This window comes from Kitasatospora sp. NPDC054795, from assembly GCF_053611565.1.
This window is the reverse complement of the sequence record NZ_JBSHAP010000021.1, coordinates 10020-66790: the sequence shown is the minus strand read 5'-3', so window position 1 is coordinate 66790 and position 56771 is coordinate 10020. Positions and strand designations below refer to the sequence as shown.

50 protein-coding genes and 1 pseudogene (1 of these 51 only partly in view) are annotated in these 56771 nt (G+C 72.5%); 38 read left to right on the top strand and 13 right to left on the bottom strand.

Features of this window, described 5'->3' with window-relative positions:
* A protein-coding gene (locus ACWGJO_RS10655; RefSeq protein WP_452183083.1) for a hypothetical protein crosses the window boundary here: on the top strand, positions 1-1092 show its 3' portion. The gene continues 129 nt to the left of window position 1, outside the view; the window shows 1092 of its 1221 coding nt (coding positions 130-1221); its start codon lies off the left edge, out of view; its stop codon occupies positions 1090-1092.
* Between the two features lie 155 nt (positions 1093-1247).
* Here the strand turns inward: ACWGJO_RS10655 and ACWGJO_RS10650 are convergent, their stop codons facing one another.
* Complete coding sequence (locus ACWGJO_RS10650; protein ID WP_380538391.1) at positions 1248-2549, bottom strand: ABC transporter substrate-binding protein; 1302 nt, start codon at positions 2547-2549, stop codon at positions 1248-1250.
* A 255-nt stretch (positions 2550-2804) separates the two neighbouring features.
* Here ACWGJO_RS10650 and ACWGJO_RS10645 point away from each other — a divergent pair, with 255 nt between their 5' ends.
* On the top strand, positions 2805-3239 hold the full coding sequence (locus tag ACWGJO_RS10645; protein ID WP_387691537.1) for an SCO4402 family protein: 435 nt from the start codon (positions 2805-2807) through the stop codon (positions 3237-3239).
* 110 nt (positions 3240-3349) lie between these two features.
* Positions 3350-4216 carry a formyltetrahydrofolate deformylase gene (gene purU, locus ACWGJO_RS10640; protein WP_452183082.1) on the top strand — a complete coding sequence of 289 codons (867 nt, stop codon included), beginning with the start codon at positions 3350-3352 and terminating at the stop codon, positions 4214-4216.
* A gap of 38 nt (positions 4217-4254) precedes the next feature.
* Here the strand turns inward: purU and ACWGJO_RS10635 are convergent, their stop codons facing one another.
* Positions 4255-5463: a zf-HC2 domain-containing protein gene (locus tag ACWGJO_RS10635; protein WP_452183081.1), complete on the bottom strand. Its 1209-nt coding sequence runs from the start codon at positions 5461-5463 to the stop codon at positions 4255-4257.
* Complete coding sequence (locus ACWGJO_RS10630; protein WP_452183080.1) at positions 5460-6020, bottom strand: sigma-70 family RNA polymerase sigma factor; 561 nt, start codon at positions 6018-6020, stop codon at positions 5460-5462. The genes ACWGJO_RS10635 and ACWGJO_RS10630 overlap by 4 nt, the downstream gene beginning before the upstream one ends.
* A gap of 701 nt (positions 6021-6721) precedes the next feature.
* On the opposite strand from ACWGJO_RS10630, the gene ACWGJO_RS10625 reads away from it, so the two are divergent.
* A complete protein-coding gene (locus ACWGJO_RS10625; protein WP_359902194.1) occupies positions 6722-7195 on the top strand; it encodes an ATP-binding protein in 474 nt (157 codons plus the stop codon).
* A gap of 403 nt (positions 7196-7598) precedes the next feature.
* Here the strand turns inward: ACWGJO_RS10625 and ACWGJO_RS10620 are convergent, their stop codons facing one another.
* A complete protein-coding gene (locus tag ACWGJO_RS10620) occupies positions 7599-8582 on the bottom strand; it encodes a GlxA family transcriptional regulator (RefSeq protein ID WP_452183079.1) in 984 nt (327 codons plus the stop codon).
* A gap of 120 nt (positions 8583-8702) precedes the next feature.
* Between ACWGJO_RS10620 and ACWGJO_RS10615 the strand changes: the two genes are divergently transcribed.
* From ACWGJO_RS10615 to ACWGJO_RS10600, 4 genes are all read left to right on the top strand, one after another.
* Positions 8703-10019 (top strand): MFS transporter, encoded by a 1317-nt coding sequence (locus tag ACWGJO_RS10615; RefSeq protein WP_452183078.1) that lies wholly within the window; start codon positions 8703-8705, stop codon positions 10017-10019.
* Between the two features lie 98 nt (positions 10020-10117).
* A complete protein-coding gene (locus tag ACWGJO_RS10610) occupies positions 10118-10645 on the top strand; it encodes an N-acetyltransferase family protein (RefSeq protein WP_452183077.1) in 528 nt (175 codons plus the stop codon).
* Positions 10646-10755: 110 nt separating this feature from the next.
* A complete protein-coding gene (locus ACWGJO_RS10605; RefSeq protein WP_452183076.1) occupies positions 10756-11100 on the top strand; it encodes a DUF4229 domain-containing protein in 345 nt (114 codons plus the stop codon).
* Between the two features lie 29 nt (positions 11101-11129).
* The gene (locus tag ACWGJO_RS10600; protein ID WP_452183075.1) at positions 11130-12239 is read left to right on the top strand and encodes a LacI family DNA-binding transcriptional regulator; all 1110 of its coding nucleotides are present in this window, start codon (positions 11130-11132) and stop codon (positions 12237-12239) included.
* Positions 12240-12300: 61 nt separating this feature from the next.
* On the opposite strand, the gene ACWGJO_RS10595 is transcribed toward ACWGJO_RS10600, so the two are convergent.
* On the bottom strand, positions 12301-13509 hold the full coding sequence (locus ACWGJO_RS10595; RefSeq protein WP_452183074.1) for an MFS transporter: 1209 nt from the start codon (positions 13507-13509) through the stop codon (positions 12301-12303).
* A gap of 470 nt (positions 13510-13979) precedes the next feature.
* Here ACWGJO_RS10595 and ACWGJO_RS10590 point away from each other — a divergent pair, with 470 nt between their 5' ends.
* Positions 13980-15326, top strand: a complete 1347-nt coding sequence (locus ACWGJO_RS10590; protein ID WP_452183073.1) for a dicarboxylate/amino acid:cation symporter — start codon at positions 13980-13982, stop codon at positions 15324-15326.
* 275 nt (positions 15327-15601) lie between these two features.
* On the opposite strand, the gene ACWGJO_RS10585 is transcribed toward ACWGJO_RS10590, so the two are convergent.
* Positions 15602-15805: a cold-shock protein gene (locus ACWGJO_RS10585; protein WP_188301247.1), complete on the bottom strand. Its 204-nt coding sequence runs from the start codon at positions 15803-15805 to the stop codon at positions 15602-15604.
* Positions 15806-16258: 453 nt separating this feature from the next.
* Between ACWGJO_RS10585 and ACWGJO_RS10580 the strand changes: the two genes are divergently transcribed.
* The 7 genes from ACWGJO_RS10580 (at position 16259) to ACWGJO_RS10550 (ending at position 24574) form a co-directional block, all read left to right on the top strand.
* On the top strand, positions 16259-17152 hold the full coding sequence (locus ACWGJO_RS10580) for a menaquinone biosynthetic enzyme MqnA/MqnD family protein (protein WP_452183103.1): 894 nt from the start codon (positions 16259-16261) through the stop codon (positions 17150-17152).
* Between the two features lie 227 nt (positions 17153-17379).
* Positions 17380-19116, top strand: a complete 1737-nt coding sequence (locus ACWGJO_RS10575) for a protein kinase domain-containing protein (RefSeq protein ID WP_452183072.1) — start codon at positions 17380-17382, stop codon at positions 19114-19116.
* Positions 19117-19290: 174 nt separating this feature from the next.
* On the top strand, positions 19291-20511 hold the full coding sequence (gene mqnC, locus ACWGJO_RS10570; RefSeq protein ID WP_359902223.1) for a cyclic dehypoxanthinyl futalosine synthase: 1221 nt from the start codon (positions 19291-19293) through the stop codon (positions 20509-20511).
* Positions 20512-20655: 144 nt separating this feature from the next.
* Positions 20656-21405 (top strand): amidohydrolase family protein, encoded by a 750-nt coding sequence (locus ACWGJO_RS10565; RefSeq protein WP_452183070.1) that lies wholly within the window; start codon positions 20656-20658, stop codon positions 21403-21405.
* Positions 21406-21655: 250 nt separating this feature from the next.
* A complete protein-coding gene (locus tag ACWGJO_RS10560; RefSeq protein ID WP_359902229.1) occupies positions 21656-22243 on the top strand; it encodes a hypothetical protein in 588 nt (195 codons plus the stop codon).
* Positions 22244-22403: 160 nt separating this feature from the next.
* Complete coding sequence (locus ACWGJO_RS10555; RefSeq protein WP_359902232.1) at positions 22404-23099, top strand: demethylmenaquinone methyltransferase; 696 nt, start codon at positions 22404-22406, stop codon at positions 23097-23099.
* A 164-nt stretch (positions 23100-23263) separates the two neighbouring features.
* Positions 23264-24574, top strand: a complete 1311-nt coding sequence (locus ACWGJO_RS10550) for a geranylgeranyl reductase family protein (RefSeq protein ID WP_359902234.1) — start codon at positions 23264-23266, stop codon at positions 24572-24574.
* A 40-nt stretch (positions 24575-24614) separates the two neighbouring features.
* Here the strand turns inward: ACWGJO_RS10550 and ACWGJO_RS10545 are convergent, their stop codons facing one another.
* The 3 genes from ACWGJO_RS10545 to ACWGJO_RS10535 form a co-directional block, all read right to left on the bottom strand.
* On the bottom strand, positions 24615-24971 hold the full coding sequence (locus ACWGJO_RS10545) for a MazG-like family protein (RefSeq protein WP_452183068.1): 357 nt from the start codon (positions 24969-24971) through the stop codon (positions 24615-24617).
* A gap of 99 nt (positions 24972-25070) precedes the next feature.
* Positions 25071-25736, bottom strand: coding sequence for a peptidylprolyl isomerase (locus ACWGJO_RS10540; RefSeq protein WP_452183067.1), 666 nt, complete (start codon positions 25734-25736; stop codon positions 25071-25073).
* Positions 25737-25862: 126 nt separating this feature from the next.
* Positions 25863-26522 (bottom strand): TetR/AcrR family transcriptional regulator, encoded by a 660-nt coding sequence (locus tag ACWGJO_RS10535; protein ID WP_452183066.1) that lies wholly within the window; start codon positions 26520-26522, stop codon positions 25863-25865.
* Positions 26523-26824: 302 nt separating this feature from the next.
* Between ACWGJO_RS10535 and ACWGJO_RS10530 the strand changes: the two genes are divergently transcribed.
* Complete coding sequence (locus tag ACWGJO_RS10530; protein ID WP_452183065.1) at positions 26825-27817, top strand: DMT family transporter; 993 nt, start codon at positions 26825-26827, stop codon at positions 27815-27817.
* Positions 27818-27830: 13 nt separating this feature from the next.
* Here the strand turns inward: ACWGJO_RS10530 and ACWGJO_RS10525 are convergent, their stop codons facing one another.
* Positions 27831-28406, bottom strand: a complete 576-nt coding sequence (locus ACWGJO_RS10525; RefSeq protein ID WP_452183064.1) for a hypothetical protein — start codon at positions 28404-28406, stop codon at positions 27831-27833.
* Between the two features lie 202 nt (positions 28407-28608).
* Between ACWGJO_RS10525 and ACWGJO_RS10520 the strand changes: the two genes are divergently transcribed.
* From ACWGJO_RS10520 to ACWGJO_RS10425, 20 genes and pseudogenes are all read left to right on the top strand, one after another.
* Positions 28609-29688 (top strand): sensor histidine kinase, encoded by a 1080-nt coding sequence (locus tag ACWGJO_RS10520; protein ID WP_452183063.1) that lies wholly within the window; start codon positions 28609-28611, stop codon positions 29686-29688.
* Positions 29689-29724: 36 nt separating this feature from the next.
* On the top strand, positions 29725-30426 hold the full coding sequence (locus ACWGJO_RS10515; RefSeq protein WP_452183062.1) for a response regulator: 702 nt from the start codon (positions 29725-29727) through the stop codon (positions 30424-30426).
* A gap of 585 nt (positions 30427-31011) precedes the next feature.
* Positions 31012-31371 carry an NADH-quinone oxidoreductase subunit A gene (locus ACWGJO_RS10510; protein ID WP_030060100.1) on the top strand — a complete coding sequence of 120 codons (360 nt, stop codon included), beginning with the start codon at positions 31012-31014 and terminating at the stop codon, positions 31369-31371.
* 128 nt (positions 31372-31499) lie between these two features.
* On the top strand, positions 31500-32054 hold the full coding sequence (locus ACWGJO_RS10505) for a NuoB/complex I 20 kDa subunit family protein (protein WP_074005520.1): 555 nt from the start codon (positions 31500-31502) through the stop codon (positions 32052-32054).
* The gene (locus ACWGJO_RS10500; RefSeq protein ID WP_452183061.1) at positions 32051-32764 is read left to right on the top strand and encodes an NADH-quinone oxidoreductase subunit C; all 714 of its coding nucleotides are present in this window, start codon (positions 32051-32053) and stop codon (positions 32762-32764) included. The genes ACWGJO_RS10505 and ACWGJO_RS10500 overlap by 4 nt, the downstream gene beginning before the upstream one ends.
* Positions 32764-34104, top strand: a complete 1341-nt coding sequence (locus tag ACWGJO_RS10495) for an NADH-quinone oxidoreductase subunit D (protein WP_359902258.1) — start codon at positions 32764-32766, stop codon at positions 34102-34104. Before ACWGJO_RS10500 ends, ACWGJO_RS10495 begins: the two co-directional genes overlap by 1 nt.
* Positions 34101-34961, top strand: coding sequence for an NADH-quinone oxidoreductase subunit NuoE (gene nuoE, locus ACWGJO_RS10490; protein ID WP_452183060.1), 861 nt, complete (start codon positions 34101-34103; stop codon positions 34959-34961). The genes ACWGJO_RS10495 and nuoE overlap by 4 nt, the downstream gene beginning before the upstream one ends.
* Entirely contained in the window at positions 34961-36322 is a 1362-nt protein-coding gene (gene nuoF / locus ACWGJO_RS10485; protein ID WP_452183059.1) for an NADH-quinone oxidoreductase subunit NuoF, read from the top strand. Before nuoE ends, nuoF begins: the two co-directional genes overlap by 1 nt.
* A pseudogene (locus tag ACWGJO_RS10480) lies at positions 36319-38781 on the top strand (NADH-quinone oxidoreductase subunit G); the annotation flags it as partial. The gene nuoF and the pseudogene ACWGJO_RS10480, both read left to right, overlap by 4 nt.
* A gap of 191 nt (positions 38782-38972) precedes the next feature.
* A complete protein-coding gene (gene nuoH / locus ACWGJO_RS10475) occupies positions 38973-40301 on the top strand; it encodes an NADH-quinone oxidoreductase subunit NuoH (protein WP_452183058.1) in 1329 nt (442 codons plus the stop codon).
* A 6-nt stretch (positions 40302-40307) separates the two neighbouring features.
* Complete coding sequence (gene nuoI, locus ACWGJO_RS10470; RefSeq protein ID WP_359902267.1) at positions 40308-40916, top strand: NADH-quinone oxidoreductase subunit NuoI; 609 nt, start codon at positions 40308-40310, stop codon at positions 40914-40916.
* Complete coding sequence (locus ACWGJO_RS10465; RefSeq protein WP_359902331.1) at positions 40916-41833, top strand: NADH-quinone oxidoreductase subunit J; 918 nt, start codon at positions 40916-40918, stop codon at positions 41831-41833. The genes nuoI and ACWGJO_RS10465 overlap by 1 nt, the downstream gene beginning before the upstream one ends.
* Complete coding sequence (gene nuoK, locus ACWGJO_RS10460; protein ID WP_195911268.1) at positions 41830-42129, top strand: NADH-quinone oxidoreductase subunit NuoK; 300 nt, start codon at positions 41830-41832, stop codon at positions 42127-42129. The genes ACWGJO_RS10465 and nuoK overlap by 4 nt, the downstream gene beginning before the upstream one ends.
* Positions 42130-42143: 14 nt before the next feature.
* Complete coding sequence (nuoL, locus tag ACWGJO_RS10455) at positions 42144-44063, top strand: NADH-quinone oxidoreductase subunit L (protein WP_387691484.1); 1920 nt, start codon at positions 42144-42146, stop codon at positions 44061-44063.
* A gap of 111 nt (positions 44064-44174) precedes the next feature.
* Complete coding sequence (locus tag ACWGJO_RS10450) at positions 44175-45794, top strand: NADH-quinone oxidoreductase subunit M (RefSeq protein WP_452183057.1); 1620 nt, start codon at positions 44175-44177, stop codon at positions 45792-45794.
* 11 nt (positions 45795-45805) lie between these two features.
* Complete coding sequence (gene nuoN / locus ACWGJO_RS10445) at positions 45806-47428, top strand: NADH-quinone oxidoreductase subunit NuoN (RefSeq protein ID WP_387736058.1); 1623 nt, start codon at positions 45806-45808, stop codon at positions 47426-47428.
* Positions 47429-47738: 310 nt separating this feature from the next.
* Entirely contained in the window at positions 47739-48749 is a 1011-nt protein-coding gene (locus ACWGJO_RS10440) for a polyprenyl synthetase family protein (RefSeq protein WP_452183056.1), read from the top strand.
* 117 nt (positions 48750-48866) lie between these two features.
* The gene (locus tag ACWGJO_RS10435; RefSeq protein ID WP_359902278.1) at positions 48867-49529 is read left to right on the top strand and encodes a response regulator transcription factor; all 663 of its coding nucleotides are present in this window, start codon (positions 48867-48869) and stop codon (positions 49527-49529) included.
* Positions 49530-49936: 407 nt separating this feature from the next.
* Positions 49937-51805, top strand: a complete 1869-nt coding sequence (locus ACWGJO_RS10430) for a 2-oxoacid:acceptor oxidoreductase subunit alpha (RefSeq protein WP_452183102.1) — start codon at positions 49937-49939, stop codon at positions 51803-51805.
* A complete protein-coding gene (locus ACWGJO_RS10425) occupies positions 51802-52857 on the top strand; it encodes a 2-oxoacid:ferredoxin oxidoreductase subunit beta (RefSeq protein WP_452183055.1) in 1056 nt (351 codons plus the stop codon). The genes ACWGJO_RS10430 and ACWGJO_RS10425 overlap by 4 nt, the downstream gene beginning before the upstream one ends.
* 136 nt (positions 52858-52993) lie before the next feature.
* On the opposite strand, the gene ACWGJO_RS10420 is transcribed toward ACWGJO_RS10425, so the two are convergent.
* The 3 genes from ACWGJO_RS10420 to ACWGJO_RS10410 form a co-directional block, all read right to left on the bottom strand.
* Positions 52994-53374, bottom strand: a complete 381-nt coding sequence (locus ACWGJO_RS10420; protein ID WP_452183054.1) for a VOC family protein — start codon at positions 53372-53374, stop codon at positions 52994-52996.
* 166 nt (positions 53375-53540) lie between these two features.
* Positions 53541-55169, bottom strand: a complete 1629-nt coding sequence (locus ACWGJO_RS10415) for an LCP family protein (protein ID WP_452183053.1) — start codon at positions 55167-55169, stop codon at positions 53541-53543.
* Entirely contained in the window at positions 55162-55515 is a 354-nt protein-coding gene (locus ACWGJO_RS10410) for a DUF6542 domain-containing protein (protein ID WP_387691473.1), read from the bottom strand. The genes ACWGJO_RS10415 and ACWGJO_RS10410 overlap by 8 nt, the downstream gene beginning before the upstream one ends.
* A 474-nt stretch (positions 55516-55989) precedes the next feature.
* Here ACWGJO_RS10410 and ACWGJO_RS10405 point away from each other — a divergent pair, with 474 nt between their 5' ends.
* On the top strand, positions 55990-56652 hold the full coding sequence (locus ACWGJO_RS10405) for a TetR/AcrR family transcriptional regulator (protein ID WP_452183052.1): 663 nt from the start codon (positions 55990-55992) through the stop codon (positions 56650-56652).
* Positions 56653-56771: the final 119 nt, after the last annotated feature.

Sequence of the window (56771 nt, the reverse complement as noted above, 5' to 3'; positions counted from 1 at the left end):
CAACCGTCGGGGCAGCCGGAGTACCTCGGCGAGGGCGCGCACGCGCTGCCCACCCAGGCGATGCCCGCGCAGCCGGTGCCGGGCCAGTCGATGCCCGGGCACTCGCTGCCGGGCCGGCCGATGCCGGGGCAGGGGGCCCCGTGGGGCGCGCCGCAGCCCGGGTACGGTGCCCCGCAGCCCGATCCGGCTCCGGAGACCCAGTACCTGCCGCCGTACCCCGCCGGCGACCCGCAGGCGGCCGGCTACCCGGCGGCGCAGGCCCAGCCCGGTTACCCGCAGCCGCAGCCCGCGCCGGGGTACCAGGCCTATCCGCCGGCCGCCCAGCCGCAGCCGGCCTACCCGGCCCAGGACCACCACCAGGGCTACGCCCCGGAGCAGGGGCAGGACTACGGCCAGGGGTACGACCAGGGGCACGACGCGACCCGGGCGGGCGGCTCGGGACGCGGCGGACGTTCGTCCAACAAGCTGATCATCGGCGGCGTGGTGGCGGGCTGCGCGGCGGCCGGCATCCTGGTCGCCGTCCTGATGAGCGGCGGCGACGAGACCAAGGACGACAAGAAGACCACCCCGGCGGCCGCCACCGCCGGCGCCACCACCACCCCCGGGGCGCCGAGCGCGAGCGGCTCCGGCACGGCCGTCGACCCGGAGGTCAAGGCCCAGGCGCAGCCGCTGTCGGACCTGCTGGGCACCGCGAGCGACAGCCGCAGCTCGGTGGTCTCCGCGGTCGCCTCGGTGCAGAAGTGCGACAAGCTGCCCGAGTCCCAGCAGGCGCTGACGGCCGCGGCCGGCAAGCGGCGCGAGCTCCAGAGCAAGCTCGGCCAGCTGAAGGCCGACAAGCTGCCCGGCGGTCAGCAGCTCGTCGACCAGCTCAACGCGGCCTGGACGGCCTCGGCCCAGGCCGACGACGAGTACGCGCTCTGGGCGCAGGACGCGCAGGGCGCCTGCGACGCGAAGAAGCAGGACAACCAGCACTACAAGAACGCCGTCCAGGCGAGCGGCACCGCGACCACGGCGAAGAAGCAGGCCGCCACGCTCTGGAACGCGATCGCCGCCCAGACCGGACTGCCCAACCGGAGCGACGGCGACCTCTGAGCGACGGCGGTCGACGGCGGTCGACGGGGGATGCCGGTCGACGGGGGACGGCGGTCGACGGGGGACGGCGGCCCGTGAACGACGGCGGCCCGTGAACGACGAGGGGGACGGGCCGCAAAGGCCCGTCCCCCCACCCTCGCCCCGGGCGGTCCGCGTCAGGCCGGCGGACGGCCCCCGGTGAGTGCCCAGCGGATGTCCACGAAGCCCGGCTGCTGCAGGGTCATCCGGCCGTTCTTGACCACCTGGTAGGTGACCCAGGTGTTCACCAGCCGCGGCGACCCGCCGCTGGGCAGCATGTTGGTGGTGCCCCAGTTGAGCGGCGGGGTGATCCCGACGTCGATGCCCTCCCCGCTGTCCAGCAGCGAGGAGACCGTCTTCGGAGTGACCGTCCGGCCGCCCTCCGCCAGCTTCTGCACCGCCGTCCGGAACACCTCGTACGCGACCCAGGTGGTCTGCACTCCCGGGTCGGAGACGTCGATGGGGTGCCCGCCGGTGGTGTCGGTGCGCACCACCGCGCGCAGCCCGTCCCAGATCTTCGCCGACTCCGGCGGGTACCAGCTGGTGACGTAGGCGCCGCCGAGCGGGCCGGAGTCGCCGCCGGTGGAGTCCACCACCGACTGCTGGACGCTGCCGATCACCGAGGCGATCCGGGTGTTCTTCGCGTTCAGCCGCCGGTAGGAGTCCAGCAGGTTGCCGGTCGGCTCGGCGGCCAGGGCGCTGGTGATGCAGTTGCCCGGCTCGTCCTTGCCGATCGCCTTGCGGATCACCGGGGTGTAGTCGGAGGACTGCTCGGGCGCCTTGACGTCCGTCAGCCTGATCCCGGCCGGCCGCAGGGCGGTGCCCAGGTAGCCGAGCAGGTTGTCGCCGGCCGGGGTGTCCGGGCGGACCAGGGAGACGGTCCGGCAGCCGGCGTCCACCAGCTGGCGGCCGTTGCCCGCGATCAGCGCCGGCATGCCGCCGTCCACCGGGTAGGACAGCGGGCTGGAGAACTCCGGCTGGGAGAGCCCGTAGCCGCCGATCAGCGGGATGCCGGCGCGCTCCAGCACCGGCATGAACGCCTCGCCCCACTGGCTGTAGGAGCCGATCACGGCGACCACCTTGGCGTCCACCGCCTGCTGGGCACAGGCGCGGGCACCGTCCGCGGTGTTGTGCTCGTTGCAGGTGATCACGCGCAGCCGGTGGCCGTTCACGCCGCCCTTGGCGTTGACGTCCTGGCCGATGGCGGAGGCGAGCGCCGTCATGCCCGGGCGGTCGGCGGAGCCCGTGCCGGCCGGGGCCCAGGTCATCACGGTCAGGTCGTCGCCGGTGGTCGAGGCATCGGCCGGTCCGCCGCACGCGGAGGCCGAGAAGAGGGTGGGGAGCAGGGCCGCGGCGGTGGCGGCGGCTGCGATCGGGCGTCGGCGGCGGCGCCGCACGATCGGGGGACGGGCCTGGAAGGAGTCCCTTCGGCTGGTCATCGCTTTTCCCTCTCTGGGGCGCACTCCGGCGCACCGGAGCAAGCCAAGCCCCGGCGCCACAAGCCGAGAGGGCCGAAATGCGAACGGATGGCGAACGGCCGCCGAAATCCGGAGTGGTACGCGTGTAGATCGCGAGTGGAGCACGAACAGACGGGGAACGTACGATCGTTCACCATGTCCGCCAGCACAGATTCTTCGTATCGGTCCGCCCGAAACCCTTCTCGTCCGGGCCACCGCTCCAGCACGATGGGCGGCATGCCGCTCAACGACCTGCCCTGGTGGCGCTGGCGAGCCCGACTGCGCTCGGCGCTGCACATGCTGTCCGACCCCGCTTTCCAGCAGGAGACCTGGCTGACCGGCCGGGAGGGGTACGGCGACGTGACCGACGCCGTCTACCGCCTCGTCGAGGACACCTGGCTGGACCGCTGGTCGGCCGAGAAGTACATCGGGACGATCCTCCGCGACTCCGCCGAGGCCGCGCTGGTGGACGTCGCGGTGCTGCGGGCCGTGCAGATGCTGCACGAGGTCGGTGCGGACGCGCCGGCCTCCGCCTACCTCGGCCACCCCGGCTGGCCGGAGACCGTCCGGGCCGCCCGCGAGGCGCACGTCGTGCTGGCCTCGGGCGACGGGGACGACCCGGACGCGTCGCCCAAGTCGCTGGACGTGCTGCGCATCCTCACCAAGCTCTGACCCGCCGGACCGCCGCCGTCCCGCAGTACGGGCAGCGGGGCGGCGGGTGTCCGGGATGTGACACGCTGGACCATCCACGCACGTCACGACCTCAGAACGGGATACTCCCAGTGGAACAGCAGCCGGTCAGCGCCCAGTACGTCCTCACGCTGTCCTGCCCCGACAAGCAGGGCATCGTCCACGCTGTCTCCAGCTACCTCTTCATGACCGGCTGCAACATCATCGACAGCCAGCAGTTCGGGGACGGTGACAGCGGGCTCTTCTTCATGCGGGTGCACTTCTCCGCCCCCGAGCCCGTCACCGCCGACAAGCTGCGGGCCAGCTTCGCCGCGATCGGCGCCTCCTTCGGGATGGACTGGCAGATCCACCCGACCGAGCAGCGGATGCGGATCGTGCTCATGGTCAGCAAGTTCGGGCACTGCCTGAACGACCTGCTCTACCGCACCCGGATCGGCGCCCTGCCGGTGGAGATCGCCGCGGTCGTCTCCAACCACACCGACCTGCGGGACCTGACCGAGAGCTACGGCATCCCGTTCCACCACATCCCGGTCACCAAGGACACCAAGGCCGAGGCCGAGCAGCGGCTGCTCGACCTGGTCGCCGAGGAGAACGTCGAACTGGTCGTGCTGGCCCGCTACATGCAGGTGCTCTCCGACCGGCTGTGCGCCGAACTGTCCGGCCGGGTGATCAACATCCACCACTCCTTCCTGCCGAGCTTCAAGGGCGCCAAGCCGTACCACCAGGCGCACGCGCGCGGCGTCAAGCTGATCGGCGCCACCGCGCACTACGTCACCGCCGACCTGGACGAGGGCCCGATCATCGAGCAGGAGGTGGCCCGGGTCACCCACGACGTCAGCCCCGACCAGCTGGTCGCGCTCGGCCGGGACGTCGAGTGCCAGGCGCTGGCGCGCGCGGTGAAGTGGCACAGCGAGCACCGGGTGCTGCTGGACGGGACCCGTACGGTCGTCTTCGCGTAACCGCTCCGGGCGGGTCGCTGCGCGCGGACGGCGGGCCGCTACGGCCGGGAGAGCAGCGGGAGCGCGTGCAGCACCTCGCGGACCGCGGACCGGTCGCCGTGCTCGCCGACCGGCAGCCGGTCCGGGTCGCGGTGCGCGGCGGCCAGCTGGCACAGCTCCAGGCCGTCCAGCACCATCGACGCCACCGGCTCCCCGCCGGGCGGGCCGCCGCTGCCGACGGCCGCGCCGTCGCCGCCGTCCAGGGTGATCAGCCACTCGCCGCCCGCCGGGCCGTCGACCATCAGCCGCACCCGCCGGGCCGTCCGGGCCCCGCCCTCCGGCGCACCCGGCGCCCCGGCGTGCTCGGGCCGGGCCGCGCGCAGCCCGGCCAGCGCCCGGGGGAGCAGCCGGACCACCAGCTCCACCATCTGCCGCAGGTGCTGCGGCGTCGGCGGGTCGTACGGGTAGGCGACCGCCCGGGCCACGTCCTCGCCGTGCACGAAGCACTCGAAGGCGCGGTCCACGAAGGCGTCGCGCAGCGGCAGCACCGCGAAGCCGTAGTCGACCGGGGTGTTGCCCTGCGGCACGAGCGCGGCGCTGCGCACCAGGTCGTGGGCCTGCCGCCGCCAGCGGGAGCGCACCGACTGCGGCGCCAGGCCGGCCTGGTCGGCGATCAGCCGGCCGGTGCGCGCGGTGACCCCGGCGTACCGGCCGCCCTGCGGCGGGACGCGCGGCACGGACGGTCCGGCGGCCGGCTCCTGCGGGGGCACCCGCCGCCCGGCCGGTGCGGCGGGCGGGCCCGGAGCGGCCGGCACCGGGTCGGGCAGGCCGAGTGCCAGCGCCAGGAAGCCGTCCACCGCGGTCAGGTGGCCCAGCACCTCGGCCGGGCGCAGCCGCTCGGTGCCGCCGTGCCACGGCAGTTCCGCCACCTCCTGCCACTCCTCCGGGCCGAGGTCGCGCAGCAGCGCGTCGAGCTTGGCGGTCTCCGCCGTGTACGGCATGCCCCAGGCGGGGACGGGCAGTTGGGCCGGCCGGCGGGCCAGGCACCAGTCGAGCACCTGCTGGCGCAGCGAGCCGGGCTGGTCCAGCGGCTCGTCCAGGGAGAGCCAGCCGGCCGCCTCGCGCAGCCGGGCCGCCTCCTCGGCGCACTCCCGGCAGTCGCGCAGGTGCTGCTCCAACTCGGCGGCCTCGCGGGCCGGGCAGGCGCCGAGGGCCCACGCGCCGAGCATCGAGCGCAGGGCGTCGTGCCGCTCCTCAGTGCTGCTCACGTCTCCCCGTCCCCGGTGCCGTCCTGGCGGGCGCGTTCGTCGGCAAGTTCGGTGGCCAGCAGCTCCAGACCGAGCCGCATCCGCTGCTTGGCGGCCTGCTCGCTGATGCCGAGCAGTCGGGCCGTCTCGCGGTAGGTGCGGCCGTCGTAGTAGGTCACCGCGATGGTCTCACGCAGGGGTTGGGGCAGGGAGTCGACCACGTACTGCATCCTCGCGGCGGTGGCCACGGCGCGGATCTCGGCCTCCGCGCCCGGTGCGAGTTCGGCGGCCCGCCGGGCCCGCAGCCGTTCGACCGCGCGGTGGTGGGTCAGCGCGCCGAGCCATGAGCGCAGGGTGCCCCGGTCGGGGTCGAAGTCCTCGGGGTGCTCCCAGGCGTGGGCGAAGACCTCCCGGGTGAGCTGGGTGGCGGCGGCCTGGTCGGCGAGTATCCGTCCGGCCAGGCCGTGCACCATCGGTGCGAGCTGGTCGTAGAGTTCGCCGAGCGCCGTCTCCTCGCCGCGGGCGAGGCGGCGCTGCAACTGCTCGTCCCAGCGCGGGGTCCGCTCCGGGGTGGCCATCGGGAACCACCCTCCTGACCGGGGTCGCTGGCTTACCCAACGGTATCTTGCGGCCGGGCGGCGCCGGGGGCGATTGCGGCAAGAACGGAACCGTTCCTGGCGGATCACCCCTCCTCATGGATGCGCCTCCCGGCCCGGACCCCTCGCCCGGATCCCCTCGCCGGGGTCCCTCCGGGTTCCTCGCCGGGGCCCCTCGCCCGGGCCGGGTCGTCCTCCCGCGGCCGGATCGTCGGCCGGTGGGACCCGTCCGCCGATGCCACCGTTCGAGAGCCGTCGGACATATGTCGCACGGGTGGTTCGTGAGTGGCGGGAGGGGTGCGCGGGGCGCGCGGCGGTAGGTTCCCGACTGCGGGACCAGCGGGACCAGCGGGACCAGCGGGACCAGCGGGTCGGCCGGGTCGGACGATCACCGGTACGAGCCTCGCGAGAGTGAGCGGGACAGTATGCACCGCGCTGTCGCCCGATCGCCGGAATATGCCCGAAGCGCTTGCTGCGGTCCGTCCCCCCGCCCATCCTGAGGCGTATTCGTGTCGCGGCCGGGTGCCCGACCGACGAGACGGCGCGGGCGAGTGGGTGCGGACGGACAGACCGGGCGGGCGCTCGGGCACGGCTCGGGTGGCGCCGGGCGACGTGCGAGGGCCCGCCGGCCGATCCGGCCCGATCGGGACTACGGCCGAACTGCGAGTGCGGGTGGTGGAGCGGTGCAGGTTCTTCAGGTACAGCTGGCGGTGCAGGCCGACCCCGCCGAGGTCGGCCGGGCCCGTCGATGGGTGCGCTCGCGGCTGCTGAACCACGGGGTGGACCCGGACGCGCCGATGGCCGAGACGGTGGTGCTGGTGGTCTCGGAGCTGGTGACCAACGCCGTGGTGCACACGGGCTGTCCGGCCGTGCTGAGGCTCTGTCTGCCGGTGGCCGACGGCCCGCAGGAGGGCGGACCGGCCGCCCCGCTGCGGGTGGAGGTCGCCGACGCGAGCCGGGCCGCGCCGACGCCGCGGCACGCGGGCGCGGACGAGGACGCGACCAACGGGCGCGGCCTGGAGCTGGTCGAACTGCTCTGCGAGCGCTGGGGCTGGTACCCGGAGGACTCGGGCAAGCGGGTCTGGTGCGAGATCGGCAGCGACGCCCGTCCCGCGGATCCGCTGGCCGACGTGGACTGGGCGGCTTTGGCGCAATAGCGGCTTTCGCGGCGGCCGTCGGACCGTGCCGAGCACGGTGCTGATCACCGGCCGAAAGGTGACGCAACCATTCCGAATTTCGGACTACCCATTGACGTGACGTATCCGACTGATCACGCTTGGGTGCGGCGCTCCGTCGCGAGGGGACGCCGAGGGGATGTCCGTCCACCGCCGCGGTGCCGCTGTCCAGGGGATTCGTGCCGGCAGGGCGGACCACGGACGGCCGGTCACGGGCCGCTCCTCGGCGAGTGCGGAGGGTGTGGCGCGGGATCAGGGCTCGCGCGCCGGGGCTGGATGGCGGCCTGCCGTACCGTGCTCGGGGTGGGCGCGGCCTGCCGCCATCCGATCCGCCGCCGGCGCCCGACGGGATTCGGCCACCGGTCGGGCGGTCGCCGGGCCGCACTCAGGAGGCGCGGCCTTCCGGGGCGGAGCGGAAGGTCCGCCGGTAGGCGCTCGGTGCGACGTCGAGCCGGCCGCGCAGCTGAAGTCGCAGCGAGGCGGCGGTGCCGAAACCGGACTCCCGGGCGACCTGGTCGATCGTCAGATCGGTCCGTTCCAGCAATTGGCGGGCCCGCTCGGTTCGCTGGGTGGTGATCCACTGGCCGGGGCTGGCGCCGGTCTCCTCGCGGAAGCGCCGGGTGAAGGTCCGTACGCTCATCCCCGCCCGGTCGGCGAGCTGCCGCAGCGCCAGTGGCCGGTCCAGGTGCTCCAGTGCCCAGGCGCGCACCGCGGCGGTGCCGCTGCCGCCGGAGTCCACCGGGCTCGGGGCCTCCACGTACTGCTTCTGCCCGCCCTCGCGCCACGGCGGCACCAGGCAGTTGCGGGCCACCGCGTTGGCCACCGCGCTGCCGTGGTCGCGGCGCACCACGTGCAGGCACAGGTCCACCCCGGCGGCCACCCCGCCGGAGGTGAGGATGTCGCCGTCGTCGGTGTAGAGCACGTCGGGGTCCAGCCGCACCTTGGGGAACAGCCGGGCGAAGCGCTCGGTGTAGCGCCAGTGGGTGGTGGCCGGGCGGCCGTCCAGCAGGCCGGCGGCGGCCAGGACGAAGGAGCCGGTGCAGATCGACATCAGCCGGGTGCCGGGCCGGATCCGGGCCAGCGCGGCGGCCAGGGGCGGGGTGAAGCAGGCGTCGGCGACGGCCGGGGCGGAGTCGGCGGAGGCCGGGATCAGTACGGTGTCCGCCCGTTCCAGCAGTTCGGGCCCGTGGTCGACCATGACCCGGAAGTCGGCGCTGGTGGTGACCGGCCGTCCGTCCAGGGTGCAGGTGGCCACTTCGTACAGCGGCCGTCCGGCCGGGTCCTTGGCGCCCCCGAAGATGCGGGCGGGGATGCCGAGTTCGAAGGCGATCACGCCCTCCAGGGCGAGTACCGCGACCAGGTGTGCCATGCCGTCCCCTCGGGCGTCGGTGGGTCCGGGCCAGGGTACTGCGGGCCATGGCCCGAATCTTGCGAAAGCTGTCATTCAGGCCACTCGTCCGGCCCGGGGCGGCCCGGAACACTCGTTCGCGTGACCGAACGCAGCGCCCTCGCCCCCGCATCCCGCTCCGAACCGCCCGCCCCGGCCGAGCGCCCCCGGGTGCACTACGCCTGGGTGGTGGCCGGCGTCTCCCTGCTCGTCCTGCTCGGCTCGGCCGGCTTCCGCTCCACGCCGAGCCTGATGATGGACGCCCTGCACAACGAGTTCGGCTGGTCGCTCGGGACGATCTCCAGCGCCACCTCCGTCAACCTGACGCTCTACGGCCTCACCGCCCCCTTCGCCGCCGCCCTGATGGACCGGTTCGGGGTGCGCCTGGTGGTGGTCTGCGCGCTGCTGACCATCTCGGTCGGCTCCGGGCTGACCATGCTGATGCGCGAGCCCTGGCAACTGGTGCTCTGCTGGGGCGTGCTGGTCGGCCTCGGCAGCGGCTCGATGGCCGGAGCCTTCGCCACCACCATCACCGGGCGCTGGTTCCGGGCCCGCCAGGGCCTGGTCACCGGAGTGCTGACGGCCGCCGGAGCGGCGGGGAACCTGGTCTTCCTGCCGATCGGCGCCTGGCTGGTCGAGCAGCACGGCTGGCGTTCGGCCGTGGTCGTGGTCTCGCTCGCCGCCAGCGCCGTCGCCGTCCCGGTGCTGCTGCTGATGCGCGAGCGCCCCGCCGACCTCGGCCTGCTCCCGTACGGTGCGACCGAGGCCCCGGCCGCGACGGTCACTGACGGCCGAGCCCTGGCCCGCTCGCTGCGGGTGCTGCGGAACGCCGCGCGGGTCCGGGCGTTCTGGCTGCTGGCCGGCTCCTTCGCGATCTGCGGCGCAACCACCGCCGGCCTGGTCGGCACCCACTTCATCCCGGCCGCGCACGACCACGGCATGCCGGTCACCACCGCCGCGAGCCTGCTCGCGCTGATCGGCGTGTTCGACGTGCTCGGCACCGTCTTCAGCGGTTGGCTCACCGACCGGGTCGACTCCCGGGTGCTGCTGACGGTCTACTACGGGCTGCGCGGCCTGTCCCTGCTCCTGCTGCCGCAGCTGCTGGCCGGATCGCTCCAGCCGCCGATCCTCGCCTTCGTGATCTTCTACGGCCTGGACTGGGTGGCCACCGTGCCGCCGACCGTCGCGCTGTGCCGCCGGCACTTCGGCGAGGACGCCCCGATCGTCTTCGGCTGGGTGCTCGCCGCCCACCAGATCGGCGCGGCCGTCGTCGCCGGGCTGGCGGGCCTGGCCCGTGACGCCCTCGGCAACTACGACCTCACCTGGTACGGCGCCGGCGCGCTGTGCGCGGTCGCGGTCGGGCTCTGCCTGGCGCTGCGCGGCGGGCGGGCCGACCGGGCGGTGCCGGCCCTTCCGTGACGGGCGGTGCCGGCCCTCTCGTGACGGGTGGTCCGCGCGGCCGGGGGGCGCCGGACCTCCCGGTAGGACCGTCGTACCGGAGGTCTAGGCTCCGCTCCATGGCGCTCACCTTCACCCTGGACCCCGAGCTCGACCCCGATCTTCGGACGGCCGTCGTCCGGCTGTGGGTCGACGTCACCAACGCCGGCGGGGCGGTCGGCTTCGTGGCGCCGGTCACCGAGGAGGAGGTCCGGGACACCGCCGAGCGCCAGTTCGCCGGGGTCGGACCGGACGGCCCGGACCGGTTGCTCGTCGCGCACGAGAGCGCGACGGGCCGGCTGGTCGGCGTGCTGTTCTTCGAGTCGATGCGCTTCGACCTCATGGAGCACTGGCGGATGCTCAAGCGGGTCATGGTGCACCCCGACTTCCAGGGCCTGGGCCACGGCGCCCGACTGCTCGCCGAGGCCGAGCGGGTGGCCCGGGAGTGGGGCCTGGAGTCGCTGCGGCTCACTGCGCGCGGCGGCCTCGGGCTGGAGCGGTTCTACGCCCGCAGCGGCTACCGGGAGGTCGGCCGGGTGCCGGCCGCGATCCGGGTCGCCCCCGGGGACGACCGGGACGACATCACCCTCTGGCTCGACCTGCGCTGACGACCGCCCGCCGGGCCGCGGGCCGGATCGGGTGCCCCGTGCCCCGCTCCGGCCGTCAGGCATGCTTGACTGGAGAACCCGCCCCAGCGCAACGAAGAAGGACGTGTCGAGTGACCAGCAACGGCCCGGAGAAGTCGCACGCCACGCTCCGCTACACCTCGCTGCGGGTCAGCATCTTCCTCGGCTGCCTGCTGGTGGCCCTGCTGCTCGGGCACTTCGGCATCATCCCGGTCAGCGGTGAGGCCGGCATGATCTTCCTGTTCCTGCTGGCCGCGGTCGCCTCCGCGCCGCTCAGCTACGCGCTGCTGAGCAGGCAGCGCGACGAGATGTCCACGCAGATCAGCGGCAAGGTCTCCGGGATGCGCAGCCGTACCGCCGACCGGATCGCCGCGCAGAACGCCGAGGAGGACGCCGCCGACGACGCCGCCCGCTCGGCCACCGCCGGCCAGAACTGACCCGGGCCCGGCCCCGGAGCGCAGCCGCCGTGCCCGCCACCCGAGACTCCGCGCCGTCCGAGCCGCCCGCCGGGCAGCCGCCCTCCGAGGGGGCGTCCGAGGGGGCGCTCGGCACCTGGCCGGCCCCCGTCCGCCGCCCCACCGGGCGGGACGTGGCGCGGCTCGCCGGGGTCTCCCAGGCCACCGTCTCCCTGGTCTTCTCCGGCGCCGAGGCCGGCCGGCGGGTCTCCGAGGCCACCCGGGGGCGGGTCCGCGAGGCCGCCCGCAGCCTCGGCTACCGTCCGCAGGCGGCCGGGCGGCAGCTGCGGCTCGGCCGCAGCGGGATGATCCTGCTGGCCGTGCCGAACCTCCAGGGCCCGTTCTTCGGCCGGGTGCTGGAGGGCGTCCACGAGGAGGCCGGCCGCAACGGCCTGGCCGTCGTGGTCAGCTCCGGCTGGGGCAGCGCCACCCTGGCCGAGGCCGCCACCGCCGGCCGCTTCGACGGCCTGCTGATCTGCTCCCCGGACGACAGCCAGCTCGGTGAGCTGCCCGTCGACACCCCCGCCGTCTTCCTGGACGCCGACCCCGGCACCGACCGGGCGCGTCCGACCGTCGAGCTCGACGTGGCCGGCGGGATGCGTGCCGCGGTCGAGCACCTGGCCGCGCTCGGCCACCGCCGGATCGGCCGGCTGCGCTCCAGCCACTCCGCCTACACCTTCCGGGTTCGGCAGGCCGCCTTCGAGCAGGCTGTCCGTGAACTCGACCTGGACGTCCTGGAGTTGGGTGTGAGTCTGAACGACGGCCACCGGGCCGCGCGGACCGTCGCGGGCCGGCTGCTGGAGCGGGCGGACCGGCCGCGGGCGGTGATCTGCGACGACGACGTGGTCGCCTCCGGGGTCTACCAGGCCGCTGCCGAGCTGGGGCTGCGGGTGCCGGAGGACCTGTCGGTGGTCGGCATGGACAACGTCGCGGTGGCCGCGCTGCTCGCCCCGCCGCTGACCACCGTCGACCTGCCGGGCGAGGAGCTGGGCCGGGCGGGCGCGGCCGCGCTGGCGGCCCTGCTGCGCGGGGAGCGGGTGGCGCCGGTCGCGCCGTTGGCCACCTCGCTGGTGCTGCGTTCCTCCACGGCGCCGGCCGGTACGGGCCCGACCGGGCGGTGACGGTTCGTCACCGGTGACAGGACTGCGCCCGCCGGCGGGCGCAGTCGTTCGTGGGGGTGGGTCAGCCCACCGGGACGGGCCGGGCGGCCGGGGCGAGCGGTGCCGGGTGGAACCAGCGCCGGGCGCCGAACAGCACCAGCCCGCCGAGTGCGATCCCGCCCACCGCGCACAGCGCCACCGGGCGCAGCGAGTCCTCGGCGAGCTTGCCGGAGACGGCGTAGCCGAGCGAGTTGCCGGTGGCGAACAGCGTCACCAGCCAGGCGAAGGCCTCGGTGACGGTGCCGGTCGGCGCCAGTTCGGCGACCAGGACGAACGCCGCCGCCAGCAGCGGGGCCAGCATGATTCCGGAGAGGAAGGCCAGCGCGGCCATCGGGTACGGCCCGGGCAGGGTGACCAGCGGCAGGTAGGAGGCGGCCATCGCGAGGGCCATCACCCAGGTGCGGGTGGCCGTGGTCCGGCGCCAGGTGACCGCGCCGTAGGCGAGCGCGCCGAGCAGGCCGCCGAGCGCGGCCAGTGCCAGCAGGGTGCCTCCGCCGCCGGGCAGCGTACCGACGTGCTGTTCGGCGTAGGCGATGAACAGCACGTTCTGCGCGCCGACCGCCCAGCCGGCCCCGGCCAGTCCGACCAGCAGCAGCACCAGTCCGGGGGAGCGCAGCGGCCCGAGCAGTCCGGCGGACCGTTCCTGCGCGGGGGCGCGCCAGGCCCGGGCGGGCCCGGCGGTGGCGACGATCAGCGCGCCGGCCAGTCCGAGCCCGGCGGCCACCCAGAGTGCGGCGACCGGGCTGAACAGTCCGGAGATGGTGGCGACGGCCAGCGGACCGGCCACGTAGAGGATCTGCTGGGCGGCCGAGTCGAAGGCGTACGCGGTGTCGAGCTGCTTCTCCTCGACCACGTCCGGCCAGAGCGAGCGCAGGCAGGGCTCCAGCGGGGGCATGGCGAGGCCGGCGATCGCGGCCCCGATCGGCGCACCGAGCGCGGAGCCGGGGGCGAGGGCGAGCAGCGCGTACCCGCCGCCGGCCACCACGGCGGAGGCGAGCAGGACGCGCGGCTGTCCGGTGCGGTCCACGATCCGGCCGAGCACCGGGCCGCCGACGGCGGCGGCGATCGCATAGGCGGAGGTGGCCAGTCCGACCCGGCCGTACGTCACGCCGGCGTCGCGCAGGGCGAGGGCGATGACGAGGGCGGTCATGCCGGCGGGCAGGCGGCCGAGCAGGGTGCCGAGCAGCAGGCGGGTGACGTGCGGGGCACGGAGCAGGGCGAGGTAGCCCATCGGCCGTCCTCTCCGGGTGGGCAGGCAGGGGCAGGGACGCCGTCAAAGTTATACGTATAACTGCTCAGCGGTCAATCGGGCCGCCGAGTCGGCCTGATGGGGCGTCAGCTTCGTTCGTGTCCGGAATTCGGGTCGGCGGCGGGCCTCGGGCGGCGTGCGCGCTGCGCGACCTCAAACAAGTACTTTGAACATCTCAAACCTTTACTGCTAACGTATCGGCCATGACAGCCTCAGACGCACTGCGGATGCACGGCCCGGGCCCCCTGCCCGCCGCCGCCCGCCCGTGTGCTCTGACCGGTGCTGTGGACAGCCCGCGCCGTTGTCGCGCCATGCGCTGTGCCGCCCTGAGCTGTACCGCGGCGGCACGCCCCTGACCGGGGGCCCGACCCCTCCCGTCCGGCCCCGCGCCGTGCCGCCCGCTCCGCCCCCACCTCACCGTCAGCAACGCCCTCCCCCGGAGACGCTCCCCCATGTCCACAGCGCCCGAGGCGACCTCGTCGCCGTCCGTGCTCGCCCGCATCCGCAAGACGCCCTTCTGGGTGCAGATCGTCGCCGGCCTCGTGCTCGGCGTCGGCCTCGGCTACCTGGCCCGCGCCGCCGACATCTCCTGGCTGGCCACCACCCTGGAGACCATCGGCAAGATCTTCGTCCAGCTGCTCAAGCTGGCCGTCCCGCCGCTGGTGTTCACCGCGATCGTGGTGAGCGTCGCCAACCTGCGCAACGTCACCAACGCGGCCCGCCTGGCCACCCGCACGCTGCTCTGGTTCATGGTCACCTCGCTGATCTCGGTCGGCATCGGCATCGGCCTGGGTCTGCTGACCAACCCGGGCGAGGGCACCAACCTGAAGACCGAGGGCCTCAAGGCGCTCGACTCCAAGGGCACCTGGATCGACTTCCTGACCGGGATCTTCCCGACCAACATCGTCGACTCCTTCACCAAGGTGAACGTGCTCCAGATCGTCTTCCTGGCGGTCGTGGTCGGCGCGGCGATCCTCAAGCTCGGCGCCAAGGCCGAGCCGGTCCTCAAGCTCAGCGAGTCCGTGCTGGAGCTGACCCAGACCGCGCTGTGGTGGGTCATCCGGCTCTCCCCGCTCGGCACCCTCGGCCTGATCGGCAAGTCCGTCGCCAAGTACGGCTGGGACCTGCTGAAGCCCTTCGCCACGCTGACCCTGGACATCTACCTCGGCTGCGCGCTGGTGCTGTTCGTCGTCTACTCGCTGGTGCTGCGCTTCGCCGCCGGGCTCAACCCGCTGCACTTCTTCAAGGGCGCCTGGCCCGCGATCCAGCTGGCCTTCGTCTCCCGCTCCTCGGTCGGCACCCTGCCGGTCACCCGCCGCGTCACCGAGCGCCTCGGCGTTCCGAGCGAGTACGCGTCCTTCTCCGTGCCGTTCGGCGCCACCACCAAGATGGACGGCTGCGCCTCGATCTACCCGGCCGTCGCCGCGATCTTCGTCGCCCAGGTCTTCAACATCGAGCTGGGCGTCAAGGACTACATCCTGATCGCCTTCGTCTCGGTGGTCGGCTCGGCCGCCACCGCGGGCCTCACCGGCGCGATCATCATGCTGACGCTGACCCTGTCCACGCTGGGCCTGCCGCTGGAGGGCGTCGGCCTGCTGCTCGCCATCGACCCGATCCTGGACATGATGCGCACCGCGACCAACGTCGCCGGCCAGGTCGTCGTGCCGATCGTGGTCGCGGCCCGGGAGAAGATCCTGGACGTCGCCGCGTACAACAACCCGTCCGGGGACCTGTACGACGAGACCCCGGAGCCGGCCGTCGCCGCCGGCCAGGGCGGCGCGACCCCGGTCGCGGCCTGAGGCGGGCGGCCCGGGACGGAACGTGCGGTCGAACGCCAGAGGGGACGTTCGACCGGCATGACGGAAAGGGCCCTCTCCCGGTGACGGGAGGGGGCCCTTTCCGCATTCCTTCGCTCCGTGCCCGAACTTCCGCTCCGGGACGGGCTTTCGAAAAGGCAGGGGGCCCGCCGACGGGCGGGCCCCCTTGGGTACTGCTCTTGTGCTCATGGTGGCGGCTGTCGGGAGCCGCCGGCGGACCCGTACGGGTCCCGAGCGATCAGAACATCAGAGGATGGTCAGACAGCGGTGACGTTCTCCGCCTGCGGGCCCTTCGGGCCCTGGGTGACGTCGAAGGTGACCGTCTGGTTCTCCTCCAGCGAACGGAAGCCGTTCGCGTTGATGGCGGAGTAGTGAACGAAGACGTCGGGGCCGCCGCCATCCTGGGCGATGAAGCCGAAGCCCTTCTCAGCGTTGAACCACTTGACGGTTCCCTGAGCCATGCCGTTCTCCTTGCGATGCGTGTCGGGGGCCACACCGTGTGACACCCGGTCCGCTGCGCTGATCGCCCTGCCTCCGGACGTGTCCGAAATTTTTCGATATTGCTGAAAAACTACAAAAAGCCTGCGGTTACATGCTCCGCAGGCTTCAAGTACTGCAAGGGGAATCAAACTGCAACTGAGGGCAACGCTAGCATGCGGCCGCTGTGACGACCAGAGGTCACTTGCGGCGTGGAAGGCGCGTGTCGTAAGGGCCGGAGCGGGTGCCGGCAGCGGGTGTGGAAAGGCGCGTCGGCGCCGTGTCGGCGCCGCGTCGACGGCGCGTGAGGGCGCGTGAAGGCGTGTCGGACGGCCGGTGCGAGCCGCCGCGAACAGCAGGCATACGCTGCGGGGAGGCACGAACAGCGAGGGAGCGGCGCAGTGGCAGCACCGGAGGCACGGACACCGGACGCGCGGATGCGGGAGCCCCAGGAGAACACACCGGTCAGGCCCCGGGTCGGCCACATTCAGTTCCTGAACTGCGTACCCCTCTACTGGGGACTCGCCAGGACCGGGAACCTGCTCGACCTGGACCTCACCAAGGACACCCCGGAAAAGCTGAGCGACCAGCTCGTCGACGGCACCCTGGACATCGGCCCGATCACCTGCGTGGAGTACCTGCGCAACGCGGACGACCTGCTGGTCCTGCCGGACATCGCGGTCGGCAGCGACGGCCCGGTGATGTCCTGCCTGATCGTGAGCAAGGTGCCGCTCGCCGACCTCGACGGCCGCCGGGTCGCCCTCGGCTCCACCAGCCGCACCTCCGTACGGCTCGCCCGGCTGCTCCTGGAGGAGCGCGAGGGCGTGCGCCCGGACTACTTCAGCTGCCCGCCGGACCTCAGCGCGATGCTCGCCGAGGCCGACGCCGCCGTCCTGATCGGCGACCCGGCCCTGCGCGCCTACCTCGGGCAGGCCTCCGACCTCGGGCTGACCGTCCACGACCTCGGCGAGATGTGGAAGGAGTGGACCGGCCTGCCCTTCGTCTTCGCGGTCTGGGCGGTGCGGCGCGAGTTCGCCGAGCGCGCCCCGGAACTGACCGCCGCGGTGCACCGGGCCTTCCTGGAGTCCCGCGACCTGTCGCTGGTGGAGGCCGGCAAGGTCGCCGAACAGGCCGCCCGCTGGGAGGCCTTCGGAGCGGACGTGCTGGAGCGGTACTTCAGCGAGGCGCTCGACTTCTCGCTCGGCGAGCGCCAGCTGGCCGGCGTCACGGAGTTCGCCCGGCGGGTCGCGCACGACAGCGGGTTCGCCCCCGACGTCGCGGTGCGGCTGCTGGAGCCGGTGGCGTTGCCGCTGGGGACGCAGGGGATGTAGGGGACGCAGGGGAGGCGGGGGCGCCGTCCGGTTGCGGGGTTCCCGCAGCTGTTCGCGGGCCCGTGCCCGTCCTCGTACGACCGGCGCCGCCGCGCGGGCGGAAGGGTGAAGACAGGCCCGAGGGCCGGGCGGAGCACCGCCCGGCCCGGTACGGTCTGCACCCGAGGCGCGTCCGGTGGGCCGTCGGTCGGCGGAGCGCGCGTGCGAGGGCGAGGGGAGCGTGCGGGATGCGGGCACTGGGGTCGGACGATCCGCGACAGGTGGGCGGCTACCGGCTGCTGCGGCGGCTCGGCTCGGGCGGCATGGGCCGGGTCTACCTCGGCCGGACGGCCGGCGGGCGCACCGTCGCCGTCAAGGTGGTGCGGTCGGAGCTCACCGACGACGCCGAGTTCCGCGCCCGCTTCCGTCAGGAGGTCGCCGCCGCCCGGCGGGTGGGCGGCGCCTGGACCGCGCCCGTGCTGGACGCCGACACCGAGGGCGCACGCCCCTGGGCCGCCACCGGCTACGTGGCGGGCCCCGCGCTCGGCGACGCCGTCCGGACGTACGGGCCGCTGCCCGAGCCGGCCGTGCGCTCGCTCGGCGTCGGGCTCGCCGAGGCCCTGGCCCACGTCCACGGACTCGGCCTGGTGCACCGGGACGTCAAACCGTCCAACGTGCTGCTCACCCTGGACGGACCGCGGCTGATCGACTTCGGGATCGCCCGGGCCCTGGACGCCGCGGGCGGCCTCACCCGTTCCGGTTACGTGGTCGGGTCGCCCGGCTTCATGTCACCCGAACAGGCGAACGGGCAGGCCGTCGGGCCGGCCGGGGACGTCTTCTCGCTCGGCGCCGTCCTCGCCTTCGCCGCCACCGGCGTCCACCCCTTCGGCGAAGGGGTCAGCGCGGCCGTGCTGCTCTACCGGGTGCTGCACGAGGAGCCGGACGTGGCCGGGCTGCCCGAGCCGCTGCGCGGGATCGTCCTCGGCTGCTTGGCCAAGGACCCGGCTGCCCGGCCCACCCCGCGGCAGCTGCGCGCCCGCCTGGACCCGGACGGCACGGCCGCCGCCCGGCTGGCGCAGGGCGGCTGGCTGCCGGCGGAACTGGCGGCGGGGGTGGGACGCAGCGCGGTGGAGCTGCTGGACCTGGACCTGGACCTGCACGGGGAGATGGGGGAGCCGGGGCAGCCGGGGGAAGCAGCTCAGGACGGGATGGGCGCGGACGCGGGTGCCTCCGGTGCCCTGGCCGGGGCGGTGCGGACACCGACCTTCGTGTCCGCGGGCGGGCCGCAGGGCGCGGGGGAGCACGCGCCGCTGAGCGGGCCCGTCCGGGACGGGCCCGCTCAGGGGGCGCGGCCGCGGCGGGCCCGGAACGCGGCGGCGGTCGCGGCGGTGCTCGTGCTGCTCGGGGGCGGCGGGTACGGGCTGTACGGGTGGCTGCACCGGGCCGAACCGGGGGTGTCGGGGCCCACGGCGGCGCCGCTGCCGGAGGCGTCCGCAGACCCGGGCCGGGCCGTCCCGCCGAGCGGCGCCGTCACCTCCGGGTCCACCTCGGCCTCCGGCGCTCCGGGGAGCGCGACGGCGCCCGACCCGAGTGCGGTGCCGCCCGGGACGGGCGGGCCGAGCGTGGTGCCCGCCGCCTTCCTGGGCACCTGGAGCGGGGACATGGTCACCGACAAGGGGCTGCCCGGCGGGACCACCACGCTCACCGTCCGTCCGGCGGCGATCGGCCAGGAGAGCACCACCAGCCGCAACGCCGTCTCCGGGCTGCTCTCGATCAGCTGCGAGGGCGCCTGGACCCTCAAGTCGGCCTCCGCCACCAAGCTGGTGTTCCAGTCCCGACTGGTCCGCTCCTCGATGCCCGGCGCCTGCACCGGCGGCTCCAACGCGGAGACGCTCACCCTGCAGTCAGACGGGACGATCCGTTTCGCGTCCGCCGACCCGCCGGCCGGGAACCCGGCCGGCACGATGCGCAGGGCCGACGGCTGAGGGTTGCGGCGGGGGACCGGCCGGGGCGTGGTCCGGTCGCGGTACAGGGGTGGCCCGGACGCGGCCCGGGGCGGCCCGTGCGCAGTTCAGCGGGCTGACGCGGGCGGCGGAATGTGCTGGCGTAGGCTGGTTCGGCCGTACCCGAGTAGCACTTGAGAGAGAGAAGGCCGCCAGGTGACCGAGCTCGCAGCGACCACCCTCGATGCGTCCAGCACCGACCTGAAGGCCGTGCTCGACCGCGCCACCGCCGGTGACCGGATCACCCCGGAGGAGGCGCTGGAGCTCTACCGCTCGGCGCCGCTGCACGCGCTCGGCTCCGCCGCCGACGCGGTGCGCCGCCGTCGCTACGCGGGTACCGAGCACATCGCGACGTACATCATCGAGCGCAACATCAACTACACCAACGTCTGCGTGACGGCGTGCAAGTTCTGCGCCTTCTACGTGCCGCCGAAGAGCGACAAGGGCTGGTCCCGCGAGCTCGACGAGATCCTGCGCCGCTGCGCCGAGACGGTCGAGCTCGGCGGCACCCAGATCATGTTCCAGGGCGGCCACCACCCGGACTACGGCGTGGAGTACTACGAGCGGGCGTTCTCGGCGATCAAGGCCGACTTCCCGCAGCTGGTGATCCACTCGCTGGGCGCCTCCGAGGTCGAGCACATGGCGCGGATCTCGGGCGTCTCCGTCGAGGAGGCCATCACCCGGATCCACAAGGCCGGCCTGGACTCCTTCGCCGGCGCCGGCGCCGAGCTGCTGCCTGAGCGGCCGCGCAAGGCGATCGCCCCGCTGAAGGAGTCCGGCGAGCGCTGGCTGGAGATCATGGAGATCGCCCACGGCCTCGGCGTGGAGTCCACCTCCACCATGCTGATGGGCACCGGCGAGACCAACGCCGAGCGGATCGAGCACCTGCGGATGATCCGCGACGTGCAGGACCGCACCGGCGGCTTCCGGGCCTTCATCCCGTACACCTACCAGCCGCAGAACAACCACCTCAAGGGCTCGACCCAGGCCACCGTCTTCGAGTACCTGCGGATGATCGCGATCGCCCGCCTGTTCCTCGACAACGTCGCCCACATCCAGGGCTCCTGGCTCACCACCGGCAAGGAGGCCGGCCAGCTGTCGCTGCACTACGGTGCGGACGACCTCGGGTCCGTCATGCTGGAGGAGAACGTCGTCTCGGCGGCGGGTGCCAAGCACCGCTCCAACCTCACCGAGCTGATCCACCTCATCCGGGCCGCCGACCGCGTCCCGGCGCAGCGCTCGACCACCTACGAGCACCTGCGGGTGCTGGACGACCCGGCCAACGACCCGGTCGACCCGCGCGTCGCCTCGCACATCGCCTCCACGGCGATCGAGGGCGGCACCGCGCACCCCGAGCTGAAGATCCTGGACAACTGAGTCCCCTTCTCCTCCTCTCCTCCTGGCCCTTCCCATGGCGGTGTCGTTGATGCCGGTGTCCCTGTTGCCGTTGCCGTTGCCGTTGCCGTTTCCGCCGGCGTTGGCATTGCCGCCGGCGTTGCTGTCGAAGTCGAAGGCGCTGTTGTGCTGACTCTGCACCGGGCGGCGTTCGTGCTGCCCGATCCGGCCGACCCCACCGCCCCGTCCATCGCCGACGGGGCGGTGGTGGTGCGTGGCGAGCTGGTGGAGGCGGTCGGGCCGTACGGGGAGCTGGCGGCCGCCCACCCGGGCGCGCGGGTACGGGACTGGGGTGCGGCCGTGCTCACCCCCGGGCTGCGCAATCCGTACGGACACCGGCTGCTGGAACGGGCGTACCACCCCGATCCCCGGGAGGAGGTCGGCGTCGAGCCGGTGGCGGACGGGCTGGCCGGGTCCACGGACGAGGCGCGGTGCGGGGCCAGCGCACGGCGGGGACTGCAGCGGATGCTCGGGTACGGGGTGACGGCGGTGGCCGGGCCCTTCGAGCGGACTTCGGTGCGGACGGCGGTGGCGCGGTCGGGGGTCGTGGGACTGCCCGGGGCGCCCGCTTCCGCCGGTCCTGCTGCTTCTGCAGGTCCTACTGGTCCTACTGGTTCTGCCGGTCCGGCCGGTCCTGCTGGTGCGTCAGGAGGGCCGGGCGACGTGGGCGCGGGGCCGCTGGACCCGCTGGCCGTCCTGCCGCTCGCGGAGGCCGTGTACGGGCGGGTGGCGGCCGGGCGGAGGGCGGACTTCGCGGTGTTCGCGGTCGCAGGGGGCGGGGGCGGGGGCGCGGAAGCCGTGTCGGGCGCGGAGCCGGCGGCGGGTGGGTGCCTGGCCACGGTGCTGGGCGGGCGGTTGGTGTACCGCCGACGGTGAGACGGTCGTCACGGCGGGTGTGACGTACTCGTCAGTAGCCGGATTTCCTTGTGGCGAACGGGACTTCCTTCGTGTGCACCCGAACTCCGGTGCCGGTGCCGGAGAGTGATTGTCCCTTCATCGTGACCTGAGGGCCCGCCAGCGGATACGATCCCGGACAGCTCACTCCGTACCCTCACCACACCACTGCCCGCGCCCGCGGGCGGCGGGGCCGTGTCCCCGGCCCCGAAGGCAAGCCAGGACAGGAACCATGCAAACCGCGACCGTTCCCCCGCCGCGCACCCCGCGGATGGGCCGTGGTTGGTACCTCGCCGCCGTGCTCAGCGCCGTGCTGGCCGTCGGCATGTGCCTGCTCGGTTGGCGCCAGGCCGACCAGGCCGACCGGATCGAGGCGCACCCGGTGAGAGTCGAGGGGGTCGTCACCCAGCTCCCGACCGGCGGCGGCACCTACAGCGCCGTCAGCTACCGGGCCGGCGGGGAGCCGCACACCGCGGCCGCGCTGCCGCTCTCGGACAGCGCCAAGCTCGGCGACAGGATCTGCCTGGAGCACGCCGCCGACGACCCGGGCGCGGTGCGGATCTGCGGCGACACCTACCCGCAGCCCGTCGGCGTGGGCCTGGCCCGGTTCAGCGTGCCGGTGGCCGTCGTGCTCTTCGTGATCTGCGTGCTGCGCATCCGACGGCATCACAAGGCCCTCGCGCTCCGCGGCGGGCAGGGGAAGCTGGCCGCCAACCTCGCACTGGCGACGGGGGCGCTGGCGGACGGGATGCCCGCGATAACGCACGGCAAGCGGTCGCGTCGGCGGCGCCGCGCGGGCGGGCGGCGCGCTCAGCACTGACCGGCCGTGCCCGGTACGGGTGGGCCGAGCCCGGTACCGGCGGGCGGCTGCTCGACGTCGGGCGCGGGCCGGGGTTCGGCCGGGGTCGGCTCCGGGTCGGCTCCGGGGTCGGTGTGCCCCGTTGGTCGGGGCGTCCGTGCGAGGGTGAACAATGGGGGGCGTGACCCGAGCCTCTCTGGACAAGCAGCCGCACGAAGTCGCCGCCATGTTCGACGACGTCGCGGCCAAGTACGACCGCACCAACGACGTGCTCTCCCTCGGCCAGGCCCGCGCCTGGCGCCGGGCGGTGGCCGAGACGGTGGCCGCCGGGCCGGGGGACCTCGTGCTCGACCTCGGGGCCGGCACCGGCACCTCCTCACTGCCCTTCGCCGAGGCCGGGGCCGAGGTCGTCCCGTGCGACTTCTCGGTCGGCATGCTCGCCGAGGGCAAGCGCCGCCACCCCGAGCTGGCGCTCACCGCCGGCGACGCCACCCGGCTGCCGTTCGCGGACGACACCTTCGACTCGGTGACGATCTCCTTCGCGCTGCGCAACGTCCAGGACACCGACGCGGGGCTGCGCGAGATGCTGCGGGTCACCAAGCCCGGCGGCAAGCTGGTGATCTGCGAGTTCTCCACCCCGACCTGGACGCCGTTCCGGACGGTCTACACCGAGTACCTGATGCGCGCGCTGCCGCCGGTGGCCACCGCCGTCAGCAGCAACCCGGACGCGTACGTCTACCTCGCCGAGTCCATCCGGGCCTGGCCGGACCAGCCGGGCCTGGCCACCAGGCTCCAGGACAACGGCTGGTCGAAGGTCGCCTGGCGGAACCTGACCGGTGGGATCGTCGCGCTGCACCGGGCCTACAAGATCGCGTAGCCGGGCTCGGCCGGGGCCGGGCGCCGCGGCTCGATCGGTACGGCGCGGGGCCGCGGCCCGGGGCCGACGGTCGGGGGCGGGGGCGCATCCGGTGACGTGAGCGGAACTAGACTGCCGGAGACAGAGCCGCCGTCCCCCAGCCGCAGTTCCAGGAGTGTGTCCACGTGTCCGAGACCGCAGCCGATCTGACGAAGCCGGACAGCCCCGTGGAGAGCACGGCCGACGTCATCGTGGTCGGCGCGGGCCCGGCCGGCTCCACCACCGCGTACTACCTGGCCCAGGCCGGGCTGGACGTGCTGCTGCTGGAGAAGACCGCCTTCCCGCGCGAGAAGGTGTGCGGCGACGGCCTGACCCCGCGTGCCACCAAGCAACTGGTGGACATGGGCATCGACGTCTCCACCGAGAACGGCTGGCTGCACAACAAGGGCCTGCGCATCATCGGCGGCGGTGTCCGGCTGGAGCTGGACTGGCCCGAGCTGTCCTCCTTCCCCGACTACGGCCTGGTGCGCAAGCGCGCCGACTTCGACGAGCTGCTGGCCCGTCAGGCCGAGAAGGCCGGAGCGCGGCTCTACGAGCGCTGCAACGTCAGCGGGCCGGTCCTGGACGAGCGCACCGGCCGGATCGTCGGCGTCACCGCCAAGCTCGGCGACGAGAAGCGGCCGGTCACCTTCCGGGCCCCGCTGGTGGTCGCCGCCGACGGCAACTCCACCCGGCTCTCCCTCGCCATGGGCCTGCACCGGCGCGAGGACCGCCCGATGGGCGTCGCCTACCGCACCTACTTCACCTCGCCGCGCCACGACGACGACTACCTGGAGTCCTGGCTGGAGCTGTGGGACACCCGCGGCAGCGAGCGCAAGCTGCTGCCCGGGTACGGCTGGGTCTTCGGCATGGGCGACGGCACCTCCAACGTCGGCCTCGGCATCCTCAACTCCTCGCCGGCCTTCGGCGAGCTGGACTGGCGCGAGGTGCTCAAGGCCTGGTGCGCCGGCATGCCGGAGGAGTGGGGCTACACCCCCGAGAACATGACCGAGCCGATCCGCGGCGCCGCACTGCCGATGGCCTTCAACCGGCAGCCGCACTACACCCGCGGCCTGCTGCTGGTCGGCGACGCGGGCGGCATGGTCAACCCCTTCAACGGCGAGGGCATCGCCTACGCGATGGAATCCGGCCAGATCGCCGCCGGGGTCATCGTGCAGGCCCTCGCCCGGGTCACCGACGGCGGCCGCGAGCGCGCCCTCCAGGCCTACCCGCGCATCCTCAAGGACGTGTACGGCGGCTACTACACGCTGGGCCGCGCCTTCGTGAAGCTCATCGGCAACCCCAAGGTGATGCAGATCGCCACCCAGCGCGGCCTCACCCACCCGATGCTGATGCGCTTCACCCTCAAGCTGCTCGCGAACCTCACCGACCCGCAGGGCGGCGACGCGATGGACCGCGTGATCAACGGCCTCGCCAGGGTCGCGCCGAACGCCTGATCCGGGGGACGGCGTGCCGCGTCCCTGACGGGGGCGTCGCCTATGCCTCGTCGGCCGCCGGGGGCTCCTCCGGCGCCCGCCGGGAGGCGGTGGAGCGCTGTTCGACGTAGGCGAGGCGCTCGGCGAAGACCCGGGCCGCGTCGGGGGTGAGGGTCCTCAGGGCGACGAGGGCGGAGAAGACGACGTCGCAGAGCTCGTGCTGGACGTCCTCCCAAGTGTGGGTGACCCCCTTGCGCGGGTTCTGGCCGGTGGCACCGACCACCGCCGCACCGACCTCGCCGATCTCCTCGGAGAGCTTGAGGATCCGCAGCAGTCGCTCCTCCTGGGGCGACTGCGTGCTCTGCTCGTCCAGCCACGCGACCAGGTGGTCGACGCTCTCCCAGATCCGGCTGTCCATGCGGTGCTGCTCCTGCTCCCGTTGCGGTGTCGTTGGTGCTGCCACCGTACGGGAGCGGAGGACGGCGGGTGGCGGGCCGGGGCTGGCCGGCCCGCCCGGTCAGCGGGCGCTGATCTTCACGTTGCGGATGTTCACCGGGAGCGTGGGGAAGCCGTCGCCCGGGTTGTTCTGGTCGTCCTCGCCGCCGGCGGCGATCTTCTGGAGCACGTCCAGTCCGGCGGTGATCCGGCCGAAGGGCGTGTAGGCGGGGGAGAGCTTGGTGTCCTTCCAGACGAAGAAGAACTGGCTGCCGTTGGTGTTCGGGCCGGCGTTGGCCATGGCCACGGTTCCGGCCGGGTAGGTGGCGCCGGTCAGGTTCTCGTCCGGGAAGGAGTAGCCCGGACCGCCGCTGCCCGTGCCGGTCGGGTCGCCGCACTGGAGGACGTAGATCCGCTGGGTGGTGAGGCGGTGGCAGTGGCTGCGGTCGAAGTAGTCGTGCTCGGCGAGGAACCGGAACGAGAAGGTGGTGCAGGGCGCCTTGTCGGTCAGCGCCTCGAAGGTGATCTGGCCCTGGCTGGTCCGCAGTGTCGCGTGGTAGGGCTTCGCCGCCTTCTTGGCGTCGAACACCGGGATGCCCTTGAAGTTGTCGGCCGGGACGGCCGGTGTGTAGGTGCAGCCGGCGGCGGGGGTGCCGGTCGCGGGGGCGTCCGCGACGGCGGTGCCGGTGCTCGCCACGAGCGGGAGGACGGTGGCGGCGGCGACCAGCGCCCAGTGCGTGCGCTTCACGTGACGGACCTTCCGGGGAGTGGTGGACGGCGGGGTTGTCATGGGTGCATCATCCACGGCCGGATGGGGATGCGGTAGAGGTTGGGGCGGCCGTGGCTCCTCGGGCGGCAGTGACATGATGGTTTGTCAGTTCTGTTCCGCGGTGGTCGTGGTGGTCGCGGTGGTGGTGAAGAGCCCGGCGCGCGCGGCCAGGGCCGCGGCGTCGGCGGCCCGCTCGGCGGTGCGGGCGTCCAGGGGCTCGCCGGAGACGAACAGGCGGTAGTAGAGCGGCGCGGTGGCGGCCCGGACCACCTCGGCGCCGTCCGTCCCCGTGGGGAGCTCGCCCCGGGCGACGGCCCGTTCGGCCACCTCGGCGGCCTGGCGGTGCCGCGTCGCGAAGAAGGCGCGGAGGGCGGCCGAGCCGGCGTCCGAGCGCTGGGCGGCGGAGATCAGCGCTATCGGTGTGGGGCCGAGCTCCGGGTCGGTGAAGACGCTGAACACTTCCTGGGTGATCCGGCGGAGGTCCTGCTGGAGGTCTCCGGTGTCGGGCAGGGGCCAGGGCTGGTCGGCGGAGGCTGTCAGGGCGTCGGCGACCAGGCCGTCCACTCCGCCCCAGCGTCGGTAGAGGGTCGCCTTGTGGGCGCCGGAGCGGGTGGCGACCGCCTCGACGGTGAGGTCGTCGTACCCCTTCTCGGTGACTTCGGCGAGCGTCGCGGCGACCACCTCCGCCCGGATCCGGGCGCTGCGGCCGCCCGGGCGCGGGGTGGGGGTGCGGGGTTCCGGCGCGGGGTGGGTGGCCTCAGTCAAAGTCGACTCCGGTCGCGTCGGGGATTGCTATGGCGTGACGGTCGCGCCATGCTCATCGTAATACGACTCAAGTTGCATTATGAGCAGGGTCTGCCCGCCCGCCGCGGCCACCTGCTCGTCGCCCGACCCATCGGTGCCCGCGCGGGGCATTGATCACCGGCGGTCCGGTGCGCGAGGATGACGCACCTTTGCTCCACGCTCCACCTCGTCCACCGCCGGGCCCTCCGCCCGGCTTTTGGGTCCGTCCGACGCCGTACGGTACTCGCGCCCGCCGGTTCCGTCCGTTCGGAGGGATCTTTCGCATGTCAGCCTCCTTGTCCGACCTGCCCGAGGGTTCGTCCTCGTCGGTCCTTCGTGATCTTCCGGTCCTGCTCGTGGCCGTGGTGTGGGGATCGAGCTTCCTCGCCGTCCAGCGCGTGGCCGAGCCCGGGACGGTCGTGGCGATGCTCGTGCTGCGGTTCGGGCTGGTGCTGCCGCTGCTCGGGGTGGTCGCCTGGCGTGCCCTGCGGAGGCTGAGTCGTGCCGAGTGGCTCGGCGGTGCCGCACTGGGGCTGGTGCTCAGCGGGATCTTCCTGCTGGAGACCTACGGAGCCGTGCACACCTCCGCGACCAACGCCGGACTGATCATCAGCCTCGCCATGGTGCTCACCCCGCTCGGCGAGAGCGCCCTCGGCCGGACCGCACCACCGAAGGCCTTTCTCGCGGCCGCCGGGCTGGCCGTCCTCGGTGTCGCCCTGCTCACCGGAGACGGCGGGCTGCGTCCTCCGACGCCCGGAGATCTGTTGGTGCTGGGCGCCGCCCTCGTCCGCTCGGCGTACGTCCTCGCGATGGCCCGCACCCGAGCCGTCCGCGACACCGACATGCTCGCCGTCACCTGGGTCCAACTCGCCGTGGCCACCGGCGTGTTCTCCGCCGTCGCACTGTCGGTCGGCCCTGCGCCGTGGACGGTCGCCCGTTCGTATGGGGCCGGCCAGTGGGCCTGGCTGCTGCATCTGTCCTTGTTCTGCACTCTGTTCGCCTTCTTCGTCCAGATGTGGGCCGTGCGGGCCACGTCGCCCTCGCGGGTGAGCCTGTTGCTCGGCACCGAGCCGTTGTGGGCTGCCGTCTTCGGGATCACCCTGGCCGGGAACCGGATGGGCCCGCTCGCCCTGCTCGGTGGAGCCCTGGTGCTGGTCGCGACGGAGTGGGGTCGGCGCACGGCCCCCGCGCCGGCCCTGATCCGGAACGAGGACGAGGGCGAGGGCGCGAGCGGGAGGGATGCGGTGGGGCCGAGCGCGGAGCCGGCCCAGGTGTGACCGGCCGCCGTCGTCACCGGTGCCGCCACAGCGTCCGGCGGGCGTAGTCGAGGGTGACCGCACCGAGCAGCGGGCCCCAGGCGACCAGGGGCAGGTAGGCGAGCGTCATCACCACGCCGGCGAGACCGTGCGGAGAATCCGGCTCGGCCAGGTTGCGGGCCCAGCCGCCGAGCAGTGCCCTCGTACCGAGGGAGGTGAGGATCACCGAGCCCAGCAACGCCGGGACGATCGCGGCCAGTGGTCGGACCCGACGGCCGCCCAGCAGCGGTATCCACCGGGGCGCCACCAGCCCCCAGGGCCGGACCAGGCCCAGGGTCAGGAAGGCCAGCGACTCGGTCAGGGCGCTCAGCGCCACGCAGTAGAGCGTGCCCCAGCCCGGCTGGTGCTCGGCGTACGCGGCGAGCGTCGCGCCGCTGAAGCCGACCGGGACGCCGAAGCCGAAGGCGATCCGCCACAGCCCCGAGGGGACGGTGGTCAGGACGGCGGCCTTGGCGGCGAGCCGGGCCCAGCGCGGTGCGGGCGGGACGTCCGGGGCGGCCGCCGCGGCCCGGGAGGCGGTGCCGCGGGCGTTGATCACGAGCTTCGACATGGTGGTGGACTCCCTTCGGCTCCGGCCTCTGTGGCCGGTGCGACGACTCAAGACTGGAGCCCCGCCAGGGGTTGGCGGCAGATGCCGATCGGGCTGTTCCTCCTGCTCAACCCGCCTCTGAAATATGCCGATCGGCACAGGCGCGACGCATGGGCGGCGTCGTAATGTGACGGCAGTCGAGGAGTCGAGGGAGGTGGTGACGGTGACTCAGATCCTGTCCGGGGTCGTCCTGGTCCTGGTGCCGTTCGTCCGGTCGGTGCGGCGGCGGTACGGGGCGGCGGCCGTGACCATGGCGCTCGGGGCGGCGTCGGTCGCGGTCACGGTCGCCGTCTGGTTCCTCGGCCGCTGGGCGGAGGGGCAGCGCTGGGCCGGGCTGCTGGGCCTGGTGGAGCTGGCCGTCCTGCTGCTGTCGGTGGTCGTCGGCCTGCGCGCCGAGGACGGCCCGTGGTGTGCGGCGGCCGCCTGGGCGGCCTGCGGAGCGGTCGCCCTCTGGCCGTCCCGGTTCGTGTTCATCGAGGGGCCCGCGGACACGCTCACGCTCTTCGGGTTCGGATCGATGCTCTCCCTGCCGGCCGTGCTGATCGGGCTCTACCTGCGGGGCCTGGACGAGGTGCGCAACAAGGCGGTGGCCGAGGCCAGGCGGGCGCAGCGGCTGGAGCTGGCCCACGACCTGCACGACTTCGTGGCGCACGATGTCAGCGGCATGGTCGCCCAGGCCCAGGCGGGGGCCTACCTGGCCGGGATCGATCCGGCCCGGGCGGCCGAGATGTTCCAGCGAATAGAGCAGGCCGGGCAGCGGGCGCTGGCCTCGCTGGACCGGACGGTACAGCTGCTGCGCAGCGAGGAGGGCGGAGGTCGCGGTCCGCAGGCCGGACTCGCCGAACTCGCCGAGGTGGCGGAGCGGTTCACCGCGACGGGTGGAGCCGGGGTCCGCCTGGAGCTGCCGGAGGAGCCGGTGCCGCGCGAGGTGGAGGGCACCGTCCACCGGATCGTGGTCGAGTCCCTGACCAATGTCCGGCGGCATGCTCCGGCCGCGCGGGAGATCGAGATCCGGGCCCGCCGTAGCGGCGGACGGCTGGAGCTGACGGTGACCAACGACGGTCGGGCCCCGGGCCCGGCAGGGCGGCCGCGCCGGGGCGGCGGCAGCGGCCTGCCGGGCTTGGCGGCCCGGGTCGAGGCCCTCGGAGGTTCGCTGGAAGCCGGTCCGCACGAGCGGGAGGCCTGGCGGGTGACGGCGGTGCTGCCACTGGAGGAGGCCGGTGCGGGGCCGACGGGTCCGTAGGAGCCGAGGCGGGACAGGTAGCGGGGAGGTACGGAAATGGGTAGTGGCACGGGGCCGATTCGGATCCTGATCGCGGACGACCAGGCGGATGTGCGCAGTGCGTTCCGGATGATCCTGGACGTCCAGCCGGACATGGTGGTGGTGGCGGAGGCGGCGGACGGTGCCGCAGCGGTGCAGGAGGCCAGGAGGCTGCGGCCGGATGTGGTGCTCGCGGACATCCGGATGCCGAAGGTCGACGGCCTGGAGGTCACACGGCAGTTGGCCGACCAGTGCAAGGTGATCGTGGTGACCACCTTCGACCTGGACGAGTACGTGCACACGGCACTGCGGCACGGGGCGGCCGGATTCCTGCTGAAGCGGTCGGGGCCGGTGCTGCTGATCGAGGCGGTCCGGGCGGCGATGGCGGGGGACGCGTTGATCAGCCCGCAGATCACCGTCCGGTTCCTGCGGCACATGGCACTCCCGGGTGCGGAGCCGGTGCCCGGGCGGGGCGGCGCCAAGGCGGCCGCGTCGGCTCCCCAGTCGACAGCCGGCCCGACGGAGGAACTGACCACGAGGGAAAGGGAGATCGCCGAGCTGGTGGCAGACGGCGCGACCAACGCCGAGATCGGCGCGGGGCTGTTCATCTCGCCGGGGACGGTGAAGAACCACCTCGCCAACATCCAGCGCAAGATCGGAGCCCGTAACCGGGTGGGCATCGCGGCCTGGATCTGGGAGCAGGCGGCCGGCCGCCAGTAGCCGCCCAGGCCCGCTCGAAATGCCGGGCCGAGGCGGGCCTGTCCGAGGCGGCACGGAGGCGGCACGGAGGCGGCACGGAGGCGGCACGTGGAGGTGCCCGGTGGAGGAATCGGGCGGCTGGGGGAGCGGCAGGGGAACCCCGTGCAACGACAAGATCGCGCGCTTGTGAACGAAGGGTCAAGCGAGCGTTCGGACCCCCGCCACCCCTGCGAGTGAGCCTCTATAACACGTCAACATGGCGCCTGGAAATTTGCTCAGGCCGATGCATAGTTGATATAGGAACACGCCCCTGACCTGCCGCTTCACAAGTAAATGCGACTGCTTGTGATCATTTGACTGCTTTGCGTCGACAAATCTGGGCATGTTCATATTCGACCCCATTCGAAGAGTGTCGTAGATCACAAAGGTGACCGTGAACTGCGTGTCGCAGATCACAAGCCGACGGGCATAGGATGCGCTCGTTCCAGGCTTTGTGAACTGCCTCACATGAGGTGGATCTCGGGAACTGGAACGCGGGTTCACCTCTGTGTGACCCGCCGGTTCCGATCTGCAGTCAAGGACGACTGGACGGAGGGAGCGGGGGCTATGAATGCCTACGCGCCGATCCTCGTACTCGGTGCCATCGCGGCGGCGTTCGCGGTCGGCTCCGTCGTGATGGCCTCACTCACCGGCCCCAAGCGCTACAACCGGGCCAAGTTGGAGGCGTACGAGTGCGGCATCGAGCCGACACCGCAGCCCGTGGGCGGCGGTCGGTTCCCGATCAAGTACTACCTGACGGCGATGCTCTTCATCGTCTTCGACATCGAGATCGTCTTCCTCTACCCCTGGGCGGTGACCTTCGACGCCCTGGGGATCTTCGGGCTGGTCGAGATGCTCCTGTTCATCGCCACCGTCTTCGTCGCGTACGCCTACGTGTGGCGGCGCGGCGGCCTGGAGTGGGACTGAGCGCGGGGTGGTCCGAGCGCGGGGTGGTGACCCCACCCGTCCGCCGGCTGCGCGTCCGCTTGTGAACGAGCGGACAAGCCAGAACCGGCCCACGTATCAGCGGACTCGAGGGCATTGAGAGGGATCTGATGGGAATCGAGGAGAAGCTGCCGAGCGGCTTTCTGCTCACGACGGTGGAGACGGCCGCCGGCTGGGTGCGCAAGGCGTCACTCTTCCCGGCCACCTTCGGTCTGGCCTGCTGCGCGATCGAGATGATGACCACCGGGGCGGGCCGCTACGACCTGGCCCGGTTCGGCATGGAGGTCTTCCGGGGTTCCCCCCGGCAGGCCGATCTGATGATCGTGGCGGGGCGGGTGAGCCAGAAGATGGCCCCGGTGCTGCGCCAGGTGTACGACCAGATGCCCAACCCCAAGTGGGTCATCTCGATGGGTGTCTGCGCCTCGTCCGGCGGGATGTTCAACAACTACGCGATCGTCCAGGGCGTCGACCACATCGTCCCGGTGGACATCTACCTGCCCGGCTGTCCGCCCCGTCCGGAGATGCTGATGGACGCCATCCTGAAGCTGCACGACAAGATCCAGCACGAGCCGCTGGGCGTGAACAGGCGCCGGGCCGAGGAGCTCGGTGAGGCGCTCGCCCTGAAGGCCACCCCGATCAGCGAGATGCGGGGGCAGCTGCGATGAACGACCAGGTACCCGAGACCCGCCGCGAGCAGCCGGTCCGCGAGATCCCGGTCGAGGTGGTCGGCCGCCGCCAGGGCATGTTCGGTGCCAAGGGCAGCGGCGACACCTCCGGCTTCGGCGGTCTGGCCACCCCGATCGTGCTGCCCGGTCCGAGTGAACGCCCGTACGGCGGCTGGTTCGACGAGGTCGCCGACGAGCTGGAGGGCGCCCTGGAGGAGCAGGGCCTGGACCCGGTCGAGGTGATCGAGAGGACTGTGGTCGACCGCGGCGAGCTCACCTTCCACATCGACCGCGACCACCTGCTGGGGACCGCCCGCATCCTCCGCGACGACCCGGCGCTGCGCTTCGAACTGTGTCTGGGCGTGAGCGGCGTGCACTACCCCGGCGACAAGGGCCGCGAGCTGCACGCGGTCTACCACCTGCGCTCGATCACCCACGGCCGGCTGATCCGGCTGGAGGTCACCGCACCCGACGCCGACCCGCGCATCCCCTCCGTGGTGAGCGTCTACCCGACCAACGACTGGCACGAGCGCGAGGCCTACGACTTCTTCGGCCTGGTCTTCGAGGGCCACCCCGCGCTCACCCGGATCATGATGCCGGACGACTGGCTGGGCCACCCGCAGCGCAAGGACTACCCGCTCGGCGGCATCCCCGTCGAGTACAAGGGCGCCCAGATCCCGGCTCCCGACCAGCGGAGGTCGTACAGCTGATGAACACCCAGCACTTTGGAGAGACCGAGGAAGCGGACGCCCGCGATACCACCGAGGGCCGGGTCTTCACCGTCACCGGCGGTGACTGGGGCGAGGTGGTCGAGGCGGTCGGCCGGGCCGACGACGAGCGCATCATCGTCAACATGGGCCCCCAGCACCCGTCCACCCACGGCGTGCTGCGGCTGATCCTGGAGATCGACGGCGAGACGGTGAAGGAGGCCCGCTGCGGCATCGGCTACCTCCACACCGGCATCGAGAAGAACATGGAGTTCCGCAGCTGGGTCCAGGGCACCACCTTCGTGACCCGCATGGACTACCTGACCCCGCTGTTCAACGAGACCGCCTACTGCCTGGCGGTCGAGAAGCTGCTCGGCATCACCGACGACGTCCCGGACCGCGCCAACGTCATCCGCGTGATGATGATGGAGCTCAACCGGATCGCCTCGCACCTGGTCTGCCTGGCCACCGGCGGCATGGAGATCGGCTCCACCACCCTGATGATCTACGGCTTCCGGGACCGCGAGCTGATCCTGGACGTCTTCGAGCTGGTCACCGGTCTGCGCATGAACCACGCGTACGTGCGCCCCGGCGGCCTCGCCCAGGACCTGCCGCCCGGCGCCGTCGACCAGATCCGCGAGGCGGTCAAGGTCTTCCGCTCCCGGATGCACGAGTACGACAAACTCGCCACCGGCAACCCGGTGTTCAAGGCCCGCCTGGTCGACGTCGGCTTCCTGGACCTGCCCGGCTGTCTGGCCCTCGGTGCCACCGGCCCGATCCTGCGCGCCACCGGCCTGCCGCACGACCTGCGCAAGACCGACCCGTACTGCGGCTACCAGGACTACGACTTCGAGGTCGCGATCGCCGACAGCGCCGACTCCTACGGCCGCTTCCTGATCCGCCTGGAGGAGATGAAGCAGTCGCTGCGGATCGTCGAGCAGTGCCTGGACCGGCTGCGTCCGGGCCCGGTCATGGTGGCCGACAAGAAGATCGCCTGGCCCGCCCAACTGGCCGTCGGCCCGGACGGGCTGGGCAACTCCCTCGACCACATCCGCAAGATCATGGGCACCTCGATGGAGGCCCTGATCCACCACTTCAAGCTGGTCACCGAGGGCTTCCGGGTCCCGGTCGGCCAGGCGTACGTGGCGGTCGAGTCGCCCAAGGGCGAGCTGGGCGTGCACGTGGTCAGCGACGGCGGGACGCGCCCGTACCGGGTCCATTTCCGGGATCCGTCGTTCACCAATCTGCAGACGATGGCGGCGATGTGCGAGGGCGGCCAGGTGGCCGACGTGATCGTCGCGGTGGCCGGGATCGACCCGGTGATGGGAGGCGTGGACCGGTGACCAACGTCGAACTCGGACTGCCGGCACTGCCGGCCGCACCGTACCCCGAGGAGGTGTACGCCAGGCTGGCCGCCGACGCCGCCGAGCTGATCGCCCGCTACCCGCAGCCCCGCTCGGCGCTGCTGCCGCTTCTGCACCTGGTGCAGGCCGAGGAGGGCTTCGTCAGCCCGACCGGGATCCGCTTCTGCGCCGAACAGCTGGACCTCACCACCGCCGAGGTCACCGCGGTCGCGACCTTCTACACCATGTACCGGCGCCGCCCGGCCGGGAAGTACCACGTCGGGGTCTGCACCAACACCCTGTGCGCGGTGCTCGGCGGCGACCAGATCTTCGCCGAGCTCCAGGAGCACCTGGGTGTCCGCAACAACGAGACCACCGAGGACGGCGAGGTTTCGATCGAGCACATCGAGTGCAACGCGGCCTGCGACTACGCGCCCGTGGTGATGGTCAACTGGGAGTTCTTCGACAACCAGACCCCGGAGAGCGCCCGGCAGCTGGTCGACGACCTGCGCGCCGGCCGTGAGGTCCGGCCGACCCGCGGTGCCCGGCTGTGCGGCTTCAAAGAGACCGCCCGGATCCTGGCCGGCTTCCCGGACGAGCGCCCGGGCGCCAACGACGAGTCCGGGGCTGGCGGCGCGCCGTCCCTGGCCGGTCTGCGGCTGGCCCGCGGCGAGGCGCTGCCCGGCACCGCCGGCACCAAGGTGGTCTCGCCCCGCCCCGCGTCCCCCCGCCACGAGGGCAACGGCCAGGCAAGCAACGGCCCGGCGAACAACGGCCAGGCAAGCAACCCCCAGACAAGCAACGGCCAGACGAACAACGGCCAGGCTGGCAAGGGCCAGGAAGGGAGCGAAGCGTGATGACCTCCGCCGAGCCGGCCGAGAAGCTGCTCACCCCGGTCCTGTCCGACTCCTGGGACGACAGCCGCCCCTGGACGCTCGACACCTACCGCCGCCACCACGGCTACGAGGGCCTCAAGGCGGCCCTCGCCATGCCGCCGGACGACGTGATCGCCCTGGTCAAGGAGGCCGGCCTGCGCGGCCGCGGCGGCGCCGGCTTCCCGACCGGCATGAAGTGGCAGTTCATCCCGCAGAACGACGGCAAGCCGCACTACCTGGTGGTCAACGCGGACGAGTCCGAGCCGGGCACCTGCAAGGACATCCCGCTGCTGTTCGCCAACCCGCACGTGCTGATCGAGGGCATGATCATCGCCTCCTACGCGATCCGCTGCGACCACGCCTTCATCTACCTGCGCGGCGAGGTCGTCCCGGTGCTGCGCCGGCTGCACGCGGCCGTCGCCGAGGCGTACGGGGCCGGGCTGCTGGGCCGGAACATCCTCGGCTCGGGGACCGACCTCGACATCACCGTGCACGCCGGCGCCGGCGCCTACATCTGCGGCGAGGAGACGGCGCTGCTGGACTCGCTGGAGGGCCGCCGCGGCCAGCCGAGGCTGCGGCCCCCGTTCCCGGCGATCGCCGGCCTGTACGCCTGCCCGACGGTGGTCAACAACGTCGAGTCGATCGCCTCGGTGCCGCCGATCCTGTCCCGCGGCAAGGAGTGGTTCAAGGCCCTGGGCACCGAGAAGTCCCCCGGCTTCACGCTCTACTCGCTCTCCGGCCACGTCACCAACCCCGGCCAGTACGAGGCCCCGCTCGGCATCACGCTGCGCCAGCTGCTCGACCTCAGCGGCGGCATCCGCCCCGGGCACCGGCTGAAGTTCTGGACCCCGGGGGGCTCCTCCACCCCGATGTTCACCGACGAGCACCTCGATGTCCCGCTGGACTACGAGGGCGTCGGCGCGGCCGGCTCGATGCTCGGCACCAAGGCGCTCCAGGTCTTCGACGAGACCACCTGCGTGGTGCGGGCCGTCACCCGCTGGACGGAGTTCTACGCCCACGAGTCCTGCGGCAAGTGCACCCCCTGCCGCGAGGGCACCTACTGGCTGGTCCAGCTGCTCCAGCGGATCGAGGCGGGCGAGGGCGTCGACGGGGACCTGGAGAAGCTCCTCGACATCGCCGACAACATCAACGGCAAGTCCTTCTGCGCCCTGGGCGACGGCGCGGCCAGCCCGATCGTCTCCTCGCTCCAGCACTTCCGGGCCGAGTACGAGCAGCACCTGGCCGAGCGCCGCTGCCCGTTCGACCCGGCCGCCTCCACCGTCTGGGCCGACGGCCCCCGCCCCGGCCACCAGTCCGCCACCGAAAGGGAGGTGCACGCGTGACGATCACAGAGCCAACCGCCTCCGAGACCGCGGTCGAACTGGTCACGCTCACCATCGACGGCGTTGAAGTGCGGGTCCCCAAGGGAACGTTGGTGATCCGGGCCGCCGAGACCATCGGCACCCAGATCCCGCGCTTCTGCGACCACCCGCTGCTCGATCCGGCCGGCGCCTGCCGCCAGTGCATCGTCGAGATCGAGGGCCAGCGCAAGCCGGTCGCCTCCTGCACCGTTCCGGTGGCCGAGGGCATGGTGGTGCGCACCCAGCTCAGCTCGCCGGTGGCCGAGAAGGCCCAGCGCGGCGTGATGGAGCTGCTGCTGATCAACCACCCGCTGGACTGCCCGGTCTGCGACAAGGGCGGCGAGTGCCCGCTGCAGAACCAGGCGATGACCAGCGGCGCCGCCGACTCCCGCTTCGAGGGGATGAAGCGCACCTACGAGAAGCCGGTGCCGATCAGCAGCCAGGTGCTGCTGGACCGCGAGCGCTGCGTGCTGTGCGCGCGCTGCACCCGCTTCTCGCAGCAGATCGCCGGGGACCCGTTCATCGACCTGGTGGAGCGCGGGGCACTGCAGCAGGTCGGCACCGGCGAGGGCGACGACTTCGAGTCGTACTTCTCCGGGAACACCATCCAGATCTGCCCGGTGGGCGCGCTGACCTCGGCGGCGTACCGGTTCCGCTCGCGTCCCTTCGACCTGGTCTCCTCGCCGAGCGTGTGCGAGCACTGCGCCTCGGGCTGCGCGCAGCGCACCGACCACCGGCGCGGCAAGGTGCTGCGCCGGCTGGCGGGTGAGGACCCGGCGGTGAACGAGGAGTGGAACTGCGACAAGGGCCGCTTCGCCTTCCGCTACGCCCAGCAGCGCGACCGGCTGACCACCCCGCTGGTGCGGGTGGACGGCGAGCTGGTGCCGGTCTCCTGGCCGGAGGCGCTGGCCCGGGCGGCCGACGGGCTGCGCGGGGCCCGGACCGGGGTGCTGGCCGGCGGCCGGGTGACGGTCGAGGACGCCTACGCGTACGGGAAGTTCGCGCGGGTGGTGCTTGGTACCAACGACGTGGACTTCCGGGCCCGCCCGCACAGCAGTGAGGAGGCGGACTTCCTGGCCGCGGCGGTGGCCGGGCGGGGCGTCGACGTGAACGGCGCCGGCGTGGCGTACGAGGACCTCGACCGGGCGCCGGCGGTGCTGCTGGCGGGCTTCGAGCCGGAGGAGGAGTCGCCGATCGTCTTCCTGCGGTTGCGCAAGGCGACCAGGGCGACGGGCCTGAAGGTGTTCTCGGTGGCCGCGTTCGGTTCCCGGGGCCTGGCGAAGCTGCGCGGCGCGCTGCTGCCGGCCGCCCCCGGCACCGAGCCGGAGTGGTTCGCGGCGCTGGCGGCGGACGAGCCGCTGAACGACGACGCGGGCCGGGCGGCGGAACTGCTGCGCGCCCCGGGTGCGGTGATCCTGGTGGGCGAGCGGCTGGCCGCGGTCCCGGGCGGGCCGACGGCGGTGCTGCGCCTGGCGCACGCGACCGGCGCCAGGCTCGCCTGGGTGCCGCGCCGGGCCGGTGAGCGCGGGGCCGTGGAGGCGGGCGCGCTGCCGGGCCTGCTGCCCGGCGGCCGTCCGGTGGCCGCCGCGGCGGCCCGGGCGGAGGCGGCCGAGCTGTGGGGCGGGGCCGAGCTGCCGTCCCGGCCGGGCCGGGACACCGACGGGATCCTGGCGGCGGTCGTGGCCGGAGAGCTGGACGCGCTGCTGGTCGGCGGCGTGGATCCGGACGACCTGCCGGACCCCGGGCTGGCCGACGAGGCGCTGGCGGCGGTGCCGTTCCTGGTGTCGCTGGAGCTGCGGCCCTCGGCGGTGACGGCGCGCGCCGACGTGGTGCTGCCGGTGGCTGCGGCGGCGGAGAAGGCCGGCACCTTCCTGGACTGGGAGGGCCGGGTGCGGATGTTCGAGGCCGCGCTCAAGCCGGACCAGCAGATGGGCCGTCACCTCCAGCCGGACCTGCGGGTGCTGAGCATGCTGGCGGACGCGTTGGGCGGGCGGCTGGGACTGCCGGACGTCCGGGCGGCCCGGCTGGAGCTGGACCGCTTCGCCCCCTGGGAGGGCGACCGCACGGCCGACCCGGCGGCCCACCCCGGCCCGCTGCCCCGGCCGGCCGCCGGCCAGGCGGTGCTGGCGGGTTGGCGCCTGCTGCTGGACAACGGCGCGCTGCAGCAGGGGGATCCGCATCTGGCGGGCACCCGGCACCGGGCGGTGGCCCGGATCTCGGCGGAGACGGCCAAGGAGATCGGTGCGGAGGCGGCCGGGGCCCTGCGGCTGACCGGCCCGGCCGGATCGCTGACCCTGCCGCTGGAGGTCACCGACTCGATCCCGGACCGCACGGTCTGGGTCCCGCTCGGCTCCACTCCGGGCGGTGCCCCGCGCGCGCTCGGTACCACCGTCGGCCACCTGGTCACGATCGCCGCGGCCGCGGTGGAGTCCGCGGCCGAGGCCGATCCCGGCCCGGTGACACAGGACGGGGCGGCACAGGACGGGGCGGCACAGGACGGGGCGGCACCGGACCGGGCGACACCCGACCGGTCGGCGCAGGACGAGCAGGAACAGGACGGGTCGGCCCGGGCACAGGCCCAGGCCCAGGCCGGTTCGGCCGTGGACGGGACCGCGGGAGAAGGGGAGGACCGATGACTCCGCAGCCGTACGAGACGCTCCACTTCTTCGGGCAGGACCCGTGGTGGCTGGTGCTGCTGAAGGCGGTGTTCTGCTTCGCCTTCCTGGTCCTGACGGTGCTGATCGCGATCGTCTGGGAGCGCAAGGTGGTGGCCTGGATGCAGCTGCGCATCGGGCCCAACCGGCACGGCCCGTGGGGCATGCTGCAGTCGCTGGCGGACGGCGTGAAGCTGGCGCTGAAGGAAGACCTGGTGGTCAAGGGCTCGGACAAGGCGGTCTACATCCTGGCCCCGATCGTCTGCGCCATCCCCGCGTTCATGGCCTTCGCGGTGATCCCGTTCGGCCCGGCCGGCAACGAGGTGTCGATCTTCGGTACCCGCACGCCGCTCCAGCTGACGGACTTCCCGGTGGCGTTGCTGTACGTCCTGGCGACGGCCGCGGTGGGCATCTACGGCATCGTGCTGGCGGGTTGGTCCTCGGGTTCGACGTACCCGCTGCTGGGCGGGCTGCGCTCGTCCGCGCAGATGATCAGCTACGAGATCGCGATGGGCCTGTCCTTCGCGGCGGTGTTCATCTACTCGGGTTCGATGTCGACCTCGGAGATCGTGGCGCACCAGCAGCCGACCTGGTTCGCGGCGCTGCTGCCGGTGTCGTTCATCGTCTACATCATCGCGATGGTCGGCGAGACCAACCGGGCGCCGTTCGACCTCCCGGAGGCCGAGGGCGAGTTGGTCGGCGGCTTCAACACCGAGTACTCCTCGCTGAAGTTCGCGATGTTCATGCTGGCCGAGTACGTGAACATGGTGACGGTCTCGGCGGTGGCCTCGACCCTCTTCCTGGGCGGCTGGCGGGCCCCGTGGCCGGTGTCGACGTTCTGGGAGGGCGCCAACCACGGTTGGTGGCCGATGCTGTGGATCACGCTGAAGATCCAGTTGCTGCTGTTCTTCTTCATCTGGCTGCGCGGCACGCTGCCCCGGTTCCGCTACGACCAGTTCATGAAGCTGGGCTGGAAGGTGCTGATCCCGGTCTCGCTGGTGTGGCTGGTGCTGATCGCGAGCGTGCGGGCGCTGCGCAACGAGGGTTACGACTTCGGCGAGGTGGTGCTGTACGTGGGCGCGCCGGTCGGCGTGATCCTGCTGCTGGCGCTGCTGCGGGACTTCCTGAGGAAGCAGCCTGAACCCGAGGTCACCCCGCCCAAGGCCGATTTCGACCCGATGGCGGGCGGCTATCCGGTCCCGCCGCTGCCCGGCCAGGCGCTCCCGCCGGTGCCGCGTCGGCGCAGCCGCGCCCCGAAGCAACTCCAGGACGCCCTCAACGGGGCCGACCATTCCGAAGGGAGCTGAACCGAGATGTCCGACCAGTCCGATCGTACGGGCCGCCCCGAACGGGCCGACCGTCCGTCGATCCTCGGCCCGGCCGCCGGCTTCGGCGTGACCTTCAAGGCCATGTTCAAGAAGCGGCTCACCGAGCAGTACCCGGAGCAGAAGAAGCCCACCGCTCCGCGCTTCCACGGCCGCCACCAGCTGAACCGGCACCCGGACGGCCTGGAGAAGTGCGTCGGCTGCGAGCTGTGCGCGTGGGCCTGCCCGGCCGACGCGATCTACGTGGAGGGCGCGGACAACCGGGACGAGGAGCGCTACTCCCCGGGTGAGCGCTACGGCGTGGTGTACCAGATCAACTACGCCCGCTGCATCCTGTGCGGGCTGTGCATCGAGGCCTGCCCGACCCGGGCGCTGACCATGACCAACGAGTACGAGCTGGCCGACTCCTCCCGGCGGGACCTGATCTTCACCAAGGAGCAGCTGCTGGTGGGCCTGTCCGAGGGCATGGTCGACACCCCGCACGCGATCTTCCCCGGCACCGACGAGGGCGCGTACTACCGGGGCGAGATCACCGCGGCGGCGCCGGGCACGGTCCAGCAGGAGCGCACCGACCGGGACCGGGAGGTGCAGCAGTGATCGCGCGGCTGGCGGAAGCGACCGGGACGACCTCGACGGGTGAGGCCGTCCAGTTCTGGGTGCTCGCGGTGATCGCGGTCGGCGGTGCGCTCGGCATGGTGCTGATGCGCAAGGCCGTGCACAGCGCGCTCTGCCTGGCGGCCACCATGCTGGCGCTGGCGGTCTGTTACATGGCCCAGGGCGCGGTGTTCCTGGGCGTGGTGCAGATCGTGGTCTACACCGGCGCGATCATGATGCTGTTCCTGTTCGTGGTGATGCTGGTCGGTGTCACCAGCGAGGATTCGCTGAAGGAGCAGCTGAAGGGCCAGCGGTTCGCCGCGGCGCTGTGCGGGCTGGGCTTCGGCGTGCTGTTGATCGCCGGGATCGCCAACGCGAAGCTGGACCACTTCACCGGGTTGTCCGAGGCGAACGCCGAGGGCAACGTGCCGGGCCTGGCCCGGCTGATCTTCACCCGGTACGTGTGGGCCTTCGAGGTCACCGGCGCGCTGCTGATCACCGCGGCGATCGGCGCGATGGTGCTGACCCACCGGGAGCACGTGAAGGCGCCGAAGACGCAGCGCGAGCTGGCGGCGCAGCGGATCATGGACAACATCCAGCTGCCGCCGCTGCCGGCGCCGGGCGTGTACGCGCGGCACAACGCGGTGGACGTTCCGGCGCTGCTGCCGGACGGCACGATCGCCGAGGACTCGGTGATGGCGACGCTGCGCGAGCGCGGCCAGGTCCGGGACGTCAGCCAGGCGATGCTGCAGCGGATGGCGGAGCTGGAGAACAGCACGGCGGACTGGTTGGGCCGTCCGTCCTCGGAGCGGCCGGCGGTGACGGCCCCGCGCAAGTCGCTGGAGCCGGTGCCGGCGAACGGCGAGCCGGTGCCGGCGAACAACGTGAAGCACCCGGCCGGCGAGGAGGGCGCGGAGTGAACCCGGTCAACTACCTCTACCTGTCGGCCCTGTTGTTCACCATCGGCGCGGCCGGGGTGCTGATCCGGCGCAACGCGATCGTGCTGTTCATGTGCGTGGAGCTGATGCTGAACGCCTCGAACCTCGCCCTGGTGACCTTCTCCCGGCTGCACGGGACCCTGGACGGCCAGATCATCGCGTTCTTCACGATGGTGGTGGCGGCGGCCGAGGTCGTGGTCGGCCTCGCCATCATCGTCTCCATCTTCCGGACCAGGCACTCCGCTTCGGTCGACGACAGCAACCTGATGAAGCTGTAGGCGGAGGACCTTCGGTGAACTCTCTCATTCCGCTGCTGGTGGCGGCTCCACTGGCCGGTGCCGCCCTGCTGCTGCTCGGCGGCCGGGTGCTGGACCGCTACGGCCACTGGCTGGCCACCGCGCTCGCGGCGCTCTCGTTCGGCTTCGGCCTGGCCCTGTTCTCGGACATGCTCGGCCGTGACGCCGAGCACCGGGCGCTCACCGTGCACCTGTTCAGCTGGATCCCGGTGAACGGCTTCCAGGCCGACTTCTCCTTCCTGCTCGACCAGCTGTCGATGACCTTCGTCCTGCTGATCACCGGCGTCGGCACGCTGATCCACCTCTACTCGGTGGGCTACATGGCGCACGACGAGCGCCGGCGCCGCTTCTTCGCGTACCTGAACCTGTTCCTGGCCGCCATGCTGCTGCTGGTGGTCGCGGACAACTACCTGCTGCTGTACTTCGGCTGGGAGGGCGTGGGCCTGGCCTCGTACCTCCTGATCGGCTTCTGGCAGCACAAGCCGAGCGCGGCGACGGCGGCGAAGAAGGCCTTCATCGTCAACCGGGTCGGCGACATCGGCCTGTCCGTCGCGATCATGCTGATGTTCGCGGAGTTCGGCTCCTTCGCCTTCGGCCCCGTCTTCGGCGGGGCGCACGAGGCGAGCGAGGGCAAGCTGACGGCGATCGGCCTGATGCTGCTGCTGGCGGCCTGCGGCAAGTCGGCCCAGGTGCCGCTGCAGTCCTGGCTGGGGGACGCGATGGAGGGCCCGACCCCGGTGTCGGCGCTGATCCACGCGGCCACCATGGTGACCGCGGGCGTCTACCTGATCACCCGTTCCTCGGCGATCTTCGACCTGGCGCCGGACGCGCAGACCGCCGTGGTGGTGGTCGGCGCGGTCACGCTGCTGTTCGGTGCGATCGTCGGTTGCGCCAAGGACGACATCAAGAAGGCGCTGGCCGGCTCGACCATGTCGCAGATCGGCTACATGGTGCTGGCGGCCGGGCTCGGTCCGATCGGCTACGTCTTTGCGATCATGCACCTGGTGACCCACGGCTTCTTCAAGGCCGGGCTGTTCCTCGGCGCCGGGTCGGTCATGCACGGCATGAACGACGAGGTGAACATGCGTCACTACGGCGGCCTGCGCAAGTACATGCCGGTCACCTTCGTCACCTTCGGCCTCGGTTACCTGGCGATCATCGGCTTCCCGGGCCTGTCCGGTTTCTTCTCCAAGGACAAGATCATCGAGGCGGCCTTCGCCAAGGGCGGCACCGAGGGCTGGATCCTCGGGCTGTGCACGCTGGTCGGCGCGGCGATCACCGCGTTCTACATGACCCGGGTGATGGTGCTGACCTTCTTCGGCGAGAAGCGCTGGCAGCCGGCCGGTGGCACCGGCGGCTCCGCCGCGGGGGAGGGCGACCTGCCGCACCCGCACGAGTCGCCCAGGACCATGACGATCCCGATGGTCCTGCTGGCCTTCGGCTCGGTGTTCGCGGGCGGGCTGTTCGCCTTCAACGACTCCTTCCTGAAGTGGCTGGAGCCGGTCACCGGGCACGAGGAGGGCAACTCCCCGCTCGCCCCGCTGACCGTCACCCTGCTGACCACGGCCTGCATGCTGGCCGGCGTCGGCCTCGCCTACCTGATGTACGGGCGCTCGCCGGTCCCGGTGGTGCCGCCGGTCGGCTCCCCGCTCACCCGGGCCGCCCGCCGGGACCTGCTGCAGGACGACTTCAACCACGCGGTGCTGGTGCGGCCGGGCTCGGCGCTCGCCGCGGCGCTGGTCTTCTTCGACAGCCGCGGCCTGGACGGCGTGGTCAACGGCCTGGCCGCCGCGATCGGCGGGCTCTCCGGCCGGCTGCGGCGGATCCAGAACGGCTACGTCCGCTCCTACGCGCTCTCCATGTTCGGCGGCACGCTGGTGCTGGTCGCCACGACTCTCCTGATGAGGTCCACGTGATGACTCGTCCTGATATCCGTTGGGAGGGCAGGCCATGAGCGAGCGCAGCGAACGAACCGCCAAGCGGTGCGCGCGGACGGACGCCCCTGCCGGGCGCGGCGAGGTGGGCGCATGAGCGTCCTCCTGACCGCCACCTGTGCCGTGCCGGCGGCCGGCGCGGTGCTGACCGCGGCGCTGCCCGCCGGTTCCTCCGAGAGCCGGCGCCGGAACACCAAGGCCGTCGCGCTGGGCGTCTCGGCCGTCACCCTGGTGCTGGCCGCCGTGGTGGCAACCCGGTTCGACCCGCAGGGCGCCCGCTTCCAGCTGAACGAGTCGTACAGCTGGATCCGCTCCTTCGGCATCACCTTCTCGCTCGGCGTGGACGGCATCGGTGCGGTGCTCGCCCTGCTCACCGCCGTCCTCGTGCCGTTGGTGATCCTCGCCTCCTGGCACGACGCCGATCCGGGGCCGGCCGGTCCCGACGGCACCTTCGAGAACAGGAGGAGGACCCAGGGCTTCTTCGCCCTGATCCTGGCGGTGGAGGCGATGGTGGTCGTCTCCTTCTACGCCACCGACGTCTTCGTCTTCTACGTGTTCTTCGAAGCCATGCTGATCCCGATGTACTTCCTGATCGGCGGCTTCGGCGACCGGGCGGGCGGCCCCGAGTCGGCGCGTCAGCGCTCCTACGCGGCCGTGAAGTTCCTGCTCTACAACCTGCTCGGCGGCCTGGTGATGCTGGCGGCCGTGATCGGCCTGTACGTGATCGCGCAGGACCAGGGCTTCGGCACCTTCGACCTGCCGACGCTGACCTCGGCGATCGCCGACGGCCGGCTCCAGCTGACCGGCACCGCCGAGAAGGCGCTGTTCCTGGGCTTCTTCTTCGCCTTCGCGGTGAAGGCCCCGCTGTGGCCGCTGCACACCTGGCTGCCGAACGCGATGGGCGAGTCCACCGCCGGCACCGCGGTGCTGATCACCGCCGTGGTGGACAAGGTCGGAACCTTCGCGATGCTGCGCTTCTGCCTCGGGCTGTTCCCGGACGCCTCGAAGACCTTCGCCCCGGCGATCCTGGTCCTCGCGCTGATCGGGATCGTCTACGGCGCGCTGCTGGCGGTCGGGCAGAAGGACATCAAGCGCCTGGTGGCGTACGCCTCGATCTCGCACTTCGGCTTCATCATCATGGGCATCTTCGCCCTGACCAGCCAGGGCCAGAGCGGCGCCACCCTCTACATGGTCAACCACGGCCTGTCCACGGCGGCGTGGATGCTGGTGGCCGGCTTCCTGATCTCCCGTCGCGGTTCGCGGCTGATCGCCGACTACGGCGGTGTGCAGAAGGTCGCCCCGGTGCTCGCCGGGACGTTCCTGATCGGCAGCCTGGCCACCCTGTCGCTGCCCGGGCTCGCCCCCTTCGTCAGCGAGTTCCTGGTGCTCGTGGGCACCTTCACCCGCTACCCGGCGATCGGCGTCGTGGCCACCCTCGGCATCGTGCTGGCCGCGCTGTACGCCCTGCTGCTGTACCAGCGCACCATGACCGGTCCGGTGAAGGACGGGGTGCGCACGATGCCCGACCTCAAGGCCCGGGAACTCGCCGTGGTCGGCCCGCTGGTGGCGCTGACCATCCTGCTCGGCGTCTACCCCAAGCCGCTCACCGACCTGGTCAACCCCTCGGTGAACGCGACGCTCTCGCAGATCCACCAGACCGACCCGGCGCCGGCCCACCCGGTCGCCGCCACCTCAGGAGGTGAGCAGAAGTGAGCGCCACCGCGATGCTCGCCGCCGCGGGCGGCAACACCCCCAGCATTCCGGCGCCGCACATCGAGTACGGCCAGCTCTCGCCGATGCTCGTGGTGTTCGCCGCCGCCGTGGCCGGTGTCCTGGTGGAGGCCTTCGTGCCCCGCCGGTACCGGCACTGGACCCAGGTGACGCTCGCGCTGGCCGGGCTCGTCGGCGCCTTCGTCGCCGTGGTGGTGCTGGCCGTGCAGAGCCACGGCTTCACCCGGATCGACCTGCTGGCCATGGAGTCGGTCGCGATGGACGGCCCGGCACTGTTCCTCCAGGGCGTGATCCTGCTGGCCTCCGTGGTCGCGGTGCTCACCTACGCCGAGCGCAGGCTGGAGCCGAAGGCCGGCGGCCTGCCCGCCGACGCCTTCGCCGCCCAGGCCGCCGCCACCCCCGGAGGCGAGCAGGAGCGGGCCGCGGTCCGGGCCGGCTTCGCCACCAGCGAGGTCTTCCCGCTCACCCTGTTCGCGGTCGGCGGCATGCTGCTGTTCCCCGCCGCCAACGACCTGCTGACCATGTTCGTGGCGCTGGAGGTTTTCTCGCTGCCGCTGTACCTGCTGTGCGCGCTGGCCCGGCGCCGCCGGCTGCTCTCCCAGGAGGCGGCGGTCAAGTACTTCCTGCTCGGCGCCTTCGCCTCGGCGTTCTTCCTCTTCGGCACCGCGCTGCTGTACGGCTACGCGGGCAGCGTGAAGCTCGGGGACATCGGGGACGTCATCTCCGGCAAGGCGATGACCACCCCCGCGCAGCTGAGCACCACCCAGAGCGACGCGCTGGTGCTGACCGGCCTGGCGATGCTCGCGGTCGGCCTGCTGTTCAAGGTCGCCGCGGTCCCCTTCCACTCCTGGACCCCGGACGTCTACCAGGGCGCGCCGACCCCGGTGACCGGCTTCATGGCGGCGGCCACCAAGGTCGCGGCGTTCGGGGCCTTCCTGCGGCTGTTCTACGTGGCCTTCCCGGGCCTGCGGCTGGACTGGCGGCCGGTGATGTGGGGCGTGGCGATCCTCACCATGGTGGTGGGCGCGGTGCTCGCGGTGACCCAGCAGGACGTCAAGCGCCTGCTGGCGTACTCCTCGATCGCGCACGCCGGGTTCATCCTGACCGGCGTGATCGCCGTCAACAAGCAGGGCATCTCCTCGGTGCTGTTCTACCTGCTGTCGTACTCCTTCGTGACGCTCGGCGCGTTCGCGGTGGTCACCCTGGTGCGCGACTCCAAGGGCGAGGCGACCCACCTGTCCAGCTGGGCCGGGCTCGGGCGGCGCTCGCCGCTGGTGGCGGCGGTGTTCGCGCTGTTCCTGCTGGCCTTCGCCGGGATTCCGCTGACCTCCGGCTTCACCGGGAAGTTCGCGGTCTTCCAGGCCGCGGCCAGCGGCGGGGCGACCCCGCTGGTGGTCGTCGGTGTGCTGAGCTCGGCGGTGGCCGCGTTCTTCTACATCCGGGTGATCGTGCTGATGTTCTTCTCGGACCCGCAGCCGGGCGGCCCCACGGTGGCGATCCCGAGCGCCTTCACGGCGACCGCGATCGGGGTGGGGGTGCTGGTGACACTGGGTCTCGGGCTGCTCCCGCAGTACTTCCTCGACCTGGCGTCCAAGGCCTCGTTGTTCGTGCGCTGATCCTGGCGTGCACCGCCTCCGACCAGGGCCCCGTCCGGGCCGCGCCCAGTCCGCGCGGCCCGGACGGGTCTTTGTCGGGAGCCGGGGCCGGGGGAGTTCCGAGGCTCTCCCACCTTTATTTCCAGCCGAATTCGCCCCCACCGCCGTCCGGCCCGCACAGCCGCCCTGACCAGGGCATCAGGCCCGATCATGACAGGATCCGCACGCCCGTGCAGTGATCCACTCACGACCGGATACCCTGCCTGTATGGCCAGCGGCGGCACTCAGGGACCAGGCCGCTAGATCGACCAGGGACAGAGGAGTGGTCTTCGTGACCGTCGTGGAACCCTTCGGGCTCAGCGTGCAGGACCGCGACCTGACCCGGGATGTCCAGGCCGGACTGGACGCGGTGGAGGCGGCGCTCGGCGAGGCCGTCAAGTGCGACGTCCCGTTCATCACCGTCACCGCCAGTCACCTCCTCGAAGCCGGTGGCAAGCGCTTCCGTCCGCTGCTCCTGCTGCTGGCCGCCCAGTTCGGCGACCCGGGGGCGCCCGGTGTGGTGCCCGCCGCCGTGGTGGTCGAGCTGACCCACCTGGCCACGCTGTACCACGACGACGTGATGGACGAGGCGCCGGTGCGCCGGGGCGCCCCGAGCGCCAACTCCCGCTGGGACAACTCGGTCGCGATCCTCACCGGCGACTTCCTGTTCTCCCGCGCCTCCCAGGTGCTCGCCGACCTCGGCCCGGAGGCCGTGCGGATGCAGGCCGAGGCCTTCGAGCGGCTGGTGACCGGTCAGATCCTGGAGACCCGCGGCCCCGGTCAGGACATGGACCCGCTGCTGCACTACCTGGACGTCCTGGAGGGCAAGACCGGCTCGCTGATCGCCGTCTCCTGCCGGATAGGAGCGCTGATGGCCGGTGCCGAGCGCGAGCTGGTGGACATCCTCGGCGAGTTCGGCGAGCGGATCGGCATCGCCTTCCAGCTGGCCGACGACGTGCTCGACATCGCCAGTGACGGCCACGAGTCCGGCAAGACCCCCGGTACCGACCTGCGCGAGGGCGTGCCGACCCTGCCGACCCTGCTGCTGCAGCAGATGCCGGTCGACCCTGCCGACCCGGCCGACGCCCGGCTGCGCGAACTGCTCGACCAGGACCTCTCCGACGACGACCTGCACGCCGAGGCGCTGCGCCTGCTGCGCGCCCACCCGGCGCTGGAGCGCGCCCGCGCCGAGACCCTGCGCCGGGCCGAGGAGGCCAGGGCGCTGCTGGCCCCGCTGCCGGACTGCGCCGCCAAGGCCGCCCTGGAGGGGCTCTGCGACGCGGTGGCGATCCGCACCATGTGAGCCCCCCGGGCTCGTCCGGGCCGGGCCGCGGTGCGGCCGGGCCCGGCCCCCCACCGCGGTGACTCGGGGATGGGGGAGACTGACTACCGTCAGCACACGCCTGCCGGGAAGGTCGTTATGCGTCGCGTCGTCATCGCCGAGGACTCCGTACTTCTGAGGGAGGGACTGACCCGGCTGCTCACCGATCGCGGCATGGAGGTCGTCGCCGGGGTCGGGGACGGCGAGGCCCTGGTGAAGACCATCCACGAGCTGGCGGCGGCCGACGCCCTGCCGGACGTCGTGGTCTCCGACGTGCGGATGCCGCCGAGCCACACCGACGAGGGGCTGCGGGCCTGCGTGGAGCTGCGCGGCCGTTACCCGCAGCTGGGTGTGCTGGTGCTGTCGCAGTTCGTGGAGGAGCGCTACGCCTCCGAGCTGCTGGCCGGTTCCACCCGGGGCGTCGGCTACCTGCTCAAGGACCGGGTCGCCGAGGTGCGCGAGTTCGCCGACGCGGTGGTCCGGGTCGCCGATGGCGGTACGGCGCTGGACCCGGAGGTGGTGCAGCAGCTCCTCAGCCGCAGCCGCAAGGGCGACGTTCTGGCCAATCTCACGCCGCGCGAGCGCGAGGTGCTCGGGCTGATGGCGGAGGGCCGCACCAACGCGGCGGTGGCCAGGCAGCTGGTGGTCTCCGACGGCGCGGTGGAGAAGCACGTCAGCAACATCTTCCTCAAGCTGGGGCTGGCTCAGAGCTCGGAGGACCACCGCCGGGTGCTGGCGGTGCTCACCTACCTCAACTCCTGACGCCCCGCTCCGTGGCCGGGGCTCCCCGGGGGCGCGCCCCCGGGGAGCGCATCTCGGCCATGCGCCTCCGAGGTGCTCGCGTCCGCCCGCCCGAGCCGGAATGATCTCCGGCGGGCGGGCGTTGTTGCTCACGTGCGGTATGGCCGCGGGCCGGTGAAATTGCTGCCGTGGTTCCGGCCGCCGTCGTGTCGGCCCGCATAGGATGCGAGAGGTGCACCAGGCGGACGGGGCACGGGGCCGCGCCCGCGGGTGGTGTGCCCACGAGGAGGTCCGCGGCAGTGACCAGTCAGGTCGATCAGTCAGAGGCAGTGGACGGCCCGGACGGCGACGAGGCCCGCGCCGGGAACGGCGACGCGCGCTCGGGTGCGGCCGCTCCCGCCGGACCCCCCGCTCCGGGCGGCCCTCCGGTGAAGCCGGGCAAGCCCATCCGCAGACTCGATCGGGTGATCATTCGCTTCGCCGGCGACTCCGGTGACGGCATGCAGCTGACCGGTGACCGGTTCACCTCGGAGACGGCGTCCTTCGGCAATGACCTGTCCACGCTGCCGAACTTCCCGGCCGAGATCCGGGCGCCCGCCGGCACCCTGCCGGGCGTCTCCTCCTTCCAACTGCACTTCGCGGACCACGACATCCTGACCCCGGGCGACGCCCCGAACGTGCTGGTCGCGATGAACCCGGCCGCGCTGAAGGCGAACCTGCCGGACCTGCCGCGCGGCGCCGAGATCATCGTCAACACCGACGAGTTCACCAAGCGCGCGCTGGCCAAGGTCGGTTACCCGGCGGACCCGCTGACCGACGGTTCGCTGGACGGCTTCCACCTGCACAAGGTGCCGCTGACCGCGCTGACCCTGGAGGCGCTCAAGGACAGCGGCCTGGCCCGCAAGGACGCGGAGCGGGCGAAGAACATGTTCGCCCTGGGCCTGCTGTCCTGGATGTACCACCGGCCCACGCACGGGACGGAGTCGTTCCTGCGCACCAAGTTCGCCAAGAAGCCGCAGATCGCCGAGGCGAACATCAGCGCCTTCCGGGCGGGTTGGAACTTCGGCGAGACCACGGAGTCCTTCGCGGTCTCCTACGAGGTGCCGCCGGCCAGGCTCCCGGCCGGGCGCTACCGCAACATCTCCGGCAACCTCGCGCTGTCCTACGGGCTGATCGCCGCGGCGAAGCGCTCCGGCCTGCCGCTGTACCTGGGTTCGTACCCGATCACCCCGGCCTCGGACGTGCTGCACGAGCTGAGCCGGCACAAGAACTTCGGGGTGCGCACCTTCCAGGCGGAGGACGAGATCGCCGGCGTCGGCGCCGCGCTCGGGGCCGCGTTCGGCGGGGCGCTCGGGGTGACCACCACCTCCGGGCCGGGGGTCGCGCTGAAGTCGGAGGCGATCGGCCTGGCCGTCTCGCTCGAACTGCCGCTGCTGATCGTGGACATCCAGCGCGGCGGCCCGTCCACCGGCCTGCCGACCAAGACCGAGCAGGCGGACCTGCTGCAGGCGATGTTCGGCCGCAACGGCGAGGCGCCGGTGCCGATCGTCGCCCCGGCCACGCCCGCGGAGTGCTTCGACGCGGCGCTGGAGGCGGCCCGGATCGCGGTCACCTACCGCACCCCGGTGTTCCTGCTCTCGGACGGCTACCTGGCCAACGGCTCGGAGCCCTGGCGGATCCCCGATGTCGACGAACTGCCGGAGATCGACCCGCGGTTCGCCACCGGCCCGAACCGCGAGGACGGCGCCTTCTGGCCGTACCTGCGCGATCCGCGGACGCTGGCCAGGCCCTGGGCGGTGCCCGGCACGCCCGGCCTGGAGCACCGGATCGGCGGCATCGAGAAGCAGGACGGCACCGGCAACATCTCCTACGACCCGGCCAATCACGACTTCATGGTCCGCACCCGGCAGGCCAAGATCGACGGCATCACGGTGAAGCCGGTCGAGGTGGACGACCCGACCGGCGACGCCCGGGTGCTGGTGATCGGCTGGGGTTCGACCTACGGGCCGATCACCGCCGCGGTGCGCCGGGTGCGCGCGGACGGCGGCGAGGTCGCCCAGACGCACCTGCGCAACCTCAACCCGTTCCCGGCCAACCTGGGCTCGGTGCTGCGGAGTTACGAGAAGATCATCGTGCCCGAGATGAACCTGGGGCAGCTGGCCCTGCTGCTGCGGGCGAAGTACCTGGTGGACGCCGAGTCCTACAACCAGGTGCGCGGGCTGCCGTTCAAGGCCGCCCAGTTGGCGGACGTGCTGTGGGCCGCGATCGGCACCCTGGACGAGGAGGACCACCGATGAGCGAGCACGCCTTCCCGTCCCTGAAGCTGGTGCCCAAGGCTGAAGGGCCGCAGAGCGCCCGGGACTTCAAGACCGACCAGGAGGTGCGCTGGTGCCCCGGCTGCGGGGACTACGCGATCCTGGCGGCCGTGCAGTCCTTCATGCCGGAGCTGGGCATCAAGCGCGAGAACACGGTGTTCGTCTCGGGCATCGGCTGCTCCTCGCGCTTCCCGTACTACATGAACACCTACGGGGTGCACTCGATCCACGGCCGGGCGCCGGCGATCGCGACCGGGCTGGCCAGCGCGCGCCAGGACCTGAGCGTCTGGGTGGTGACGGGCGACGGCGACGCGCTGTCGATCGGCGGCAACCACCTGATCCACGCCCTGCGGCGGAACGTCAATCTGAAGATCCTGCTGTTCAACAACCGTATCTACGGCCTCACCAAGGGCCAGTACTCACCGACCAGCGAGGTCGGCAAGATCACCAAGTCCACCCCGATGGGCTCGCTGGACGCGCCGTTCAACCCGCTGTCGCTGGCGATCGGCGCCGAGGCCACCTTCGTCGCGCGCACCATCGACTCGGACCGCCAGCACCTCCAGTCGGTGCTGCGGGCGGCCGCCGAGCACCGGGGCACGGCGCTGGTGGAGATCTACCAGAACTGCAACATCTTCAACGACGGCGCCTTCGAGGTACTGAAGGACCCCGGTAGCCGGGACGAGGCGCTGATCCGGCTGGAGCACGGGCGGCCCGTCCGCTTCGGCGCGGACCTGGCGAACGGCGTCTTCCGGGGCCCGGACGGCGAACTGTTCACCGCCCCGGTCACGGCGGAGAACGAGGCGGACGTCCTGGTCCACGACGCGCACGCGCCCGGCCCCGCCGCCGCCTTCGCGCTCTCCCGGATCGCCGACGCGGACACCCTGCACCACACCCCGATCGGCGTGCTGCGCAGCGTCGAACGGCCGGTCTACGACGAGCTGATGGCGGACCAGCTGGCCACCGCCGCCACCCAGCGCGGCGAGGGCGACCTGGCCGCGCTGCTCGCCGGCAACGACACCTGGACGGTGGACTGACCGCCCCGCCGTCCGGTCCGAGCGAGCGGCGCCCCCTGTCCCGGCCGGGACAGGGGGCGCCCTCGTTCCTGTCGCTGGTTGTTTCCTACCGCTCGTCGTGGCCTACCGCTCGTCGTTGTCTACCGCTCGTCGTTGTCTACTGCTCGGCCCACTCGACCAGCTCGACCAGCACGCCGTTCGGATCGGTGACCTGGAAGAGCTTCTCGCCCCAGGGCTCCTCGCGCAGCGGGAGGGTGATCGTGATGTCCTCGGCGCGCAGCCGCCGTTCCTCGGCGGCGATGTCCTGGACGACGAACGCCAGGATCACGCCGTCCGCGATCCGGTGGCGCTGTTCCTCCGGCAGGACTTCGAGGCCGCGTCGCAGGTAGACGACGTTGACCCCGCCGCCCGGGTGTCCGAGCGAGACGAAGCCGTCGGCCGACATCTCCTCGGTGTAGCCGAAGTGCCGCTGGAGGAAGGCGGCGGAAGTGGTGACGTCCTCGACGGTCAGGGAGACGGCGGTCCTGGTGATCTGCAAGGCGGAGAACCCTTTCGTCGGCGTTCGGGCGTTATCCCGTACGCAGTACACTATACATAGTACGGAGAATTGCGCCAGGGGTTCCCGCGAGGACCCCCCGGGCCGGAACGGCCGAGGGAGGCTCCCCGGGCGGGGAGCCTCCCTCGGACGGCCGATGCGGAGCGGGTCAGTAGACGCAGGGGATGCCGCCGTCGGCCTGGGCGTCGACGGCGGGGCCCTGCATGGGCAGATTGGCGGCCGGGTCGGCCGGGGCGCCGCCCGCGGGGGTGGCGGGCTCGTCGGCGGCGACGCCGGTGAAGGTGGTGCCGAGGGTGACGACGACGTGGTCGGCGGCGGCGCTCGCGGACTCGGTGGCCGTCACGCCGTAGCGGGCCGCGATCTGCTCGGCGGCCTCCTTGGCGCCCTTGCCGTAGACGACCGTGGTGGTCTTCGGCCGGGTGCCGGCCGACCCGGTGCGGCCCTCCTTGAAGCCCAGGCCCGCCAGGGCCTTGGCCTCGGCGGCGGAGGTCACGCCGGCGGCGGAGGAGGCGTTGAAGACGTCGACCGTGACGGGCCTGGCGGAGGTCGCGGTCGGGGCCGGCATCGGTGCCGCGGTCGGCTGGGCCGGTGCGGGGGCCGCCCCCGCGGCCGGGTCGGCCGGGGCCGGCGCCGCGGCGGCGTCGGCGTAGCCGAAGAGCTGCTTGACCACCTTCTGGACCTTCGCCGGGGTCACCAGGTTGACGTCCTGGCCGTTCCTGGTGCCGAACCCGTCGAAGGTCAGGGTGTTGAACTCGACGTTGCCGCCGGTGAGGTTGGGGGCCTGCTGGGCGAAGTCGAGCACGTTCCACTCGTTGTCGATCACCAGGTCCTTCTGCATGACACCCATCAGCTCCTGCATCTTGCCGAGGTCGCCGATGACGCCCTTCTGCTTGAGGTTGTGCACGACCGAGGAGATGAAGGCCTGCTGGCGGTGGGTGCGGGCGAAGTCGCCGGAGTTGCCGTCCGGGCCGTCGAGGTTGTGGCGCTGGCGGACGAAGGAGAGCGCCTGCGAGGCGTTGAGCTTGTTGACGCCCTTGTGGAAGTCGGCACCCGAGCCCTGGCCCTCCATGGCCGGGTCCCTGGTGTCGTGGGTGAGGCAGACCTCGATCGGCTGGAGGGCCTTGGCGATGTCGTAGAAGCCCATCAGGTTGACCTCGGCGATGTGGTCGATGGGCTGGTCGAGGAACTTCTGCACGGTGCGGATGGTGGCCGCGCGGCCGATGTCGCGGCCGGCCTTCTCCAGGTCGGCGCCCTTGAGGCCCTTGGCGCGCAGGCCCGCGTCGGCCTTGTCCTTGGCCGCGCCGTAGGCCTCCTTGATCTTGGCCATGCCCATCTGGGTGCCGTCGGCGCCGTAGGTCATCACATAGTCGTCGCGGGGTATCGAGACGGCCTGCACCTTGCCGCCGTTCGCCGGGATGTGCAGCAGGATCAGGGAGTTGGTGTTGTAGCCGCCGATGTCGGAGCTGTGGCCAGCGTGCAGTTCGTCCTGGACGAACTCGGGCGGCAGGTCCGTGCCGTCCATGTTCTTGCGGCTGTCCAGGCCGATCAGCAGCAGGTTGACCGAGTTGTCGAGGTGCTTGGGCGCGTCCTTCTTGGTCTCGGCGATGACGCCGGAGGTGGTCATCCCGTCGGTGAGCTGCTTGTACTCGTACCAGACCACCCCGCTGGCGGCGAACACCGCGAACCCCACGGTGCAGGCCACTACCCGGCCCGCGATCAGCACGGGGGAGGGGTGGCGGGCCGCGGCGCGTCCGTCGGTTCCGGCGTTGTCAGCCATGCTGCCTCCTCCTCGCCCGGACCAGCCGGAACGCGATCACGACGACGGCCGCGACCGCGGCCTCGGCCATCACGGGAAAGCCGTGCACCACCCACTTGGCGGCGCCGGTGGCCAGGGCCTTGCCCTGGTACCGGTCGCGGTGGGCGGCCAGCTCGACGGCGGCTGTCACCCCCAGGACGACCAGCGGCGAGGCGGCGAGCACCCACCACCAGCCGTTGCGGCCGCTCAGCGCCGCGGCCAGGCCGGTGCCGAGTACCGCGGCCACCGCGAAGGCCAGGCCCATCCCGGGGCCGGAGAGTTCGTCGACCGCGGCGCCGGCCAGCGGCAGTCCGACGGCGAGTGCCACCGGCAGTGCGGGACCGCCGGGCAGGGGGCGTATGTGTCCGGCGGGTCCGTCCGCCGCCCGTCGGCGCGCCCGCTTGTCGCCCGACCGTCCTCGTTGCCCCGCCACGCCCTCACCCCGGTGTTCCCGTGCTCCGCGCGCCACGGTGGCGCCTGCGCCGCGTGCCGACCGTCCGGTCCGTCCGGTCCCGGGCCGGTCCTCGTCCGGGCCGTGGGCCCGTCGTCGGTCGTCCGTCGTTCCGGAACTCTGTTCGTGGCGCTGCCAGTTCCGGACGCCGGTTTCCGGCCAACTGGTTCCCGCCCGGCCGCCCGTGATCGGGGGAGGCGCTTCCGTATCACCTCTACACGGGTGTAGAAGTCGTACGCAGCATAGAGCGCACGTGTTCGGCGGCAAGTCCGGGTCCGCCGTGACCCGGATAAACTGCACCGGGTAGTTTCTGAGCGGTCGGCCGATGCGCCGGCGGAAGAGGAGAGGGCCGTGGCGACGACGGGCGGAGCGGGGCGGCCGGAGAAGCGCAAGGCGATCACGCGGGCCGCGACGGCGGTGTTCGGGCGCGAGGGGTACGTCCGGGCCAGCATGGACGCGATCGCGGCCGAGGCCGGGGTGTCCAAGCGGACGGTCTACAACCACTTCGCCGACAAGGAGACCCTCTTCCTGTCGGTGGCCCTGCAGAACTCGGCGGAACTGACCGAACGCATCCGGGAGTTGATGGCGAAGTACCTCGACCGGGTGGTGGAGCTGCGCCAGGACCTGATCGACTTCGCCGTCCAGCGGGCCCGCGCCGTCCTGTCCGCCGGGGAACACGGGGCGCTCGGCCGGGCGATCCGGGCCGAAGTGGCCAACATCCCGGCGGACGTCCTGGAGGCCTGGCTGGAGGCCGGGCCGATCGCCTCCCAGCGCGACCTCGCGCAGCACTTCGCCGCGCTCGCCGAGCGCGGGCTCCTCACGGTCGAGGACGCCGCGCTGGCCGCCGAGCAGTTCACGCTGCTGACCTTTCACGGCATCGCCGAGCGCTCCTTCTGGGGCGCCCTCCCGGTGGCGGACGAGGAGGTCGAGCGGATCGCGGCGGCCGGTGTGGACGCCTTCCTGCGGATCCACGGCACGTCGTCGTCGGCGTCGTCGCCGACGGCACGGGGCTGACGGAACGGGGCTGGGCAGGTCCGGGCGGGGGGGCGCGGTGGCGCCCCCCCCCGGCAACCCCGCGCCCAGCGCCCCGGGGAAGGGGGGGGGGGGTAATACGAATAGGGGGGGAAAAGCGC

Excerpts from the sequence above, each read along its gene's own strand:
- ACWGJO_RS10650 (WP_380538391.1), bottom strand. The coding sequence starts at position 2,549 with ATGACCAGCCGAAGGGACTCCTTCCAGGCCCGTCCCCCGATCGTGCGG.
- ACWGJO_RS10645 (WP_387691537.1), top strand. The coding sequence starts at position 2,805 with ATGCCGCTCAACGACCTGCCCTGGTGGCGCTGGCGAGCCCGACTGCGC.
- ACWGJO_RS10630 (WP_452183080.1), bottom strand. The coding sequence starts at position 6,020 with ATGGCCACCCCGGAGCGGACCCCGCGCTGGGACGAGCAGTTGCAGCGC.
- ACWGJO_RS10620 (WP_452183079.1), bottom strand. The coding sequence starts at position 8,582 with ATGGCACACCTGGTCGCGGTACTCGCCCTGGAGGGCGTGATCGCCTTC.
- ACWGJO_RS10610 (WP_452183077.1), top strand. The coding sequence starts at position 10,118 with ATGGCGCTCACCTTCACCCTGGACCCCGAGCTCGACCCCGATCTTCGG.
- ACWGJO_RS10595 (WP_452183074.1), bottom strand. The coding sequence starts at position 13,509 with ATGGGCTACCTCGCCCTGCTCCGTGCCCCGCACGTCACCCGCCTGCTG.
- ACWGJO_RS10590 (WP_452183073.1), top strand. The coding sequence starts at position 13,980 with ATGTCCACAGCGCCCGAGGCGACCTCGTCGCCGTCCGTGCTCGCCCGC.
- ACWGJO_RS10585 (WP_188301247.1), bottom strand. The coding sequence starts at position 15,805 with ATGGCTCAGGGAACCGTCAAGTGGTTCAACGCTGAGAAGGGCTTCGGC.
- ACWGJO_RS10580 (WP_452183103.1), top strand. The coding sequence starts at position 16,259 with ATGCGGGAGCCCCAGGAGAACACACCGGTCAGGCCCCGGGTCGGCCAC.
- ACWGJO_RS10575 (WP_452183072.1), top strand. The coding sequence starts at position 17,380 with ATGCGGGCACTGGGGTCGGACGATCCGCGACAGGTGGGCGGCTACCGG.
- ACWGJO_RS10560 (WP_359902229.1), top strand. The coding sequence starts at position 21,656 with ATGCAAACCGCGACCGTTCCCCCGCCGCGCACCCCGCGGATGGGCCGT.
- ACWGJO_RS10545 (WP_452183068.1), bottom strand. The coding sequence starts at position 24,971 with ATGGACAGCCGGATCTGGGAGAGCGTCGACCACCTGGTCGCGTGGCTG.
- ACWGJO_RS10530 (WP_452183065.1), top strand. The coding sequence starts at position 26,825 with ATGTCAGCCTCCTTGTCCGACCTGCCCGAGGGTTCGTCCTCGTCGGTC.
- ACWGJO_RS10525 (WP_452183064.1), bottom strand. The coding sequence starts at position 28,406 with ATGTCGAAGCTCGTGATCAACGCCCGCGGCACCGCCTCCCGGGCCGCG.
- ACWGJO_RS10515 (WP_452183062.1), top strand. The coding sequence starts at position 29,725 with ATGGGTAGTGGCACGGGGCCGATTCGGATCCTGATCGCGGACGACCAG.
- ACWGJO_RS10510 (WP_030060100.1), top strand. The coding sequence starts at position 31,012 with ATGAATGCCTACGCGCCGATCCTCGTACTCGGTGCCATCGCGGCGGCG.
- ACWGJO_RS10505 (WP_074005520.1), top strand. The coding sequence starts at position 31,500 with ATGGGAATCGAGGAGAAGCTGCCGAGCGGCTTTCTGCTCACGACGGTG.
- ACWGJO_RS10500 (WP_452183061.1), top strand. The coding sequence starts at position 32,051 with ATGAACGACCAGGTACCCGAGACCCGCCGCGAGCAGCCGGTCCGCGAG.
- ACWGJO_RS10495 (WP_359902258.1), top strand. The coding sequence starts at position 32,764 with ATGAACACCCAGCACTTTGGAGAGACCGAGGAAGCGGACGCCCGCGAT.
- nuoF (WP_452183059.1), top strand. The coding sequence starts at position 34,961 with ATGACCTCCGCCGAGCCGGCCGAGAAGCTGCTCACCCCGGTCCTGTCC.
- nuoH (WP_452183058.1), top strand. The coding sequence starts at position 38,973 with ATGACTCCGCAGCCGTACGAGACGCTCCACTTCTTCGGGCAGGACCCG.
- nuoI (WP_359902267.1), top strand. The coding sequence starts at position 40,308 with ATGTCCGACCAGTCCGATCGTACGGGCCGCCCCGAACGGGCCGACCGT.
- ACWGJO_RS10450 (WP_452183057.1), top strand. The coding sequence starts at position 44,175 with ATGAGCGTCCTCCTGACCGCCACCTGTGCCGTGCCGGCGGCCGGCGCG.
- nuoN (WP_387736058.1), top strand. The coding sequence starts at position 45,806 with ATGCTCGCCGCCGCGGGCGGCAACACCCCCAGCATTCCGGCGCCGCAC.
- ACWGJO_RS10435 (WP_359902278.1), top strand. The coding sequence starts at position 48,867 with ATGCGTCGCGTCGTCATCGCCGAGGACTCCGTACTTCTGAGGGAGGGA.
- ACWGJO_RS10425 (WP_452183055.1), top strand. The coding sequence starts at position 51,802 with ATGAGCGAGCACGCCTTCCCGTCCCTGAAGCTGGTGCCCAAGGCTGAA.
- ACWGJO_RS10415 (WP_452183053.1), bottom strand. The coding sequence starts at position 55,169 with ATGGCTGACAACGCCGGAACCGACGGACGCGCCGCGGCCCGCCACCCC.